The sequence below is a fragment of the Actinomadura sp. NBRC 104412 genome (assembly GCF_030269515.1).
Classification (GTDB): domain Bacteria; phylum Actinomycetota; class Actinomycetes; order Streptosporangiales; family Streptosporangiaceae; genus Spirillospora.
The window spans coordinates 56,456-114,126 of record NZ_BSTM01000011.1 but is presented as its reverse complement, the minus strand read 5'-3'; the positions used below and the strand labels follow the sequence as shown (position 1 = coordinate 114,126).

Below are 57,671 nucleotides of genomic sequence, written 5' to 3'. Positions count from 1 at the left end.
CTGCGGTGATGAATTCTCTGCGGGGGGCGACCTCGCTGCCCATCAGCAGGTCGAAGATCCTCTCGGCTTCCTCGGCGTCTTCGATGCGGATGCGGCGGAGGATGCGGTGGCGTGGGTCCATGGTGGTTTCGGCGAGTTGGTCGGCGTCCATCTCGCCCAGGCCCTTGTAGCGCTGGACGGGTTCCTTCCAGCGGATGCCGCGGCGTTCGAGCTCCACGAGTTTCTTGCGCAGCTCGGCGTCGCTGTAGCAGTAGACGTACTTGTCCTGGCCCTTCCTGGGCTTGATGATCTCGATGCGGTGCAGGGGCGGGACGGCGGCGAAGACCCGGCCCGCCTCCAGCATGGGGCGCATGTAGCGGTACATGAGCGTCAGCAGCAGGGTGCGGATATGGGAGCCGTCCACGTCGGCGTCGGCCATGAGGATGATGCGGCCGTAGCGGGCGGCGTCCAGGTCGAAGGTGCGGCCGGAGCCGGCTCCGATCACCTGGATGATCGCGGCGCATTCGGCGTTCTTGAGCATGTCGGCGACGGACGCCTTCTGCACGTTCAGGATCTTGCCGCGGATGGGCAGCAGCGCCTGGAACTCGGAGTTGCGGGCGAGCTTGGCGGTGCCGAGGGCGGAGTCGCCCTCGACGATGAACAGTTCGCTGCGGTCGTCGGCGGTGCGGCAGTCGACCAGCTTGGCGGGGAGCGCCGAGTTCTCCAGGGCGTTCTTGCGGCGCTGGTTGTCGCGCTGGGTGCGGGCGGCGATGCGGGTCTTGGCGGCGCCGACGACCTTTTCCAGGACGGTGCGCAACTGCTGCTTCTGGCCGCGCGGGGGGTTGTCGAACAGGGCCTTGAGCTCGCGGCTGACCACCTGGGACACGATCCGGGTGGCGGCCGAGGTGCCGAGCACCTCCTTGGTCTGGCCCTCGAACTGGGGTTCGGGGAGCCGGACGGTGACGACCGCGGTCAGGCCCTCCAGCACGTCGTCCTTGATGACGTCCTCGTCGCCGTTCCTGAGCAGCCGGGTGGCGCGCAACTGGTCGTTGATGACGCGGACGAGCGCGCGGTCGAAGCCCCGGACGTGGGTGCCGCCCTTGGGGGTGGCGATGACGTTGACGAACGACTTGGTGATGGTGTCGTAGCCGGTGCCCCAGCGCAGCGCGACGTCGACCTCCAGGTCCCGTTCGACGTCGGTGGGGACGAGGTGGCCCTGGTCGTCGAGCACGGGGACGGTCTCGGTGAAGTGCCCGCGTCCCTGGAGCCGCAGGACGTCGATGATCGGGGCGTCCTTGGCGAGGTAGGAGCAGAACTCGCCGATGCCGCCGTCGAACCGGAAGGTCTCCTCGACGACCTCGTCGCCGCGCTCGTCGCGGACGTCGATGGTGAGCCCGGGGATGAGGAAGGCGGTCTGCCGCATCCGGTCCATGACCAGGGACTGGTCGACGGTGGCGCCCTTGAGGAAGATCTGGGTGTCGGGCCAGAACCTGACCCGGGTGCCGGTGGTCCTGCGGGCCACCTTGCGGATCTTGTGCACTCCGGAGCGCCGCTTGAACCGGGAGGTCGGGCGTTCGTCGGCGAACTCGCCGGGCAGGCCGCGGCGGAAGCTGATGGCGTGGGTGTGGCCGTCGCGGTCGACCTCGACGTCGAGCCGTGCGGACAGGGCGTTGACGACGGAGGCGCCGACGCCGTGCAGGCCGCCGGAGGCGGTGTAGGACACGCCGCCGAACTTGCCGCCGGCGTGCAGCCGGGTCATCACCAGTTCGACGCCGGACAGCTTGGTCTTGGGCTCGATGTCGACGGGGATGCCGCGGCCGTTGTCGCCGACCTCGAAGGACCCGTCGGCGCGCAGCACGACGGAGATGTGGGTGCAGTATCCCGCGAGCGCCTCGTCGACGCAGTTGTCCACGATCTCCCAGAGGCAGTGGGCGAGCCCACGGCTGTCGGTGGACCCGATGTACATGCCGGGTCGCTTGCGCACGGCCTCCAGGCCCTCCAGCACCGAGAGGTGCCGGGCGGAGTAGCCGTGCGTGTCGTCGTCGGTGCTCACTTCAGCTGTCGCGGCGGTCAACGTGCGTGTGCTCCTCGGGAAATTCCGACATTCGGCAGCAGGGTACCGTCACTGAACGCGTCACCAGCTTCAGCGGCCCTGGGCGTTTCCATCGGGGCGCCGTCTCGTTCAGGGAGGGGTCGCGCCCGCCGCCCGCCGTCATGCCCCAGCCTACGACCAGGCAGGGTGGCGCGGGCTTCACGCGGCTCGGTCACCCGGCACCTCCTCCAGCACGTCAGCGACCATGGTCGAACATACTATCGACAGCGTCGGACAGGACGCGCCATCCGATCCGGCGTGTCGGTCCCCGCAAATCCGACTTCAGGAGGTGCCGGTCCGGTGGCCGGGGGGCCTACGGTCCTCTGCATGGCACATACGATCATTACGGACGGTCTTCGCAAACGGTACGGCGAGGTCCGTGCCGTGGACGGGGTCTCGTTCGAGGTCGCCGAAGGCGAGTTCTTCGGCATACTCGGGCCGAACGGCGCGGGCAAGACGACCCTTCTGGAGATCATCGAGGGGTTGCGGGAGGCCGATGGGGGCTCGGTGTCGGTGCTGGGCCAGGCGCCGTGGCCGCGCAATCCGAGGCTGCTGCCGCGGATCGGCGTCCAGTTGCAGTCGTCCTCCTTCTTCGAGCGGCTGACCGCGCGGGAGCAGTTGCGCACGTTCGGCTCCCTGTACGGCGTGCCGCCGGCGAAGGCGGACGCGATGCTGGAGACGGTCGGGCTGAACGACAAGGCCGACGTGCGGGTGGAGAAGCTGTCGGGCGGGCAGGCGCAGCGCCTGTCGATCGCGTGCGCGCTCGTCCACGACCCCGAGCTGGTGTTCCTGGACGAGCCGACCGCGGCGCTGGACCCGCAGGCCCGCCGCAACCTGTGGGACGTGCTGCGCGCGATCAACACCGAGGGCCGCACGATCGTGCTGACCACGCACTACATGGACGAGGCCGAGCTGCTCTGCGACCGGGTGGCGATCATGGACGCGGGCCGGATCCTGCGGCTGGGGCCGCCCGCCGCGCTGGTCCGCGATCTGGACGCGCCGACCAGGATCGGCGTCGCCAGCGGCCTGCTGACGGCCGAGGACGCCCGCGCGCTGCCCGGCGCGGACGAGGTCGCCGACGACGGCGTGTCGCTGGTGATCTCCACCCGCGCCCCGTCGGAGGTGGTGGCGGCGATGGCGGCCCGCGACGCGCTGGACGGGGTGCAGATCCGCGGCGCCACCCTGGAGGACGTCTTCCTGGAGCTGACCGGGCGGGAGTACCGGGCGTGACGGGCCTGCACAGCTTCCGCAGCCTGTGCCGGGCGATGGCGCTGGGGTTCGCGCGGGACCGGGGCGCGCTGTTCTTCACGATCCTGTTCCCGCTGATGTTCCTGGTGCTGTTCGCCGGGCTGTTCGCCGACCAGGGCACCTCGAAGGTCAAGGTGATCCAGGTCGGCCCGGCGGCGATCCTGGACGGCGCCGTCGCGGGCGGCGGCGGGGAGCTGGCCCGGGTCATGGAGGTGACCAGGAGCTCCGACCGGGCCGGGGCGCTCGACGAGGTCGCGAAGGGCGACGCCGACGCGGTGGTGGAGCAGCGCGGGGGTGAGCTCGTCGTGCACTACTCGGCGGCGGACTCGGTGAAGTCGGGGACGGTCCGCGGGCTGATGAACTCGATCGTCCAGGAGGCGAACATCGCCGCGAGCGGGCGGCCCGCCGCGTACCGGCTCACGGTGGCGCAGGTGGAGGACGACTCGCTCACGGCGATCCAGTTCTTCACGCCCGGCCTGCTGGGCTGGGCGCTGGCCTCGGCGGGCGTGTTCGGTGCCGCGCAGACGCTGGTGACGTGGCGGACGAAGGGCATCCTGCGGCGGCTGCGGTTGTCGCCGGCGCCGGTGTCGGCGGTGTTCGGGGCGCGGGTGACGGTGAGCGTGGGGATCGCGATCGTGCAACTCGCGCTGTTCCTGCTGGTGGCGCGGTTGCCGTTCTTCGACCTCCAGTTGAGGGGCGCCTGGTGGATGTGCGTCCCGATGGTGGTGGCGGGCGTCCTGGCGTTCCTGGCCATCGGGACGGTCATCGGGGCGTGGGCCAAGACCCAGGAGGCGGCGCAGACGGTGGGCCAGCTGGTGGTGCTGCCGATGGCGTTCCTGGGCGGCTCGTTCTTCCCGCTGGACGTCGCCCCCACCTGGATGCGGACGGTGTCGCACCTGTTCCCGCTGCGCTATCTGAACGAGGGCATGCTGGACGTGATGGCCCGCGGCCAGGGCCCGGCGTCGGCCCTTCCCGAGATCGGTGTGCTCCTGGCCATAGCGCTGGGCGGAACATTCATCGCGCTTCGCCTGTTCAGATGGGATGACGCCTGAGCGGAGGCTGTGATGTCGGTCACGAATTGAGCCATTCCGCTGTGGGCGTACGAAGAAACAGGTTGGGAACGTCAGCGTCGGGTTAGATGTTGTCCTAAGTACCGACCCCGAGCATGAGGAAGGTGCCGTGACTGGAGCCCTTGCCCCGACCAAGCCGCTGTCCGTCGCAGACCGCTGCGACCGCTGCGGTGCTCAGGCCTACGTCCGTGCGGTCCTTGTAGGCGGCGGCGACCTTCTGTTCTGCGCCCACCACGGCCGCAAGTACGCAGAGGCGCTCCGCTCCAGTGGGGCCGACATTCAGGACGAGACCGACCGGCTCAACGAAACCCCGGCCACCGCGCCCGACGACGAGCGCTAAGCCTTGAAATAAACGAACACGGGAACGGCGGTCACCGGTAACGGTGGCCGCCGTTCGTCACATTACGGAAATCCGCGCGCCCGAAGACCCTCTTCGCCCTTCCGGCGGGCCCGGCGGATTTGACTACACAGAGCTATTATCCGGTCACTCTAGGAATGGGTTGGAGACGGAACGGCCGTGCTGATCCTGCTGCCGCCATCGGAACGCAAGGCGCCGGGCGGGGACGGTCCCCCGCTGGATCTGGCCGGGCTGTCGTTCCCCGGGCTCAACCCCGTACGGGAACGGGTCATGGACGCCCTCGGCGAGGCGTGCCTGCGGGACGACGCGCGCGATGTGCTCGGTCTCCCGGGCGGGCAGGCCGACGACGCGCTGGCCCGCAACCGGATCCTGCGCCAGGCGCCCACGCTGCCGGTGTCGCGCCTCTACACCGGCGTCCTGTACGAGAACCTGGCCTTGAACGAGCTGTCCCCCGAGGCGGCCGGGAGGGCGAACGACCAGATCATCGTGTTCTCGGGGCTCTGGGGCGCGCTGCGCCTCACCGACAGGATCCCGCCGTACCGGCTGGCCATGGACGTGACGCTGCCCCCTGAGGGCAAGCTGGCCGCTCTGTGGCGCCCGGCCCTGCGGGAGGCCCTGGGCTTTGCCGAGGGCCGGCTGATCGTGGATCTGCGGTCCGGGCCGTACGCGTCGGCGTGGCGCGCTCCCGCTCCGTCCGTCCCGGTGCGGGTGTTCCGTGAACGGATCCTGGGCGGCGTACCCAAGCGTTCCGTGGTGAGCCACATGGCGAAGGCGACCCGGGGCAAGGTGGCGCGCGACCTGCTGGAGGCGGGCGTCGAGGCCGCCACGCCCGAGGAGCTGCTCAAGGCCGTGGCCGGGCTCGGTCACACGGCCGAGCTGAACGACGGCCGCCTGGACGTGATCCTGCACGCCTGACGGGGTGCGGGATCAGGGCCGGGTCACACCGTGGTGATGTTCAGGTGGCGGCATGCCTTGATGTACTGCGAGACCTCGTTGCCGCCTAGGTAGCTCCAGGGGAGGCTGCTGGGCCTGCCCATGGTGCGGAGCAGGTGCTGGCGGGCGGGACGGCGGGCGTCGGCCAGGTGGAAGGCCGCACCGAAGATGTTGTGGGCCTCGATGGTGCGGGGGTGCGGATGCCCGTGCCCCTCGAACCAGCCACGGGCGGCGGCCTCCACGTCCCGGCACTCCTCCGTCGTGAACCACGACGACGCGCCCCGGATGATCCCCTGCCGTTCCTGGACGAAGTATTCAAAGTAGGCCAGCGGGAGCAGCGCGGCCCGGGGGTCCTCCTGGCCGGCCGTGCCGGCGGCGACGCGGGCGAAGTCGAACATCTCCTCGGGCACACCGCCCCACTGCGGCGACAGGCTCACCACGCGCGCCACATGCGCCCCGTACAGGGTGGGGTGGCGCCGGTAAGCCTGCTTCCACAGCTCGTCCTTCTCCTCGCGGTCCACGTCCAGGCCGAGGGCCAGCCACAGCATGGACTCCCACGGGACGGGGTCGTCCGGCCACATGTCGGCCGCACGCATCAGGGGGCCGCGCGCCGCCTTCATCTTCTTGCTGTAGGCGGTGTACGCGGACGCCTGCACGGAACGGGCCCGCGCGTCCGGGCGGATCCCCCACGCCTCCTCCACCTGCGTACGGCCCAGCCACAGCCACAGATCGGGGTTCCCAGGGGCCTCGGCGAGCAACGCCTCGATGTACTGGGACGAGCCGACCGCCGCCTTGGCCAGCGCCTCCACCCGCTGCGAACGCACCTCCGGATCGGCCCGCGCCTCGGCGAGAACCCGCGCCCCGACCCGCATGAACCGGTCCTGGACGGCGTCGACGGCCTGATCGAGCACGGGATCCATCCAGGGGCGCCCGCCGACGACCTGTGCCGTGCGGACGCGGAGCGCCGTAGGAGCACGGCCGAGCCTGTTCTGCCCCACCGCACCTCCATGTGCCCGGTCAAGCTCCATCAGTCCCATGGTGGGGAAGCGTAGGAAGGGGCGACACGAATGGCGCTACCTCGGTGTAAAAGGTGTGTTACATACCCAAAAGCATCATTGACCTGGACGTTCTGCGCCCGCCGTCCGGATGGGACCGTGCCACAGCCCGAGCGGCCGCGCCCGAGGGAACATTTCCGAAACAACGCCATGGGAAGGCCACGGACCCGTCCCACAGGCCCAGGCGCACCTGCTGACCACAAGCGGTCAAGCGCGTACCGCCCAAAGCCGGAAGGCCACCTCACCGTGAACGGCGGGATGGCCCTGCGAGCACGCCATGGCGGCTCGCTGCTCGTCCGGATCCGGTCAGTCCAGGTAGTCGCGCAGCACCTGGGACCGGGACGGGTGACGCAGCTTGGACATGGTCTTGGACTCGATCTGCCGGATCCGCTCCCGGGTCACCCCGTACACCTTGCCGATCTCGTCCAGCGTCTTGGGCTGGCCGTCGGTGAGGCCGAACCGCATCGACACCACCCCGGCCTCACGCTCGCTGAGCGTGTCCAGCACCGAGTGCAGCTGCTCCTGCAGCAGCGTGAAGCTGACCGCGTCCGCCGGGACGATCGCCTCGGAGTCCTCGATCAGGTCGCCGAACTCGCTGTCGCCGTCCTCGCCCAGCGGGGTGTGCAGGGAGATCGGCTCGCGGCCGTACTTCTGCACCTCGACGACCTTCTCCGGGGTCATGTCGAGTTCCTTGGCCAGCTCCTCGGGGGTGGGCTCGCGGCCCAGGTCCTGGAGCATCTGGCGCTGGACGCGGGCCAGCTTGTTGATGACCTCGACCATGTGCACCGGGATGCGGATGGTGCGGGCCTGGTCGGCCATCGCGCGGGTGATCGCCTGCCGGATCCACCAGGTGGCGTAGGTGGAGAACTTGTAGCCCTTGGTGTAGTCGAACTTCTCGACCGCGCGGATCAGGCCCAGGTTGCCCTCCTGGATCAGGTCCAGGAACAGCATGCCGCGGCCGGTGTAGCGCTTGGCCAGCGAGACCACCAGCCGCAGGTTGGCCTCCAGCAGGTGGTTCTTGGCCCGGCGGCCGTCCTCGGCGATCCACTCGAAGTCCTCGCGGTCCTCCTGCGACATCGTGTGCGCCTCGGCGGCCAGCCGCTCCTCGGCGAACAGTCCCGCCTCGATCCGCTTGGCCAGCTCGACCTCCTGCTCGGCGTTCAGCAGGGGGACCTTGCCGATCTGCTTGAGGTAGTCCTTGACCGGGTCGGCGGTGGCGCCGGCCGCGGCGATCTGCTGGGCCGGGGCGTCCTCGTCGTCGTCGCCGAGGGTGAACGCCTCCTCCTCGGAGGCGCCCTTGTCGCCGGCCTTGCCCGCGGCGGCCGGGGCGACCGCGGCGACGGGCTCCTCCTCGATCTCCCCGGGCTCCTCGACCTCGACCTCCACGACGGCGTCCTCGACCACCTCGAGGTCGTCGCCCTCGAGATCGTCGAGATCGTCGTCGAGCTCGGTGACGTCCACGTCGTCGAGATCGGGCTCGTCGGCGACCCGCTTGGCGGCCGGGGCGGACGTGACCGGCCCGGCGGACGCGGCGGACCCGCCGCCCTTGGAGCCGGACGCCTGGGCCGCCGCAGCGGCGGCGGCGGCCTTCTTGGCCGCGGCCTTCTTGCCCTTGCGGGGAACCCTCCGGGCGGCCTTCCTGGACGGCGCGGGGACCGGGTCGGACACCTGCTCGGCGTCGCCGGCACCGTCCTCGACGACGGCGGTCACCGTGTCGGGCTGCTCCTTCGCGGCTGCGGCCGTCCTGGGCCTGCGCGCCGCCGGCGCCCGCTTGCGCGAACGCTTGGGCGCCGCTGAGTCGGCAGCGCTCACCATGACGGTCACACCCTCCTTGCTGAGGCTCCGCAAGATGCTTGAGGCCGCAGACACGGGGATGTCGGCCTCCTCGAACGTACGTCGTACGTCCTCGATTTCAAGGCGATTGTCCTGGGACCGTCCACGCTCGATCAGTTGCGCGATGACATGCTCGTGCAGATCTGACGCTTTCGAGGTCGAGCTAGCAGGCGACACAAATACCTCTCGAACGAACGTGTGGCTTGGTTGACCCCAAGTGCCCTGACGGGCTCGGCCTCACACTGGGTGGGACCACACACTGGGCAGGCCACCCCATGCGGGACCGCAACGTACACCACTTACTAGGGTCAAGCATTCTGGCACGGCGCGCATTCCGCATCGATGTCCTACCCGGTAACACACCACCTTAGGGGGCGCTGGGCGGTCCTTCGTACGAACGAGGCCGTCTCATGGTTCCCGAAGGGACCTGATCCGGCCGCTGTCGCGCGATCCCGGGGCTCGGCCGGTCAGCCGGGCTCCGGGGGGACGTGCAGGGCGAGTACGGTCACATCGTCCACTTGCTCGTAGCCGGCAAGCATCCGATCGACCAGGAAGTCGACGAGTCTCTCCGGATCTCCTACCACTTCAGGTGGGGCATCGGCCGCGACGGCGACCAGTTCCTCCAGGCCCGCGTCCACCCCACGCCTACGGTTCTCCACAAGTCCATCGGAATAGAACACCACAGTGTTGCCGGTCTGGATGGAAAATCTTGTCTGCTGCCGCTGGGACGGCCAGCCGAGCGGGGTGCCCGGCTCCAGCCCGCTGACCCGCGCGGGCTCGTCGGCCGAGATCAGCAGGGGCGGCGGATGGCCGGCGTTGCTGAAGTCGCCCTCCCCGGTCTCGGGGTCGATCACCGCGTAGGCGACCGTGGTGAACTGCTCCTCGTCCTCGGTGGCGGAGAAGAGCCGGTCGAGCCCGGCCAGCACGGCGGCGGGCCGGGGGTCGTTGAGGGCCAGCGCCCGAAGGGCGTTGCGGACGCGTCCCATTCCGGCCGCGGCCAGCACGCCCTTGCCCATGACGTCGCCGACCGCCACGGCGAGCCGGTCGTCGGGCAGCCGGAACACGTCGTACCAGTCCCCGCCGACCTGCACGTGCCGGGTGGCGGGGTTGTAGCGGGCGGCCAGCACCATGCCGGGCAGCTGCGGGAGGTCGCTGGGCAGCAGGCTGCGCTGGAGCTCCTCGGCGGTGCGGTGCTCGCGCTCGAACAGCAGGGCCCGCTCGACGGCCAGCGCGCACTGGCCGGCCAGGGCCTCCAGGAAGACCCGCTCCTCCTCGGTGATCTCCCGGGGCCGGGTGAAGGAGAACCGCAGGGCGCCGATCGGGGCGCCCGCCGCCAGCAGCGGCAGGCCGACCCAGGCGCGCTCCTCGGTGTGCTGGTGGAACAGCCCGGCCTCGTCCCGGCCGAGCTGGAGCCGCAGGCTGTTGGGATGCTCGGCCAGGAACGGCCGGCTCTCCCTGACCGCCACCGACATCACGGTCTGGTCGCTGACCTTGATGTCCTCCCGGGACGCCGCGCCCGGACGGGACTCGCCGGAGCCCTCGGCGCCCGGCTGGGACGGGGTGACGATGCTCAGCCTCAGCTTGTCGTCGTCCAGCAGCGCCACCGCCGAGTAGTCGGCGCCGATCGCCGACCGGCCCACCTCGGTGATCACCTGGACCACCTGGCTGACCGTCAGCGCCTCGGCCAGCATCGAGGTGGCCTGCTGAAGCCTGGCGGTGCGCAGCGCGGCGGCCGAGAGCTGCTCGGTCAGCCGGCCGCGCATCTCCTCGGCCTCGCGCTGGCCGGTGACGTCGGTGTTGGCGCCGACCCACTCGATCACGGTGTCGCCGCGCCAGATCGGCACGGCGCGCACGTCGAAATGCCGGTACGCGCCGGTCTTGGTGCGGATCCGGTAGTTGGTCTCGAACACCCGGTTGTCGTTGACGCACTCGCGCCAGGTCGCCTCGATCCTGGGCCTGTCCTCGGGGTGCACGACCGACAGCCAGCCGCCGACCGCGTAGTCGTCGGGGGTCTGCCCGGTGATCGACCGCCATTCCGGCGCGTCGTCGATCACGCCGCCGTCCGGCGAGGCCACCCAGACGACCTGGGAGCTGGCCTCCACCAGCGACCGGTAGCGCTGCTCCTTGCGCCGGATGACCTCCTCGGCGCGGCGGCGCTCGGTCACGTCCACGGCGGTCAGCACCACGCCCGCGGGCGCCTCGTCCTCGCCCTCCACGGGCAGCCAGGTGCAGGCCAGCACGCGCGAGCCCGCGGCGACGGAGGGCGCGGGCGGGCCCGGCACCGGGACGGGCGGCTCCACCACGGGCACCGGCGGCGTCTCCTGCCGGAGCCGCGGGACGACGAGGTCGGCCTCGGGGATGGCCCGGCCGTCGCCGAGCACGGTGCGCAGCGCGGTCTCCACCGCCTCCGCCAGGTCGCCGGGCAGCACCTCGGAGGGCGTGCGGCGCACCAGGTCGGCGCCGGGCACGCCCAGCAGCTCGGGCAGGGCCTCGCTGGCCCGCACGATGCGCAGCCCGGTGTCGAAGAACGCCAGGCCGGAGGGGCCCTGCTTCATCAGGGTGGCGTACAGCGCGGCATCGGACGCTTCCATCGGCTGGCCCTCCACCCCGGTGATCCGGGGATGCGGAACGGACGTGTCGGTGCTCATGGGTCACACCTCCGCCCCAGGGGGTCCCGTACCGCGTGGCAAGTCGTCATCACTATGAGTGAATGGGAGCAGGCTAGCGCTCCCACCTCCATCACAACACCGGTCGGAGTCTGACTGAGCCATTTTCGCCCCGGCGCGTTCGATCCCTTCGGCCTCCTGACGCGCACCGGGCGGAAACGACCCCCTCATCATCCCGATGGTTCGCCGCGGACGGAAGCCCCGCGGGCATCCGAACCCGATCATGACGGTGGCCCGGCCCCGGGCCGCCGCCGAGGCGGGCGTTCCGGGCTCCGGGGTGGCGTCCGCGCGCACGGCGAGTACGTGATGTTACGACGCCCGGCGGCGACACGCCCGGGAAGCGGGCAGGCCCGGCGAGTTCCGTACGGTGCCCGACCGAGGCGATCGCCCGAGCCGAACACCTACGCCTTGGCCTTGGCCTTCATTTCCTGCTTGAAGGCGCGCACCTTGGCGAGCGAATCGGGACCTGTGATGTCGGCCACCGACCGGTGCGACCCCTCCTCCCCGTACACCCCCGCCGCCTCGCGCCAGCCTTCGGGACGCACCCCGTACCGCTTGCCCAGCAGCGCCACGAAGATCTGGGCCTTCTGCTTCCCGTAGCCGGGCAGGGCATTGAGCCTTTTGAACAATTCTTTACCGTCTGTGACGTCCCGCCAGATCGCCCCGGCGTCCCCGTCGTAGTGCTCGACGACGTACCGGCAGAGCGCCTGGATCCGCTTGGCCATCGAGCCGGGATAACGATGCACCGCCGGCTTCCGCGACAGCAACGCCGCGAACGCCTCGGGATCCTGCGCCGCGATCTCCCCGGCGTCCAGGTCCCCGCCCCCGAGCCGCTCGGCGATCGTGTAAGGCCCCGAAAAAGCCCACTCCATCGGCACCTGCTGGTCGAGCAGCATGCCGATGAGGGCGGCCAGGGGGCTGCGGGCCAGCAGTTCGTTCGCCTCGGGGCGTTGCGCTAGGTGGAGCGTGATGGGCATGGGGACAGCTTAGATCTCACCGAATCCTTACGGGGTGGCCGAAGGGCATGGTGGGGGCGCCGTGGGGGTGTTCGAATGGGAATGTGAGCAATGAGGATGCGCGGCGGGCACGGGGCACTCCGGTGGGGCGTCGGGTCGTGCTCGGCATGCTCGGCCTCGGTGCCGCGGGTGTCGCGGTGGGGACATCCCTACAGCGCGGAGTCAACAGCGCTCTGGCGCCCGTGGGGCAGCTCGGGGACGTCCTGCCAGGGGCCGGGGACGGGTTCCGCTACTACTCGGTGGTCGGCGGCGTGCCGCGCCGTACGGCGGCCGATTACAAGCTGACCGTGGGCGGGCTGGTGCGGAAGCCGCAGACGTTCACCATGGCCGATCTCGCCGCGCTGCCGCAGACGCGTCTCACGCGCGATTTCCAGTGCGTGACGGGGTGGCGGGTGCCCGAGGTCATGTGGGCCGGGGTCGCGCTGCCCGATCTGCTGGACGTGGTGGGCGTGTCGGGGGCGGCGCGGGCCGTCCGGTTCACCTCGTTCGACGGGGTCTACACCGAGTCGCTGACGCTGGAGCAGGCGCGGCGGCGGGACGTGGTGGTGGCCAGCGAGATGCTCGGCGGGCCCGTCACCCATGACCATGGCGGTCCGGTGCGGCTGTTCGTGGCCCCCATGTACGGCTACAAGTCGCTGAAGTGGCTGGGCGGGATCGAGCTGACCGACAAGGTCATCACCGGGTATTGGGAGCGGCGCGGCTACGACGTGGACGCCTGGGTGGGCCGGTCGAACGGGCGGGACGATGCCCCTACGTGATCGCCGCACCGAGGGGATGCTGGACCGGTTCTCGCGGGCGGAGCGTTGGATCCACCATGTGACGGCGCTGCTGATGCTGGTGTGCCTGGTGACGGCCGCGCTGCTGTACGTGCCCGCGCTGTCGGCCGCCGTGGGGCGCCGCGACCTGATCAAGCCGCTGCACGTCTACGCGGGGTTCGCGCTGCCCGTACCGGTGCTGCTGGGGTTGCTGTCACGGGCGTTCCGGGCCGATCTGAGCCGGTTCAACCGGTTCGATCCCGCCGACTGGGAGTGGCTGCAGCGCCGTGACCGCCGGGACGTGACCTATCCGAAGGACGGCCCGCCCCGTGGGGTCGTCCCGATCGGCAAGTTCAACCCGGGCCAGAAGCTGAACGCGGCGTTCACCATGGGCGCCATCCTGGTCATGCTGGGCACCGGCGCGATCCTGACCTTTCCCGACCCGTGGCCGGACCGCTGGCGCACCGGCGCGACGTTCATGCACGACTGGCTGTTCCTGATCATCCTCGTGGTGACGCTCGGGCACCTGTGGTACGCGGCCAGGGATCCCGGCGCGCTCGGCGGCATGCTGACCGGGCGGGTGGACCGCGCCTGGGCGGCGCGGCACCATCCAGGCTGGCTCGACGAGCATGAACGTGGGGGTGGAATCGCGTCCGGAAACACACCGGAAACGCCTTCGAAACGGCACCCGGAAAACCCGGACAATCCCCTGAAGACCAGGCCCAACGGGTCTTGAACCGGCGCGGTGGATGTGCTGAGACTAGGACCCGAGGCGAGGTTGGGCGGCACGTCCTGCGCCGGGCTTCCGGCATGGTCCTGGGCGGTGCGCGTGACCGCCGGGCCGCGTCCGACCGGCGGTCACCCCGTACCGCCGGCCCCTCGGGCTCGGAGGCGCGCTGATGCCTGTCATGGCCGATCACCGGAGCGAGACCCGTCTGCTGCTGTCCGGACGGCTCGCGTTGGAGTTCTCGTCCTTCAGCCGCGACACCGTGGAACGCTGTGTCGCGGACGTTCAGGCGTGCATGACCCATCTGGGGCTTGAGGCGACCCCCGCGCTGGTGGAGCGGATGGCCCGGGAGCATCTGGTCGGGATGGTGAAGTCCGAGCCTCCCTCCGGGCGCCCGAGGGCGAACGGCGGGGATCCCGACCGCGCCCCGTGAGCGGCCCGTGCCGTCTTGAGAGCCCTCGGCCGGAAATGTCCGTATCTAGTACGGTCGTCCGGGGGGCAACGGTTCCGAGTCGTCCCATTTCGGCCGAGGACCTGTGTTCCTGGGCGAGCCCGGCCCCCGGATCTGAGAAGCTAGAGGCGTGAGTCCTCGCAGCCGCCGCCGTCCCTCCGGGGATGCGCCGCGGAACGGGCCGCCGCCGTCGGACGAGGTCTTCGCGATCTTCGATGGCATGCTCCGGCACGCCCGCGAACTGCTGGCGGTGCGCAGCCCCCTGGACGCCGAGCTGATCGTCAGCGAGATCCTGGGCTCCTGGTGGGGCGGCCGGGTGCCGGGCGGCGACGTCGAGGAGGTCATCGGGGAGTCCCTGGTCGACTACGCGGGCGACGTGGGCACCCCGGCCGCGCTCGCCCTGCTGACCGGCATGGCCTACCTGGGCACGCCCCGGCAGGCCGCCAAGGCCGAGCGGGCCGCCCTGGCGCTGATGGAACGCGGCGTGGCGCGCCCCGGCTGGGCCGACCGGGTCGGGATGGTCGTGCCCGAGTCCTGCCACGTCTCCCGCGACGTCTACGGCGACCAGGATTCGATCATCTGCACCTACACCTACGGCGGCCGCGACCGGCACGCCCTGGTGATCCTGGTCGACCGCAACAGGTCCGGCACCGTCCACAGCGCCGCGCTGCACGCCTCCGGCGGCCCGCCGCCCCCGCACTCCCTGGAGTCCCTGACCGCCACGCAGGGGCATCTCAGCCCGCCGGCGCCCGGCATGGTCCGGGACGCCTGGGTGTCGTCCCAGGTCGACAAGCTGCTCGACCACTGCCGGCGCGAGGGCAGGACCAACCCGCTGATGCGGTTCGAGGAACTGGACCCCCGCGACACCCGGGCGCTGCTACTACGCGCGCTGGAGCACACCGACGAGACCCCCGACCCGCCCGTCAACGAGAGCTTCGCGTCCTACCACGCGTTCGTCCGGGCCAGGGTGAGCGCGCTGCCGCCGGACGGCCGCGCGCCCCAGCCGTCGGTGTGGGGACGCGACCGGCGGGCCACGCTCGCCGCCAGGTTCCTGGCGTCCGACGAGGCCGGCGGGCTGTCCGACCTGTCGGCCGCCAGCCGCTGCGTCGACCGCATCATCGACTACGGCTGCGCGCACGACTTCGGCCGCCCGTTGCGGGTCAGCCCGATCAAGTGCGAGATGTTCCTGCTGGACTGGCTGCCCCGCAAGGTGCTGCTGTCGCCGACCGAGCAGGAGGCCGTTCCGCACGTGCTGGCCGCCTGGGTCCGCTGGGCGGGCAAGCGCACCGGACTGCCGGAGGAGGGCGTGCGCGCCACTCTGGACGCCGTCTGGGACGCCACCGCCAAGTTCGCCGAGTCCTACCGCGACCCGTCGGCGTTCGGGCTCGACCGCGAGCTCGTGGTGCGGCTGCTGCCGGACGGCGAGCTGGAGGCGCTGCCCCGGCGCGCGTTCGCCCTGCCCTACCTGACCGGCCGCTACAGCCTGGCGGGACGGCACCCGCGGTCGGGACGGCACGGCTCGATCGACCTGTCCAGCCTCGACCCGGCCGACCCCGCCGACCGGCGGATCATGCTGGAGTTCGAGCATCCCGGCGCGCCCGAGGAGCATCTGGAGGCGCACGAACGCCTCGCCGAGCGGCTGTGGAACGGCGACCCGCCCCAGCTCTGGGAGACCGCGCAGGCGCTCCTGGACGTCGGGTACGAGCGCCACGAGATCCTGCACCGGCTCATCGACGTCCTGGACCGCTGGGCCGACGACGAGGCCGGGCTGCGCCGCGCCCTGCGTGTCCTTCGTCACGCCGAGCCGCCGGAGTGACCCCACGGCGCCGCGCCCACCGGCGGACCTCGGTGAACTCCCGGTTTGCCAGCGGCGACCCAGGCGACAATCATCGGGGTCTCGGGTACCGGGCGCGCGGGGGTCGCGGCCCGACCCCGGGTGATAGGGAGTGATGTCGGTGGAGTGGTCCGAGTTCGCGCGGCGTCTGGGACGCGAGCTGGCCGGTCTCGAACGGGACACCATCCTCATCGTGCGCGAGCGCGAGGAGAGCCGTCACTACGTCCAGGCCATGCGCGAGCCCGACCGGCTGTACGCCGAGGCGGTCAGCAACAACTTTCTCGAAGGCCCGCTGCTGCTCACCCTCGCCGACGAGGAGGTGATGAGCGACGCGGGCTGGCGCCCGCCGGCCGACCCGGCGCCCCGCAACTGGTGGACCGAGCTGCCCGCGTACGCGACGGTCGCCGACCACGGCAGGCTCGCCGACGTCATGGTGACCGCGCTGCGCGACGTGCAGGGGGTGCGGCGGCCCTCCGACCTGGTGTACGAGTCGTTCCACCGCCACGGCACCGGCCTGATCGAGCTGCTGGACTTCGGGATCGAGGCGGCCGACCCGTCCCGGATCACCAAGCGGCGCCACACCACCGTGGAAACCGCCACGCCCGCCGTGCCCGCGCTGGCCGCGCCGGTGCCGCCGGGATACGGCGAGCCGGCCGTCCCGGAGGAGCCCGACTCGCTGGAGCCGCGGCTGGCCGACGCCAAGGAACGCGGGGACCACACCACCTACTTCGACCTGCTGCTGACGGCCGACCTCGTGCTGCCCGCGACCGGCCCCGCCGTGGAGGACCCCGAGGCCACCGAGTTCCCCACCACCGTGATCGGCGGGGGCACGTACGTGATGGTGTTCACCTCGCCGCAGGCGCTGGTCCGCTCGGGCCACCGTCCGGGCCTGTACCGCCGCACCTCGTTCGCGCAACTGGCGCTCGGCTGGCCCGACCCGTCCTGGCAACTGGCGATCAACCCGGGCCTGCCCAGCGAGGTCCACCTGGACACGACCGCCATCACCCGCTTGGACGCCAACCAGCGTTCCCTCAACGCTCCCCCACCCGCCGCCGTCCCGCCGCCCGTCCCCGCCCCGGCCGCCGAGCCGCCCGCGCCCGCGATCCCGGTGCGGTCCCCGGACGTCCCGGCCGTCGCGTCCTCGGTCCCGATGCATCTCCCGCACGGCACGCGCCTGTGGCGCTGGGACGGCGACGGCGACGAGGCCGAGACCGCGGTGTTCGACGGCATGACCGGCTCATGGACGCCGGTACGCGCCGACGCCGTCCAAGCACCTCGTACGGACTGACCGGCGTCCGGGCACGACGGACGCGGGAGTGGGACCCGATTGGACTGGAACGACTTCGCCGAACGGCTGGCGGTCGAGCTGATGTGGCTGCCGGAACGGTCGTTCTTGATCGTCCAGCGCACCGGCGGGCTGCCGTACGTGCAGGCGCTGCGGTCCCGCGATACGCTGGAGGCCGAGGCGGTGGGCAGCGCGTACCTCCCCGAGCCCTTGACCCCGCAGCAGGAGCGCCGGCTGGCCGCGAACGACTGGGAACGGCCAAGGGACAGGGACAACTGGTGGCAGCGGGTCCCCGTGACCGGGCGATCCGTCCGCGACCGGGCCGAACGATGCACGGCACTGGCCCTGTGCATGGTCGCGGCGTTACGGGACGCCTATGACGTCCCCTCCCCGCTCGACCTGGTGTACCAGGCAAGGAACGGCGAGACGGGCGAGGCACTGGAGCTGACGGGCCTGGGGATCCCGCGTTCCGCCGAAGAGACGGAGGAGCCCGAGGAGCCCACCGGCCCCCTCACCGGCACCGCCCTGGAGGACGCGCTCGCCGCCGCCCGCCAGCACGGCGACCAGGACACCTACCTGGGCCTGCTCTCACGCGCCGTCCTCTACCTGCCGGCCCCGGCGGACCCGACCTACGACAACGGGAACCAGTACGCCACCACCCGGCTCGGCGACGAGACGTTCGTCCTGGCCTTCACCTCCCCCGAGGCCATGGACCGGTCACTGCGCGGCCAGGCCGTACACCACCGCGAGACGTACCTGCCGGAACTGGCCCGTAACTGGCCCCACCCCGAATGGCGGCTCGCCGTCAACCCCGGCCTGCCCAGCGCCGGGTACGCGGAGGCCGACTCCCTCCCCCGCTGCGAGAAGCCGATCCAGCCCCCCGCCCTGCGGGACGCGGTCATGCAGAAGGTGCTCCCCCATGAGCACGTCGTGCACTACCTGGAGGGCGGCTACGACCTCGTGTGCGGTCACGTTCACCTCCTGCGGGACGTACGCGACCTCGACACCCCCGCCAAGCTGGTCAACCAGCTCGGGCTCCTTTACGAGGGGACGCCGTTCCAGGCGACCGACGAGGCGATCCACGTGATCCGGTGGCCGGCGCACAAGCCGACGCTGTTCCGCCGCCGCGTCACCGAAAGCCCCCCGTCCCCCGGCATCCACGAGTTCACCATCAGCAGCCAGCGCCTCCCGCACGGCGCGGAGATGTACCGGCTCGACCACACCGGCCACGAGACCCTGGTCGCCGCCTACGACGCCGACCTCCGCCGCTGGCTCCCCGTACCCACCAAGGACGGACGATGAGCATCCGGCACGGCTTCTACGCGACCTGGCACGGCACCGAGTACGAAGCGAGCCCCGACGGCTCCCAGGTGCGGCTCTACTCCCTCTCCCAATCCGACGGCTTCACACCCGTGACCCCGGACCGCCACGTCAAGGTCGTCCACGCCGACGATGTCGACCTCACCTACGTGAACACGTACTGCACCTGGCGCGGCGAGAAGTTCGTCGTCCTGGGCGAACACAAGGGCTGGCTACGCGTGGAACACGCAGACGGCCAAGCCCCGGTCGCCGAACGCCTAGGACTGGAAACATTCGACCGAGGCGTCTACCAAACCTGGGCCAAAGAAACCGAAGTAGAAGACCTCCACGAAGAAACCGCCTAAAACACCACCAAGAAGGCGAAGCCCCCAACAGGGCCAAGGGGCAAAGCCCCAAGACGGTGCAGGCGGCGCAACCCCCACACAAGATCAGCGGCCACCGCCGCAAGCCCCCAGCCAGCGGCGGGGACCGCCGACCCCGCACCCGGAGGGCGTACTGGGTCGCCAGTACAAGACCCCCACGAGGAAACGACCTAGAACGCCCCCAAAGGGGCATAGCCCCGAAGGGGGTGTCGGGGGCGAAGCCCCTGACCGGGGTCGTAGGGGCGGAGCCCCTACCCGGGGTCAGCGGTCACCGCCGCGAGCCGTCAAGGCGAGCGGCGGGGATCGCTGGCCCCGCATCGGGGGGTGTGGGGGGTCGCCCCCCACAATGAGTCGGGGGCAAGGGGCAAAGCCCCACGGGGGTGCAGGGGGCGGAGCCCCTGCCGGGGGTGTCGGGGGCGGAGCCCCTGACCGGGGTCAGTGGCCACCGCCGCGAGCCGTCAAGGCGAGCGGCGGTGGTCGCTGGCCCCGCATCGGGGGGTGTGGGGGGTCGCCCCCCACAATGAGTCGCCGCCGCGAGCCGTCAAGGCGAGCGGCGGTGGTCGCTGGCCCCGCACCGGGGGGCGTGGGGGGTCGCCCCCCCACCATGACAAGACGAAAATGGTTCTATGGATATCAACGCCGATCTCGGTGAGGGGTTCGGGCGGTGGGTGCTTGGGGACGATGCGGCGCTGCTTGATGTGGTCACCAGCGCCAATGTGGCGTGTGGGTTCCATGCCGGCGATCCGCTGATCATGCGGCGGGTGTGCGCGGGCGCGGTGGAGCGTGGGGTGACGATCGGGGCGCAGGTGTCGTACCGGGATCTGGCGGGTTTCGGTCGCCGGGAGATGGAGGTGGCGGCGGAGGAGCTGACGGCGGAGGTCCTGTACCAGCTCGCGGCGCTGGACGGTATCGCCCGTGCCGAAGGGGGACGGGTGGCGTACGTGAAGCCGCATGGGGCGCTTTACAACCGCATCGTGCGCGATCCGGAGCAGGCCCGTGCCGTCGTGGACGCGGTGCGGGCGTACGATCCTGGGCTGCCGTTGCTGACGTTGCCTGGGTCCGCGGTGTTCGGGGTGGCGGACGGGTTGACGGTCGTGGCCGAGTGTTTCGCGGATCGCGCGTACACGCCGGAGGGCAGGCTGGTGTCGCGGCGCGAGCCGGGGGCGGTGATCCACGATCGGGAGGCCGTTGTGGGGCGCGCCGTGCGGATGGCGACGCGGGGTTCGGTGGTGGCCGTGGACGGGAGCGAGGTCGCTTTGGACGCCCGTTCGATCTGCGTGCACGGTGACACGCCGGGGGCGGTGGAGCTGGCCCGTGCCGTGCGTGCGGCGCTGGCCGAGGCGGGGGTGACGGTGGAGCCCTTCGCATGACGGGGTTGACGGTCCGCAGGGCGGGGGACGCGGCGCTGCTGGTGGAGACGGGCGATCTGGCGCTGTCGCACCGGTTGAACGCGGCGATCCGGGACGCGGCGATGCCGGGTGTCGTGGATGTCGTGCCGGGTGAGCGCACGGTCCTGGTCGTGGCGGATGCGGAGGCGTGCGATCTGGATCGGCTGGCGGCGCGGTTGCCGACGCTGCCGCTGCCGGAGCAGGTGGCGGGGCGGGGGGCGCCGGTCGAGGTCCCGACCGTGTACGACGGCGCGGACCTGGATGAGGTCGCGGGGCTCACCGGCCTGCCGGTGGACGAGGTCGTCGCGCGGCACGCCGGGTCGGAGTTCACGGTGGCCTACCTGGGCTTCTCCCCTGGTTTCGGCTACTTGACGGGCTTGGATCCCGGTCTTCACGTTCCGCGCAGGGATTCGCCGCGCACGGCCGTCCCCGGAGGCTCGGTCGCGATCGCGGGGCCGTACGCGGCGGTCTATCCGTCGCGGTCTCCGGGTGGCTGGCGGCTGCTGGGGCGGACGGATCTGGTGTTGTGGGACGTGAAGCGTGATCCGCCGTCGCTGCTCCAGCCGGGGACGCGGGTCCGTTTCGTCCCCGTGTCCGGGACGGGCCGGCGGTGATCGAGGTGGTGCGGCCGGGCCCGCTCGCGACCGTCCAGGACCTGGGTCGCCCGGGTCACGCGCACCTGGGCGTGCCGCGCTCGGGGGCGGCGGACGAGCGGGCGCTCCGCCTGGCGAACCGCCTGGTCGGCAATCCCGAGGGGACGGCGGCGATCGAGTTCACGCTGGGCGGCGGCGCGGTGCGTTTCCGGGGCGGCGCGTGGGTCGCGCTCACCGGGGCGCCGGTGCCCGTACGCGTCGGCGGGCGCTCATGCGGGATGAACGCGCCCTGCTACGTGGATCCGGGAGACACCGTCGAGCTGGGCCTGCCCCGCGAAGGGCTCCGCAGCTACCTGGCCGTACGCGGGGGGCTGGCCGTGGAGCCGATCCTGGGGAGCCGTTCCACGGACCTGCTGTCGGGTCTCGGCCCGGCACCGTTGTCGCCCGGCGACCGCCTCCCCATCGGCCCCACGACGGGGCTCGACGAAATCCAGGTGGACGTGGCCCCCTCCCCGGCCCTGCCGGAGGTCCCCGAGCTGCGTCTGCTCCCGGGGCCACGCGACGACTGGTTCACGCCGGAGTCGCTTGCCACGCTGACCTCCGAGCCCTACGAGGTCACCTCGGAGAGCAACCGGGTCGGCGTCCGGCTGAACGGCCCCACCCTCACCCGTGCCCGCCATGGGGAGCTGAGCAGCGAGGGCATGGTCACCGGCGCGCTCCAGGTCCCTCCCAATGGCCTGCCGATCCTTTTCCTCACCGACCATCCGACGACGGGCGGCTACCCGGTCATCGCCGTGATCGCCACCCGCGACATCCCGGCGGCGGCGCAGCTCCGTCCAGGCCAGCGCATCCGGTTCCGCATGTAGCGCCCGGAAGGCGGGTCAGGTGAGGGGTTCGGGGGCGCTGTGGGGAAGGTGGGCTATGTCGTTGTAGCCGCGGATGGACCACAGCCCGTTCAGGACGACCAGGCGGGAGATGGAGCAGTTGTCGGGGGCCAGGAACGCGAACGGGCGGGATCCGGTGGCCGTCGCCACGGCTTGGGCTATGACGCCGCCGTGGGTGACGACGGCGACCCGCTGATCGGGGTGGGCGGCGGCGATGCGGTCGATGGCGTCCTTGACGCGGGTCTCGAACGATCGCATGGGCTCGGCGCCGGGGATGACGTCCCAGCGTTCCTCGGTGAAGAGGCGGCGTGCCACCGGGTCGTCCGCCGCGACGCGGACGCGGAACACGCCGCCTTCCCATTCGCCCAGGTGGACTTCGCGCAGATCCGGCTCGACGACGGGGTCCAGGCCGAGGCGGGACGCCAGCGGCGCGGCGGTCTGGACGGTACGGCGGAGGGTGGTGACGTAGATGGCGTCGACGCGTTCCCTGCCGAGCCGGTCGGCGAGGAGATCGGCCTGTTCGCGTCCCTCGCGCGCCAGCGCCGGGTCGCCCTGGCCGTCGACCAAGGGGAACGGGCGGTCCGGATCGGCGGCCTCGGACGCACCGTGCCGGATCAGCAGAAGCTCGGCGGCGCCGGGGGGCGGGGTGTAGGGCCGCTGGTGGTAGGCGGTCGACTCCTCATCAGCCACGCCCCGCACCCTAAACGATCAGAGGGCGCGGCAGGTGTGCGATCGCCCCGATAAGGGCCGGTTTCAGCCGAGGCGGTGCGTGAGCTCGGAGTACGCGGCGTGCACGTCGTCCACCGTGAGGACGGTCAGGTCGGCGGCGGTCGCGGCGGACCCCAGCTCGGCGGCGCGCAACGCCCGCGACGCGCACGCCTTCTCGTAGATGGACCGGGCGAAGCGGCCGTTGCCCAGCTCGTCGATGCGTCCCAGGCCGCAGACCCGCTGGAACAGCAACGCGAGGTCGTCCAGCGCCGCCTCCTCCCAGCGGTCCCCGCTCTCCTCGGCGATGAGCTGGGCGATCCGCAGCAGCTCGTCGGGACCGTAGGACGGGAAGTCGACCCGGACGTCGAACCGGGACGCCAGGCCGGGGTTGGAGGACAGGAAGCGGTCCATGTCGGCCTCGTAGCCCGCCAGCACGATGACCAGCCGGTCACGGTCGTCCTCGGCCCGTTTCAGCAGCGTCTGCACCGCCTCGGAGCCGAACGCGTCGCCGCCGCCGTAGCCCGGGTTGACCAGCGAGTACGCCTCGTCCACGAACAGCACCCCGCCCAGCGCCGAGTCGACCACCTTGTTGGTCTTGAGCGCGGTGGCGCCGAGATGCTCGCCGACCAGGTCGGCGCGCTGGCACTCCACCACGGACGGACGGGCGAGCAGGCCGAGCGCGGCGAAGATCCGGCCGAGGACCCGGGCCACGGTGGTCTTGCCGGTGCCGGGCGGCCCGGTGAACACGAAGTGCCGGGTGGGCGGTCGGGTGACCAGGCCCTGGTCCTGCCGCATCCGGGCCACCTGGAGCTGCGCGGCGATCTCCCGGACCTGCCGTTTCACCGGGGCGAGACCGATCATCGCGTCCAGGGAGCCCAGCGCCTCGTCCAGCGTGGGCGTCTCGGCGTAGCCGCGGTAGCGCTCGGTGACCTCGGCGTAGGCGGTGTCGATGTCCTCGGCGCGCACGGTGACCAGGTCCTCGGCGGTGGGGGTGCGGCCTCCGGCGGCGGGCGCGTTCCCGACCACCCGCACGTCGCGGGCGCGGGCGGCGGCCTCGGTCAGCGTCCGGACGAACCGGCCGTTGCCCAGCTCGTCGACGATTCCGCGGCGCTCCACCTCCTCGAACCTGGCGACCAGCCGCCGCCGCGCCTCCTCGTCCAGCCGGTCGTCGCGCAGGCCCGTGTGGTACTCGGCGATGCTCAGCAGCTCGCGGGGACGGTAGGACGGGAAGTGCACCCGGGTGCCGAACCGGGAGGCCAGGCCCGGATTGGAGTCCAGGAACTCGGTCATCTGCGCCTCGTATCCGGCCAGGATGATCACCAGCCGGTCGCGGTCGTCCTCGGCCCGTTTCAGCAGTGTCTGCACCGCCTCGTTGCCGAACCGGTCCGGCTGGCCCTCGGCCGAGTTGACCAGCGCGTACGCCTCGTCCACGAACAGCACCCCGCCCAGCGCCGAGTCGATCAGCCGGTTGGTCTTGATCGCGGTGGCGCCGAGGAACTCGCCGACCAGGTCGGCCCGGTGCGCCTCCACCACCTCGGGGGTCGGCAGCAGCCCGAACGCGTAAAAGATCTTGGCGAGCACGCGGGCCACGGTGGTCTTGCCGGTGCCGGACGGACCCACGAACACGAAGTGCCGCATCGGCTTCTCGGTCGGCACCCCGGCCGCGGCCCGCAGATGCGCCGCCTCGATCGAGGCGGCGATCGATCTGACCTGCCGTTTCACCGGGGCCAGGCCGATCATCGCGTCCAGTTCGGCCAGCGCCTCGGCGACGGAGATCCGGGGCTGCCCGCCGTCGTCGCCCCCGTCCGCCGTGGTGGACGTGGCGGGCTCGGTGTCCCGGGAGGCGACACGCCGCTCGTACGCGGCCCGGGTCGCCGCGGGGACGCCGTCCGTGCCGGTGGACGCGCCTCCGTTGGACGCCGGGTCCGGGTCGACGTTGGGGTTCGGGGGGCGGCGCGGCCGGGCCGGGGTCGGCCTCCGGCCGGTCTCCTCAGAGCCTTCCCCCTTGCCCTCTCCCTTGGAGCTGGACTGCTCCTGGACCCACCCGGTCTCGTACGCCTCGGCCGGTACGGTACGCCTGGCCTGGTCCCATCGGTAGCCGAGCACGGCCAGCGCCGCCACCCATGCCGGTACCACGTGCAGGCCCGGGAAGGGGCTCGTCATGGCCGCCGTCACCACGCCCGCCGCGCCCAAGGCGAGTAACGCGGTCCGCCACGGCGCGTACCCGCGCAGCCGCAGCGCCACGAACGCCACCGGCAGGGCCAGCAACGCGAGCAGCGGGGTCGCGTCCAGGAAGGGGCGACCGGGCTGTTCCGGATACAGGTCCCCCAGCGGAACCGACACCACCAGCCAGCAGAACAGGAGCGACACCACCGCCATGCCCGCCGGCGACCGCATGACCAGATGGACCACCACGATCCCGATCACGGTGAACGCGCCCGCGCCGACCGCGGCCGGAGAGAGCCCCTTCAGCAGCACGGTGCCCGCGACCACCAGCGCGACCAGCAGGGCGCCCGCCAGGAACCGCAGCCCCGGCTGGATCTGGAAGTAGCGCCAGCGGACGCGCTCGAAAAGATCCCGCGCCGCGGTCCCCACCGCAGGGCGAGTCCGGAATCTCCTGAACGCAGCCATACAAGGCGAGTAAAGCGCAGTGACCGTCGGAACGGGACTCCCCGGCAAGGGTTCGTTGATTTGTGGCAAGGCGTTCAGGGCGCGCCCGGGACGGCCCTACCATCGAGCGGTACCGCATCCCTGCCCCGTGGAGAACCGAGTTGACCGACGCCGGCACCACCACCCCCGACCCGTCCCATCTGGACGGACTCGCCGCTCTGGACGGTTTGGAGGGCATCGCTGGTTCGGACGTCCAAGACGGGAACGTTCCGGGGGCGGGGCGGCAGGCCGCCGGATACGCGATCGAAGAGGAGCTGTGCTCGGCGCTCCGCCCGCGGCGGCGCGGTCGCGCCGTACCGCTGATCGCGGGAGTGGACGAGGTCGGGCGCGGCGCCTGGGCGGGTCCCGTGGTCGTCTGCGCCGCCGTCACCGACCTGAGCCCTCCGCCCGAGCTGCCCGGACGCGGTGGCCGCACGATCGGCCTCACCGACTCCAAGCTGCTCACCGCCGCGCACAGGGAGCGTTTCGCCGAGGTGCTGCCGGGCTGGCTGGCCGGGCACGGGATCGGTGCCGCGTCCCCCGAGGAGATCGACGAGCTGGGCATGACGGAGGCGCTGCGCCGCGCCGCCGTCCGGGCCCTGGAGGCGCTGCCGGTGCGGCCCGACCTGGTGATCCTGGACGGCGCGCACGACTATCTCGGCGGCCGGTGGCCGGTCCGCTGCGAGGTCAGGGCCGACCAGCGCTCGGTCACGGTGGCCGCCGCCTCCGTCCTGGCCAAGGTCCACCGGGACAGGCTCATGGCGGCGCTGGAGGGCGAGTACCCCGGGTACGGGTTCGCCGACGCGGCCGGGTACCCGTCCCCGGTCCACCAGAAGGCGCTGGAGGAGCGGGGGCCGACGCCGCACCACCGGCTGTCCTGGTCCTATCTGGACGATCTGCCGCGCTGGCGGCATCTGAAGAAGCACCGCGACCCGTCGGCCGGTGAGGGCCAGCTCAGCCTGCTCTGAGCCGTGCCCGCCGGTCCGTCGAGGCTTGAGTCATCCCGGCCTTCATGGGTAGGTGCCCCAAGAGGGAGGTGCCTGCATGCAAGCCGTCGTGAAGAAGCTGATGCGTGAGGCGGGTCACACCTTCGCCGAGGAGGCCGGGATCCCGCTGAAGGACCAGCCCGCCGCCCTCTTCAAGCTCCTGGTGATGGCCAACCTGATGAGCACCCGCATCACGGCCGGTATCGCCCTGGCCGCGACCAGGGAGCTGCTCAAGGCCGGAGGCGGCACGCCGCGCGGCATGAGCAGGCTGACCTGGCAGGAACGGGTGGACGCGCTCGGCCGCGGCCACTACGTCCGGTACGACGAGAGCACCGCGACCCGGCTCGGCGAGATGGCCGAGCTCGTCCAGGACAAGTACGACGGCGACCTGCGCAGGCTCCCGATCGAGGCGGAACGCGACAAGGACCGGGCCGCCGACCTGCTCAAGGAGTTCAAGGGCATCGGCCCGACCGGAGTCGACATCTTCTGCCGCGAGGCGCAGACCGTGTGGCCCTGGCTCCGCCCCTACTTCGACCCCCAGGCGCAGAAGGGGGCCGACAGGCTGGGCCTGCCCACCGACCCCGAGCGGCTCGCCGACCAGGTCCCCGACAAGGACCTGGGCCGTTTCGCCGCCGCCCTGGTGCGCGCGGCCCGCGACAAGAGGCTGGCCGAGGCCGTCATCTCGTGACCGTGAGCCGCCGGGGCGTCAGTCCTTGCCCCTGGCGGCCATCCATTCCAGGTTCCAGCCGTACGCCTGGTCGACCGACATCTTGCCCCAGCGCGGGCGGCCGGGCGGCGGCAGGATGTACCGGCCCTCGCGGCGCACCACCAGCTCGCCGTTGATGTTCTCGATCAGGGCCAGGACGACGTCGCGCGAGGCGTCCACGCAGTCGCCGGTGCGCATCTCGATCGGCGGGGCGCCGACCGGGTACAGGGTGGCGACCGACTCCAGGCCGCGGAAGTCGTCGGCGCCGTCGTAGATCTCGGCGAACACCAGGATCCGCTTGAAGTCGTTGGTGTGGTCCAGGTTGATCGTCAGGTTCTCGCCGGTGGCCACCGCGCCGGACCGGTCGTCGCGGTCCAGCTGGATGTACGGGGGGCGGTTCAGGGCGCCGAAGTCGCCGAGGGCGTGGACGATGCCCTTGCGCCCGTCCCGCAGCTCCCACAGGCAGCACAGGTCGAGGTCGAGGTCGACGCCGCGGCGCAGCTTGCCCATCAGCCCCTTGGCGGCGCCCTCCCTGGCGGTCCAGTTGAGGTTGACCCGCATGTTGCCGCCCCGGGCGCCGTGCTTGGTGAGCGACACCGAGGGCGAGCTCTTGGTCAGCGAGACCGTGCCGCCGCCGCCCTGCTGCTGGGCGGGAGGGGCGGGCGGCGGGACGGGCGCTGAGGGCGGCGGCGGGTACTGGCCAGGGGGCGGCGGGTACTGGCCGGGAGGCGGCGGGTACTGGCCGGGAGGCGGCGGGTACTGCCCGGGAGGCGGCGGCGGCACGGGCGCCGGGCCGGGTGGCGCGTACTGCGGCTCGGGAACGGGCGGCGCGGGCGGCGCGGGCGGCGGAGGTGCCGGAGCCGAAGCGGGCGGGGGCGGGGGAGGAGCGGGCGCCGGGGACGGATCGTCGACGGTGATGCCGAAGTCGGTGGCCAGCCCGGCGAGGCCCGAGTCGTAGCCCTGGCCGACCGCGCGGAACTTCCACGCGCCCTGCCGCCGGTACAGCTCGCCCAGGACGAACGCGGTCTCGGTGGTCGCGCCGGGGTTGTCGAACCTCGCCACCTCGGAGCCGGACGCGGCGTCCAGCAGCCGCACGTAGAGGCCCTGGAAGCCGCCGAAGGTCCCGCCGTCCGCGGAGGCCGCGATCACGATCCGGTCGATATCGGGCTCGACGCCGTTCAGGTCGACCGCCAGCACGTCCCGTACGGTCGGCCCCTGCTGCTTGCCCTCGTGGCGGACGGCGCCCGAGCGGTGCGACGGCTGGTTGTAGAACACGAAGTCGTCGTCCGACCGGACCCTCCCCGCCTGGGTGAGCAGCAGCGCGGAGGCGTCCGCGTCTGGCACGCCGGGTCCGCTCTGCCAGCCCAGCTCGACCTTGACGGACGTCGCCTGGACCGGTGTGTTGGCGCCCTTCTGCATGGACATGAACGCTCCTCCTCATCGTGCGGCACTCCCAACCTATGGCCCGAACGGACAGGTCACCACCTGGACGACTCGCGCGATCCGCGCGGCGAGCGTCATACTCGACGGTCAGGCCCCGGTCCCCTCGCCGGGGCGTGGAAGGAGCCGAGCGCATGCGCTCTCGACCGCTGTACGACGTCGTGGCCCTGCTCGCCCGCCTCGGCGTCGGCGCCGTCTTCGTGGCGCACGGATGGCAGAAGATCGAGGTGGGCGTCACCGCGACCGGCCGCTGGTTCGAGGAGCTGGGCGTGCCCTTCCCCACCGGCGCGGCCGTGTACGCGACGTTCGTCGAACTGCTGGGCGGCACGCTGCTGATCGCCGGTGTCGGGCTGCCGGTCGTCGGCGCGCTGCTGTTCGTGGACATGCTGGGCGCGCTGGTGTTCGTGCACGCGGGCAACGGCCTGTTCGTGGTGAACGAGACCGGGACGGCCGCGCTCAACGGCTACGAACTGGTCGTGGTGCTCGGCGTGGCGAGCCTGCTCCTCGCCGTCGGCGACGGTGGGCGCCTGTCCGTACAGCACTTCCTGCTCGACGGCGGCGGGTCCGGCCGTCCACGCGGGCTGCGGCGCTCGCGCCGTACGCGGGACGAGGAGGAGGACGACGGCCAGAGCTTCGTCGACGCGCTGCGCGCGGCGGAGGAGGAGGCACCGGCCCCCGCCCTGGAGAAGCCGAAGAGGTCCTCGTCCAAGAGCGGCGGAAAGAGCGGCGCCGGCGGCTCGGCTCCGACGCTGCCCGAGGCGGCCGCGCGTCCCTCGTCATCGTCGTCCTCGCCGGGACAACAGGACGCCCGGCTGGCCAGCGACATCGTGTCGGGTACGCGGGGGACGGAGGACGACACCCTGGTCGCCGGGCGGCGCAAGTCGTCGCGCCGGCGCCGTTCCGACACCCAGCCGATGAAGCGGAACACCGGCGGCGACGCCTCGTCCTGAGACTCAGGGGACGCGGGCGGTCCACCACTCGGTGGCGAACTTCTCCCCCACCAGCTTCTCGGCCGCGCGCAGTTCGTCGTCGGCGAGCGTCCCCTCCGCCAGCCCGTACCGGCCGCGGAAGTGCCCGACCATCCGCTTGATGATCTCCTCGCGGGGCAGGCCGGTCTGGCGGCGCAGCGGGTCCACCCGCTTGGCCGCGCTGGCGACGCCCTTCCCCGACAGCTTCTCCCTGCCGATCCGCAGGATCTCCAGCATCTTCGCGGCGTCGATGTCGTAGGCCATCGTCACGTGGTGCAGCACCGCGCCCGACGCCAGCCGCTTCTGCGCCGCGCCGCCGATCTTCCCCTGGTCGGAGGTGATGTCGTTGAGCGGCTGGTACCAGGCCCTGACACCGAGCTCGCCCAGCGCGCCCAGCACCCAGTCGTCCAGGAACGCGTAGCTCTCGGCGAACGACATCCCGGCGACCAGCGACTCCGGCACGTACAGCGAGTAGGTGATGGTGTTGCCCGGCTCGACGAACATCGCGCCGCCGCCGCTGATCCTGCGGACCACCTCCACCCCGTGGCGCTGCGCGCCCTCGGGGTCCACCTCGTTGCGCAGCGACTGGAAGCTGCCGATGATCACGGCGGGCGAGGCCCACTCCCAGATCCGCAGGGTCGGGGGACGTCGGCCCGCGCCGACCTCCTCGGCGAGCACCTGGTCCAGCGCCATGTGCAGCACCGGTTCCTGCGGGGGTTCGTGCACGAGCCGCCATTCATGGTCACGCCAGTCCGAGGCGCGGGTCACGGCACGCCGCACCGCGATCGCGATCGCCTCGGCGGACACGCCCAGCATCACCGTGTCGCGGGGCAGCTCCCGTTCGATCCGGGCGGCCAGCTCGCGCGCCTCCAACCCGGCGGGCCGGCCGTCCAGCGCCGCGTTGATCGCCTCTAGGGCCTCGTCCGGCTCCAGGAAGAAGTCGCCGCTGATTCGCGGCGCCCGCAGCAGCCCGTCCACCACCTCGACATCGGCGACGACGAGCTTGCCGCCGGGCATCTTGTACTCACCGTGCATCACACTGGTGGAACCGCGCCCACCCCCGCCCGATTCCGTCAATTTCGGGCGCTTCGGCGGGGCCTCAGCGGGTGCGGCCGCGGGGCTTGAGCGGGGTCGCGGGCAGCGGCGGGGCGGGGACGGGCTCGCCCTCGAACCCGTGGACCTCGCCGAACCGGTCGCCGTTCACCCAGTCGGCGCGGGCACGGGCGATCTCCTCCCCGCTCCGCGCGACGAAGTTCCACCACATGATCAGCTTTTCCGCGAACGGCTCACCGCCCAGCAGCACCAGCTCGCCGGTCCCGTCCGCGGCCCGCAACGGCAGGGCGTCCCGGCCCGCCCCGAGGTAGAGCATCGAGCCGGGGTCGACGCGCTCCCCGTCCACCTCGACGATCCCCGACATGGTCAGCGCCGCGTACTCGAAGTCGGGCTCCACGGGAAGCCGGACCTCCGCGTCCTCGCGCAACGTGATGTCGGCACCGGCGATCGGCGTGTAGGCGGTGCCGGGCGACACCGTCCCGTCCAGCTCGCCGAGCATCACGGTCGCCTCGAACCCGGGGCCGGTGACCACCGGCAGATCGGCGTGGTGCTCGAACGCCGGCTCCACGTGCCGGTGCTCGTCCGGCAGCGCCACCCACAGCTGCGCGCCGTGCAGGATCGGGGCGTGCTCGCGCGGCGACTCCTCCGAGTGCGCGATCGCCCGCCCCGCCGTCATCAGCCCGAGCTCCTTGGGCCGCACCAACCGCAGGCTGCCGACGCTGTCGCGGTGCAGCACCTCGCCCGCGTGCAGCCAGCTCACCGTCTGCAACCCGATGTGCGGGTGCGGCGGGACCTGCATCCCGGGCTGGTCGACGATGTCGTCCGGCCCGTAGTGATCGACGAAGCACCACGCGCCGACCATCCGCCTGCCCAGGCTGGGCAGCAGCCTGCGCACCACGGTGCTCTCACCCAACGGCACCCGCCGGGACGCCAGCAGCTCATGCACCGGACCTGCCGCGACATGCTCCCGCCCACCGGTCACCACCGGCGCCGGCCGCAACTGAAGATCGCTCACGCTGGCCCCCTCCGTCCACTGACGACTCTACGTGGCGCTTCCGCTCGCGGTGCAGGAGCGGCCGGGCGCGGGACCGGATCTCGGGCCTAGAAGTCCATGCCGGCGCTCGGGTCGCCGGCCGGGGCCTTGTCCTTCTCCGGCCTTTCGGTGATGACCGCCTCCGTGGTGAGGAACAGCGCGGCGATGGACGCGGCGTTCTGCAGGGCCGACCGGGTCACCTTGGCCGGGTCGGTGATCCCCGCGTCGAACATGTCGACGTAGTCGCCGGTGGCGGCGTTCAGCCCCTGCCCGGGCGGCAGGGTGCGGACGCGTTCCACCACGACGCCGCCTTCGAGACCCGCGTTGACCGCGATCTGCTTCAGCGGCTCCTCCAGGGCGCGCCGGACGATCGCGGCGCCGGTGGCCTCGTCCCCGTCCAGCTCGATCGTGTCGAACGCCCTGGTGGACGCCTGGAGCAGCGCGACCCCGCCACCGGGCACGATGCCCTCCTCGACCGCGGCCTTGGCGTTGCGCACCGCGTCCTCGATGCGGTGCTTGCGCTCCTTGAGCTCGACCTCGGTCGCCGCACCCGCCTTGATCACGGCCACCCCGCCCGCGAGCTTGGCCAGCCGTTCCTGCAGCTTCTCGCGGTCGTAGTCGGAGTCGCTGTTCTCGATCTCCACCCGGATCTGGTCCACGCGGCCCGCGATCTGCGCCGCGTCACCGGCACCGTCGACGATCGTGGTCTCGTCCTTGGTGACCACCACGCGCTTGGCCTGGCCGAGCATGTCCAGGGTGGTGTTCTCCAGCGTCAGCCCCACGTCCTCGCTGATGACCTGGCCGCCGGTGAGGACGGCGATGTCGGCCAGCATCGCCTTGCGGCGATCGCCGAAGCCCGGCGCCTTGACGGCCACCGACTTGAACACGCCGCGCACCTTGTTGAGCAGCAGCGTGGCGAACGCCTCGCCCTCGATGTCCTCGGCGACGACCAGCAGCGGCCTGCCGGTCTGCATGACGGCCTCCAGCACCGGCAGCAGGTCCCTGTTCGCCGACACCTTGGAGCCCACCAGCAGGACGTACGGGTCGTCCAGGACCGCCTCGAGCCGGTCGGGATCGGTCATGAACTGCGGCGCCACATAGCCCTTGTCGAAGCGCATGCCCTCGGTGAGCTCCAGCTCCAGCCCGAAGGTGTTGCTCTCCTCGACGGTGATGACGCCTTCCTTGCCGACCTTGTCCATCGCCTCGGCGATCAGCTCGCCGATCTGCGGGTCGCCGGCCGAGATGGACGCGGTGGAGGCGATCTGCTCCCTGGTCTCCACGTCCCTCGCGATCCTGGAAAGTTCCACGCCGACGCGCTCCACCGCGTGCTCGATGCCCCGCTTCAACGCCATCGGGTTGGCACCCGCGGCCACGTTGCGCAGGCCCTCGCGCACCAGCGCCTGGGCCAGGACGGTGGCGGTGGTGGTGCCGTCACCGGCGACGTCGTCGGTCTTCTTGGCGACCTCCTTGACCAGCTCGCCCCCGACCTTTTCCCAGGGGTCCGCCAGCTCGATCTCCTTGGCGATCGACACCCCGTCATTGGTGATCGTCGGAGCGCCCCACTTCTTCTCCAGCACCACGTTGCGGCCCTTGGGGCCGAGGGTCACCTTCACGGCGTCGGCGAGCTGGTTCATCCCGCGCTCAAGGGCGCGCCGTGCCTCCTCGTCGAACGCGATCATCTTCGCGGCCACTACGCCTCCTCTGATTCTCCGGATGGTCCGGGGACGTGCCGGAGCGGCGCCCGCGACGGACGGCCCGCCATGAGGCCGGGGCCACGCAGCCCCGGCACGTCCCGTGCCGGCATCGGTCGGCACTCTACCCCACAAAATTGCGTGGCACGCACTATATGCGCAACACGCAATCAACGGTAGAGTGTGGCTCGTGAACGACGACGACTCCGTGAACATGCGGACCCGGCACAAGCGAGCCACCCGCGAAGCGATCAGCTCGGCGGCGCTGCGCCTGGCGGTGGAACAGGGACCCGAAGGACTCGCCCTCGTACGCGTCCGCGACATCGCCGACGCCGCCGGGGTGTCACCCCGCACCTACAACAACTACTTCTCCAGCCGGGAGGAGGCGATCTGCGCCGTCGAGTCCGACCGCGCCCGGCGCCTGGGCCGCGCGCTCCTGGCACGTCCCGCGGACGAACCACTCCCCCAGGCCATCGCCGCCGCCGTGACCGGCCACTACGGCGATGCCGAACCCGACAGGGCCGGCCTGCGCATGATCATGTCCACCCCGGCGCTGGAGGGCGAGGCCCTGAAGGCCTTCACCACCGCGGAGGAGCCCCTGGCCGCCGCCATCGCCGAACGCGCCGGCACCGCGAAGGACGACCTGTTCCCCCAGGTCATGGCCGCCGCGATCGCCGGCGCCGTCCGCGTCGCGGCCCGCCACTGGATCAACAGCGACGACACCGTCCCCTTCGCCACCGTCCTCAAAGCGGCTCTGCGTCCCGTCCTCCAGGCCGTACCGCCGTCCGACGGGTGACACCGCGAATGGGCGAGAGGCCCGGCACCGCGCTCATTCAGAGGATGCGGTGGCCGACGGCCCGAAAGCATCCGCGGAACTGGAGGCGCGCGCCACGGTGGGCAAGCTGGCCCTCCTGCACTGAACAGACCACACCCAAGCAACGCACCCGCCCTCCCCGCCCCAGGCGAGCACGGCAGAAGGGGGAACCGGCGCCGACCGGTTCCCCCTTCTGAGCTGCGACTTCAGTTGCTCCCGATCAGATGGAACGATGAGGCGGAAGCACTCGTCCCGGAATACTGACCCGGGATCAGCTGCAGCCGCTGGTGGAGCCGCAGCCCTCGCAGACGTAGCAGCTTCCCGCGGGGCGCATCTTGGTGCCGCAGGTCAGGCAGAGCGGCGCGTCGGCCGTGCGGCCCTGGCGGCTCTCGATGATCTCCATCGACGAGTGCGCCTCCTGCGCCGCGGCCGGGGCGGGCACCTCCCGTGGCGGCGCGGCCGGACGGCTGATCTCGGCGGTCTGCGCCAGGTTCTCCCGTAGCTGGTCGTCGTCGTGCAGGCTGGCCGGGTCCTCGCCGTTGACCTGCATCGCCCGTTCCTTGGCCGACAGGATGCCCAGCTCCGCGCGGGTCTCGTACGGCAGGTGGTCCAGGGCCAGGCGGCGGAAGATGTAGTCCATCACCGAGGTCGCCATCCGGATGTCCGGGTCGTCGGTCATCCCGGCCGGCTCGAACCGCATGTTGGTGAACTTCTCCACCCACGTCTCCAGCGGCACCCCGTACTGGAGGCTGATGGAGATCGCCATGGAGAACGCGTCCATCACACCGGCCAGCGTGGAGCCCTGCTTGCCCAGCTTGAGGAACACCTCGCCCACGCCGTCGTCCGGGTACGAGGAGGCGGTCATGTACCCCTCGGCGCCCGCGACCGAGAAGCGGGTCACCGTGGCCGGGCGCTGCTTGGGCAGCCGCTTGCGGACGGGACGCACCTCGGCCGGAGCCTCCGCGGGCTTGGCCTCCTCCTTCTTCTTGGCCGCCGACAGCGGCTGGCCCACCTTGCAGTTGTCGCGGTAGATCGCCAGCGCCTTCAGCCCCAGCTTCCAGCCCTCGAAGTACACCTTCTCGATGTCCTCGACGGTGGCCTGCTCCGGCATGTTGACGGTCTTGCTGATCGCCCCGGACAGGAACGGCTGGGTCGCCGCCATCATCCGCACGTGCCCCATCGGGCTGATCGCCCGCTCGCCCATCGCGCAGTCGAACACCTCGTAGTGCTCGGGACGCAGGCCGGGGGCGTCGATGACATGCCCGTGCTCGGAGATGTACTCGACGATCGCCTCGATCTGCTCGTCCTGGTACCCCAGCTTCCGCAGGGCCCGCGGCACCGTGTGGTTGACGATCTGCATGGAGCCGCCGCCGACCAGCTTCTTGAACTTGATCAGTGCCAGGTCGGGCTCGATCCCCGTGGTGTCGCAGTCCATCATCAGGCCGATGGTGTTGTGACTCACCATGCCGTTGGCGACGTAGGTGACGTTCTCCGGGACCGACAGATCGTACGTCGGCTGGACGCCACCGTCCTCGTTGGCCTCCACCCGCTCGAACAGGTACCCCAGCGCATGCCCGAGCCGCTCGTCCAGCGTGGCGGCGTAGATCTGCCGGGCGAGCCGGCGGGCCACTCCCCCGTGCTCGCGAACCGACTGCAGGACCGCGTCCCTGGAACCGTGCCCGGTCGGAACCAGCTCCTCCCACACAGAGCGCGGCAGAACAACGTAGTCCTCCCCGGCCGACCGCACGGACTCCAGATCCGCCATCAACCGGGCCTTGCGCTCACCCATGAAACCGACGGTCTCGTCGAAGGCCAGCGCGTGATCGGCGTTCCGGAGGCGGACCTGGAAGACGGGTCCGCCGAAGCCGCCGACCGTCTCGCGCGTCGTGGTCGCCAGCCCGAGGGTCAGGAGCAGGGTGCGGACCTCACCGGCGAACGCCTCCGAAGCCGTCGACACGCTGGGGACGCCGTCCGCCACCGTCCCGTCCGCCTCGAACAGACCGCACAGGAAGGCGGAGTAGCAGTCGGGGTCGTTGGTCTCGAGGATCACCGAGGGCACCCGCGGCGTCCAGCCCTTGCCCGCGTGGTCGGCGCCCGGCAGGTCCTTCGCCAGCCCCGCCGCCTGCCACCAGCGCGCCAGCCGGACGGACTGGAGGACGACCTCGTGGTACCCCTCCTTCCGGGAGACCTTGGGCTCGAGCGCGAAGAGCTCCTTGCCGAGCACCCGCAGGCGCTCGACGACATCGAGATCGGCGTCGGCGACGCGGAAACGGACGCCCTTGGCGTGCAGGCCGCCGTCGCCCATAAAGTAGCCGGCCAGCTCGGCCAGCTCCGGAGTGACCACGTCCGGGACCCGGACGCCGCGGTCGCCCGCGTAGTACGCCTCGTCGAGAACCGGAAGCGCGACCTCCCGCGCCCCGCCCACCAGCGTGCGCATCTGGACGGGGACCAGGTCACCGGATCCGATGTCGGCAAGACGCCTCCACTCCCACTCACCGGTCCGCTCGTTCACGACCTTGACGCGGTGAGTGAGGGTGCCCTGGATGGTGTAGCCGCCCTCCGTGCGGATCAGCCTGGTCGGCTCCTCACCGTTGACGAAGAACTTCGTCGCCCGGCGCGGCCCCTCGTCGGTCGACACCTGGAGGTCGAGGTCCTGCCAGCGGTCGCCGTAGACGTCGCCGATCTCCGCCAGCCTGGTCAGGCCGCGCCCGGTGGTCACCAGAGTGTCCCCGGTCAGGCACCCGGTGGGTGCGATCAGGCTGGCCTGGGCGTTGCGGTAGCCGTTCTTCTCCCCGGTCTCCAGGCAGACCTTCCACTGCTTGGTCGCGGCGGCGTGGATGGCCTTGTCCATGTCGTCGAGGGTGCGGATCCCGTCGTTGGCGGCGGCGTGCTTGCGCATCACCCGCTTGTGCGCCTCGGCGTTGCGCGCGTACCCCTCGTACGGCCCGACGACGCCGGCGAGCTCGGCGGACCGCCGGTACGCGACGCCGGTCATCAGCGAGGTGATGGCCGCGGCCAGGGACCGGCCGCCCTCGGAGTCGTAGGCGTGCCCGGTCGCCATCAGCAGCGCGCCCAGGTTGGCGTACCCGATCCCCAGCTGCCGGTAGTCGCGGGTGGTCTGCGCGATCTTCTCGGTCGGGAAGTCGGCGAAGGTGATCGAGATGTCCATCGCCGTGATGATCAGCTCGGTGAGCTTGACGAACCTCGCGACGTCGAACGTCCCGTCCGTGCCCAGGAACTTCAGCAGGTTGATGCTGGCCAGGTTGCAGGACGAGTTGTCCAGCGACATGTACTCGCTACAGGGGTTGCTCGCCGTGATGCGCCCGGTCTCGGGGTTGGTGTGCCAGTCGTTGATGGTGTCGTCGTACTGGATGCCCGGGTCCGCGCACTCCCAGGCGGCCTGGGCCATCAGCCGGAAGAGATCCCTCGCCTTGACGGTCTCGACGACCTCGCCGGTCAGCCGGGCGCGCAGGGCGAAGTCGCCGCCGGACTCCACGGCGCGCATGAACTCGTCCGACACCCGCACCGAGTTGTTGGCGTTCTGGTACTGGACGCTGGCGATGTCCTTGCCGCCCAGGTCCATGTCGAACCCGGCGTCGCGGAGGGCACGGATCTTGTCCTCCTCGCGCGCCTTGGTCTCGATGAACTCGGCGATGTCGGGGTGGTCCACGTCCAGCACGACCATCTTGGCGGCCCGCCGGGTGGCGCCGCCGGACTTGATCGTCCCGGCGGAGGCGTCCGCGCCGCGCATGAACGACACGGGCCCGCTGGCGGTGCCGCCGGACGACAGCAGCTCCTTGCTGGATCGGATCCGGGAGAGGTTCAGGCCGGCCCCCGAACCGCCCTTGAAGATCACCCCTTCTTCCTTGTACCAGTCCAGGATCGACTCCATCGTGTCGTCCACCGACAGGATGAAGCAGTTGTGGACGCGGATGTTGTCGGTGAGGAACTCGCCGCTCTCGGTCTGAATGTCGTAGACGTCCATCGGGCCGAGGTGCTCGATCCGGGTGATCTCGAGAAGCTCGGTGGCCTTCGCGGGCCGTCCCGGCTTGGCGAAGCCCTCGTCCAGCCGCATGGTCTTGGACGGGTCGACGAAGCCGATCTCATCGCCGAAGGCGCGCCGGTCACCGACCGTCTCGATCCGCAGCGTCCAGCCCGGCTCCTGGGCCTCCACCTGGGAGAAGATGCCGAAGCGGAGCAGCAGCCGCTGCATGCCGCGGATCAGCTCCTCGGAGACCAGGTCCAGCTCGACGACGGTGGACGACTCCCGTTCCGACACCGAGCCCGCGGCCTGGAAGACGCTCCGCAGGTACGCCGCGACCACCGGCAGCGGCGCGGTGTAGAGGCGCCGCGGAACCGCCATGTCGGCGCCGCGGGCGCGCAGTCCCCACGCCTCCACGAAGGCTTCCACGGCCTCTCCGTGCAGCCGGGTGTGGCTGCGGTCCGGCCCGTGCCGGTCGATGTCCGGGAAGACGACGCCCAACTGGCGCGACACCCAGTCCAGCTCGGCCTCGGTCACCGTCGTCGCCTCGATGGCGCCGGTCCCGTCCTCGCCGACGAACCCGCCGACCTGCAACCATCCGGCCAGCGCCGCCTCCGCGATCCCGCGGGCGGTGATCTCCGCCTCGCCGTAGGAGTCGCGGCGGTGCCACTGCAACCGGTCCCCGGTCCTCAGCTCGCCGGCTTCGACGAACGCGCCGTACGTGTCGTCGTCCGCCTTCCACACCAGGTGGTCGGCGGTGACATCGAGCGTGTAGCCGGCCTTGGTGTGCAGGCGCAGCACGTCCCGGACACCGTTGGCCTTGGTGGCGACGATGCGGGTGATGCCGTTCGCGTCGTACACCTTGGCGCCGACCGCGTCGTCCTCGACGAGCCGGCCGATGGGGACGAGACCGGCAGGGGTGCTCACCAGCGAGTCGTAGGTCAGGCACGCCGAGACCTGCTGCGGGCTCTTGGTGCCCACGTTGAACCAGACGGGGGAGTTGAAGGCGAACATCTGGTGGACGAGGGCGTACTTCAGCTCGTGCTCGAAGATCTCGGCATCGGCGTCGGTGGCGAAGTAGCCGTGGGCGCGGCCGGTGTCGACGTACATCTGGACGACCCGGTCGACCAGCTGCTTCAGGCTCCACTCGCGCTGCGGCGTGCCGACGGCGCCGCGGAAGTACTTGGACGTCACGATGTTGACCGCGTTCACCGACCAGAAGTCGGGGAACTCCACGCCGCGCTGCTCGAAGTTCACCGAGCCGTCGCGCCAGTTGGTCATGACGACGTCGCGGCGCTCCCAGCGCAGCTCGTCGTACGGATGCACGCCGGGCGTGGTGAAGATCCGCTCGATCTTCAGCCCCTTGCGGCCCCCCTTGCCGCGCCGGGCCGTCGAGCCGCTCACCGTCTCCGTCATGCCTTCCCCCTCTCGGGCCCCCGCCTGCGGGCCCTGTTCAGGACAACCCCGCCCGGCGGCGGTGTCATCCCGCCGCGGGCCCTTGTCTTCGTCTGCTGTTTCCGCTGCTCGAACGCCTAACGAGGCGAGGCGGGCTCCCCCGGGGAACCACCCTTGCGCAGTGCCTCGATCTCCCGCGCGAAGTCGTCCAGCGACTCGAAACCCCGGTAGACGGAGGCGAACCGCAGATAGGCGACCTCGTCGAGGTCCCCGAGCGGTCCCAGAATGGCCAGGCCGATCTCGTGGGAGGAGATCTCCGCCACTCCCGTCGCCCTGATCGATTCCTCCACCCGCTGCCCCAGCTTGGCGAGCGCATCCTCGTCCACCGGGCGGCCCTGGCAGGCCCTGCGCACCCCGGCGATGATCTTCTCCCGGGAGAACGGCTCGGTGACCCCGCTGCGCTTGGCCACCATCAGCAGCACGTTCTCCTGCGTGGTGAATCGCTTGCCGCATTCCGGGCACGACCGGCGCCGCCGAATGGCGGCACCGTCATCGGTGGAACGGCTGTCGATCACTTTGGTGTCGGGGTTTCGGCAGAACGGGCAGTGCACGTCCCCCTCCTTCCCCGTCGCACTCGGAAACCAAATGACCACAAGAACACAACTTGTGGTTAATGACATCCATGTGACTACTAGATGTTGTGGTCAACCGTACGAGCATCCCGATCGCATCGCAACCCGCATCGCCCGCCCCGTTCATAGACACTGGTCACATCGAGGCTCAGCCGCCCCTCCCGGCGTGTCGGCCCCACCCGCGATCCCGTCCCGCGATCCCGGCCCGCTCAGGGGCACGCCGGCCCAGGTGGAGGCGACTCTCCGGCGGTCTGAGCGGGTAGCTTGATTGACGATCACCTAGTGCGAAGTGACGCCGGGCCCTGGCCCGGCTTGGAAGGATCCGAATCATGAGCAAGCTCGCACTCGTCACCGGCGCCTCGTCCGGGATCGGCAGGGCCTTCGCCCAGCGGCTGGCCGCCGACGGTCACGACCTGGTGATCGTGGGACGACGCAAGGAGCGGCTGGACGAACTCGCCGCGTCGCTCTCCGACGTCGATGTCCGGCCGATGGCCGTGGACCTGGCCACCGACGAAGGTGTGGACGCGGTCGCCGAGGTGTGCGCGACGGAGCCGCTGACCATGCTGGTGAACAACGCCGGTGTCGCTCACTACATGCCGCTCGCGGAACTCCCCGCCGACAAGGCCAGGGAACTCACCCACGTCAAGGTCGTCGCCCCGACGATGCTCACCCGCGCCGCGGTCCCCGGCATGCAGGCCCGGGGCGAGGGCACGATCATCAACGTGTCCGGCATGATCGCCTTCAGCGGCCCGGCGCCGCACTCCCAGATGCCGCGCCGCGCCGTCTACGCCGGGAGTCTGGCCTTCCTGGTCGCGATGTCCCAGACCCTGCATGCGGAACTCGAGGGCACGGGGGTCAGGGTGCAGGCCCTGTGCCCGGGCGTGGTGGCGACCGAGTTCCACGAACGCCAGGGCCTCGACCTCAGCGCGGTGCCCCGCATGTCATCGGAGGATGTCGTCACCGCCTCCCTGAGGGGTCTGGAACTGGGCGAGGTCGTGTGCGCCCCGAGCGTCGAGGACGCCGGCCTCCTGGACGCCGTCTTCCAGGCCGACCTCGCCGCGTTCGGAGCCCAGAGTCCCCAGCTCGCCACCCGCTACCAAGGCTGACCCGTACCGTCAGCGGGCCGGGACGCGCAGCCGCTGCCCCGGGTGGACGATGGAGCCGGACAGGCCGTTCAGGTCGGCTATGCGCTGCACGGTGATCCGGGGATCGCCGCCGGGGTCGTTGCGCTCGGCGACGCCCCAGAGGGTCTCGCCGAAGCCGACCACGTCGGTCGGAACGGCACCGCGGGCCAGCGTGTCGTCCCGCCCACCGGCCCGCGCACCGGGGCCCACGGTCAACCAGAACGTCACCAGCAGGACCCCCACCGCGTCAGCCGCAGCGGCCCCACGAGACCGTCCTCGCCACGTACGTGGATCGTGAACGCGCTCCCGTCATCTCGGCCCTCCCCCGGTCAGCCGGTGATCTCCGATCCGATCGAACGCCTGTACGATGTTCTATCGCATGGGTGTGGCAGAACGCGAGACATTCTTCGAACAATTGTTTGATCATTGCGTCCGGACGCGATAGCGTTCATGACAAGGAGTGACCGATCCACCGCCGGGGAGGCGACGAGCGATGAGCAAGGTCCGGGAGCTGCCGGACGGGCCGATGGACGAGAGCGGCCTCACCCAGCGGCAGCGCATGGTGCTGGAGGTGATCCGCGACTCGGTGCAGCGTCGCGGGTATCCCCCCTCGATGCGAGAGATCGGCGAGGCGGTCGGCCTGACCAGCACCTCCAGCGTGTCGCACCAGTTGCGCGCGCTGCAGCGCAAGGGCTTCCTGCGCCGCGACCCCAACCGCCCCCGCGCGGTGGAGGTACGGGTGCCCGGTGCCACCCCGGTCCGGACCGACGACGACGCCTACGAGTCCGCGGCGACCCCGGACTCCTCGTCTCGCCCCGCGCCCGCCTACGTCCCGCTGGTCGGCCGGATCGCCGCCGGTGGCCCGATCCTGGCCGAGGAGGCCGTCGAGGACGTCTTCACCCTCCCCAAACAGCTCGTCGGCGAGGGCACCCACTTCCTGCTGAAGGTCACCGGTGACTCGATGATCGACGCCGCGATCGCCGACGGCGACTGGGTCGTGGTACGCCAGCAGCCGGTGGCCGAGCAGGGCGACATCGTCGCCGCCATGATCGACGGCGAGGCGACCGTGAAGACCTTCAAGCGCCGCGACGGCCACATCTGGCTGATGCCGCAGAACCCCGCCTACGAGCCCATCCCCGGCGACGAGGCGTCGATCCTGGGTCGCGTAGTGGCGGTCCTCCGCAAGATGTAACCCAGCGGCCTTATACATCGCAGACGCAAGCTGCGCTCCCCACCCAGCAGCTCGTCGCTTGCCACACCTACGCCACATCGCCCCGACTCAGCAACGCCTGAGCTGGGACGACGAGCTGAGGCAGTCGCAAGGGCACAGCGTGGGGCGAGCCGTCAAGGCGAGAAGCGCAACTCGCGCTTGCAATCAACACCTCTCGCACCCACCTCAGCCCCCAACCCCAGCCCCGAACGGACGCCCAAGCGTTGCGATCGCGACCGAAGGCAGGGGCGAGCGCCAGCGAGACCCTGATCGCGGAGCGAGCCCCTGGGCGAGTCGGAGCGATGCAGCGATCGCACGCGGTGCCGGAGAAGGAGGGCGCCCAGCGCCCGACGCCGCAGGCACCGCCAATAAACACAGCGCAACTCGCGCTTGCAATCAACACCTCTCGCACCCACCCCAGCCCCCAACCCCAGCCCCGAACGGCGCCCAACCGCCGCGATCGCGACCGAAGGCAGGTTCCGAGCTTGCGAGGAACCTGATCGCGCAGCGAGCCTCTAGGCGAGTCGAAGCGATGCAGCGATCGCCGCAACCGCAACAAGCGACGAGCCGCCAAGGCGAGGAGCGCAGCTTGCGGTTGCAATTAACACAGCACGATGTTGACGATTTTGGGGGCTCGGACGATGACTTTGCGGATCTTTCGGTCGCTCAGGGCTTCCTGGATTTTGGGGGAGGAGAGGGCCTGGGCTTCCAGGTCGGTGTCGGTGATGTCCGGGGGGACTTCCAGGCGGTCGCGGACCTTGCCGGCGATCTGGACGACGCAGGTGACGGATTCCTGGACGAGCAGGGTGGGGTCGGCGGTCGGCCAGCCGGCGGTGGCGACGGGGGCGGGGTGGCCCAGCAGTTCCCAGCTCTCCTCGGCGGTGTAGGGGGCGAACAGGGACAGGACGATCGCGATCGTTTCGGCGGCTTCGCGGACGGCGGGGTCGGCGGGGCCGGGGCCGGAGTCGATGGCGCGCCGGGTGGCGTTGACCAGTTCCATGATGCGGGAGATGGCCACGTTGAACCGGCGGACCTCGATCAGGCCGGTGGCCTCGTCGATGGTGTGGTGGGTGACGCGGCGCAGCTCGGCGGAGCCGGTGGACGGGTCGGCGCCGACGGGGGCGGTGACCTCGGTGGCGATCCGGTGGACGCGGGACAGGAACTTGGACATGCCCTGCGGGGACACGTCGGCCCAGTCGATGTCGTCCTCGGGCGGGCCGGAGAACAGCAGGGCCAGGCGGACGACGTCCACGCCGTATTCAGAGATCTGCTGGCCCAGGTCGACCAGGTTGCCGGTCGACTTGGACATGGCCTTGCCGTTGAGGATGACCTGGCCCTGGTTCAGCAGCCGGGTGAACGGCTCGGTGAAGTCGACCATGCCCATGTCGTACAGGACCTTGGTGAAGAACCGGCTGTACAGCAGGTGCAGGATGGCGTGCTCGACGCCGCCGGTGTACTGGTCGACGGGCATCCACTTGCGGACCTGCTCGACGTCGAACGGGCCGTCGGTGTAGCCGGGCGAGCAGTACCGGAAGTAGTACCAGGACGAGTCGACGAAGGTGTCCATGGTGTCGGTGTCGCGGCGCGCGGGCCCGCCGCACTTGGGGCAGTCGACGTTGACCCAGGACGTGGCGGTGGCCAGCGGGGAGGTGCCCTTGGGCGCCAGGTCGGCGCCGCGCAGGTCGTCCGGCAGCCGCACGGGCAGTTGGTCGTCGGGGACGGGGACCTCGCCGCACGCCTCGCAGTGGATGATCGGGATGGGGCAGCCCCAGAACCGCTGCCGGGACACCAGCCAGTCGCGCAGCCGGAAGTTGACCGCGGCCTTGCCCAGTCCCTTCTCGGCCAGGATCTCGGTGATGCGGGCGATCGCCTCGGCCTTGGGCAGCCCGTCGATGGGGCCGGAGTTGACGATGGTGCCGTCGCCGGGGGTGGCGATGCCGGTGGTGGCCGGGTCGGCGGCGCCGGTGTCGACGACGACGCGGACGGGCAGGCCGAACTTCAGCGCGAAGTCCAGGTCGCGCTGGTCGTGCGCGGGGACGGCCATGATCGCGCCATGTCCGTAGTCGGCCAGGACGTAGTCGGACGCCCAGACCGGGATGCGCTCGCCGTTCACCGGGTTGATCGCGTACCGGCCCAGGAACACGCCGGTTTTCTCCCGCTCGGTGGACAGCCGTTCGATCTCGCTCTCCCTGGAGACCTCGTCGCGGTACGCCTCGAACGCGGCGCGCTGCTCGGGGGCGCAGATCTCCTCGGCCAGTTCGGCGTCGGCGGCGACCACCATGAACGTGGCGCCGTACAGGGTGTCGGGACGGGTGGTGTAGACGGTGACGGGGGCGTCCCGGCCTTCGATGACGAAGTCGACGTCGGCGCCGGTGGAGCGGCCGATCCAGTTGCGCTGCATCAGCAGGACCCGGTCGGGCCACTTGCCTTCCAGGGCGGCCATGTCGTCCAGCAGCCGGTCGGCGTACTCGGTGATCCTGAAGTACCACTGGGTGAGGACGCGGCGTTCCACCAGGGCGCCGCAGCGCTCGCAGTGGCCGCCGACGACCTGCTCGTTGGCCAGCACGGTCTGGTCGTTGGGGCACCAGTTGACCTGGCCGCCCTTGCGGTAGGCCAGTCCCCGCTCGTAGAAGCGCAGGAACAGCCACTGCGTCCACTTGTAGTACTCGGGGTCGGAGGTGTGCAGCCGCCGGGACCAGTCGAAGGACGGCGCGTACCGCTGGAAGGACGCCGCCTGGGTGTCGATGTTGGTGTAGGTCCATTCGGCGGGGTGGGAGTCGCGCTTGATCGCGGCGTTCTCGGCGGGCAGGCCGAAGGAGTCCCACCCGATGGGGTGCAGGACGTTGTAGCCCTTCTGGAACCAGTACCGGGCGATCACGTCGCCGATGGCGAACGCCTCGGCGTGGCCCATGTGCAGGTCACCGGACGGGTAGGGGAACATGTCCAGGGCATAGCGCCGTTCGCGGCCGTCGGCGTCGTCCTCGGCGGCCTTGTACGGGTCCAGCTCGTCCCATCGGGCCTGCCACTTGTCCTGGATGGCCCGGGGGTCGTAGGAGTCGGACGCCCCCGCGGGGTGGGAACCGCCCTGGCTGGAGCGGCCGGCCGGGTCCGCCGGCGCTTCGCGGAGGGTGTCGTCGCTGGTCACGGTCGCTACTCCATGGTGCTGTCGGTACGAGGCGCGGCCCCGCTGGTGTCGCCCTGACATGAAAGGACCCCTCGCACAACGAGGGGTCGCCGCGCGGACCTGCTCTGGGTCAGCGCGGCGGGCCGAGAAGCAGCCGGGACCGCATATAACAAGACTAGCGCAGCGGCAAGGGACGCCGCTGTGCCAATGAACGGCCGGCTTCCCGCCGCTATTCCTGGGTTGTGACGGGTCAGCGAACCGGTTGTGAGCCCGCACCGGGTCCTGGCCGCGACCCTCATTTCACAGTGGAACCGCACGTCACGGACTCGGAGAGGGGATGGCGCGACGCGTCCGGATCAAGCAGGATGATCTCTACCATTCATACACTCGCCGGTAACAACCGACGTGTGACCGGCCTCGCGCGAGGAGCGCCCATGCTCAACCTTTCCGTCCTGCTCGAGGATGCCGCCCGCAAGTACCCCGACCGCGACGCCGTCGTCTTCGGCGACATGCGGTTGTCGTACGCGACGATCGACGCGATCGCGAACCAGGTCGCCGGCCTGCTGCGATCCCGTGGGATCGGCGAGGGGGACAAGGTGGGGCTGTCCTGCCCGAACGTCCCGTACTTCCCGATGGTCTACTTCGGGATCCTCAAGGCCGGGGCCACGGTCGTCCCGCTGAACGTGCTGCTCAAGCCGCGGGAGATCGCCTACCACCTGGAAGACTCCGACGCCAAGGCGCTGTTCGTCTTCGAGGGGACGGCCGAGCTGCCGCTGGGCGAGATGGGGCATGCCGGGTTCCAGAGCGTGGACGGCTGCGAGCACCTGTTCCTGATGACGGCCGATCCCGGCGCGACCGAGTCGCCGTACGAGGACGCGGAGCTGTTCTGGCCGGCGCTGACCGGGCAGCCGTCGACGTTCGAGCCGGCGCTGACGGGGGCGGACGACACCGCGGTGATCCTTTACACCAGCGGCACCACCGGCCGGCCGAAGGGCGCGGAGCTGACGCACTCGAACATGCTCATCAACGCGTTCGTCTCGGACACGATGTTCGACCGGACCGACCATGACGTGTCGCTGGTGACGTTGCCGATGTTCCACGCGTTCGGGCAGTCCTGCGTGATGAACGTGGCGGTGCGGCGCGGCGCGACCATGGTGTTGCAGCCGCGGTTCGAGCCGGCGGAGGCGCTGCGGTTGATGGCCAGGGAGAAGGTCACGGTGTTCGCCGGCGTCCCGACCATGTACTGGGCGCTGCTGTCGGACCAGGGCACCGTACCGCCCGAGGAGATCGCGGCGAACCTGCACACCTGTGTCTCCGGCGGGGCCTCGCTGCCGCTGGAGGTGCTGAAGGGCTTCGAGGCCAAGTTCGGGGTGAAGGTGCTGGAGGGGTACGGGCTGTCGGAGACCTCGCCGGTCGCCACCTTCAACCAGCCGGACCGTCCCACCAAGCCCGGCTCGGTCGGCACGCCCATCTGGGGCGTGGAGGTGAAGCTGGTGGACGAGCAGTGGAAGACGATCGAGGGCGAGGGGCCCGGCGAGATCGCGATCCGCGGCCACAACATCATGAAGGGCTACTACGGGCGCCCGGAGGCCACCGCGGAGGCGATCAAGGACGGCTGGTTCCGCACGGGTGACATCGCCCGCAGGGACGAGGACGGCTACTACTACATCGTCGACCGCTCCAAGGACATGATCATCCGCGGTGGGTTCAACGTGTACCCGCGGGAGATCGAGGAGGTCCTGATGACCCATCCGGCGGTGTCGCTGGCCGCGGTGGTGGGCGTCCCGGACGAGGCGCACGGCGAGGAGATCAAGGCGTTCGTGATCCGCGAGCCGGGCGCCGAGATCACCGAGGACGAGCTGATCGCCTGGGGCAAGGAGAACTTCGCCGCCTACAAGTACCCGCGCGTCGTGGAGTTTCGGGACGAGCTGCCGATGACCGCCACCGGCAAGATCCTCAAGCGCGAGCTGCGGTAGCGCGAGGCGCCCCTCGCCCGCCGGTCCGGCTCCCGGACCGGCGGGCAGGGCAGGCGGGCAGGGCGGGCGGGTCGGGCGGGTCAGAAGGTGTACGGCAGGCGCTTGATGCCGTTGATGAAGCTGGACTCCAGGCGGTCGGGCTCTCCGGCCGCGCGGATCCCGGGGAGGCGGCGCAGCAGCGTCCGGTACATCACGGTGATCTCGCGGCGGGCCAGGTGGGCGCCGAGGCAGAAGTGCGGGCCGGGGCCGCCGAAGCCGACGTGCGGGTTCGGGGCGCGGGTGATGTCGAAGCGCTCGGGGTCGGTGAACACGGTCTCGTCCCGGTTGGCCGACCAGTAGTAGAGGAGGAGCTTGTCGCCCTCCTTGACCTCGTGGCCGTTGAGCGTGGTGTCGCGGGTCGCGGTGCGCCGCATCCAGATGACCGGGGACACGTACCTGACGATCTCCTCCACCGCCCCGGCGACGCGTCCCTCGAAGTCCTCGGTCAGCAGGGCCCGCTGCTCGGGGTGGCGGGTGAACAGGTCCAGGGCGTGCGCGATGGCGTTGCGCGTGGTCTCGTTCCCGGCCACCACCAGCAGGATGAAGAACGACCCGAGCTCCTGGTCGGTGAGCGCCTCCCCGCCGTGCCGGTCGTCGTCCGCCCCCACCTCGGCGTTGACCAGTGCGGAGGTGAGGTCGCCCGTGGGTTCGGCGCGACGGCGCCGGCCGAGGTCCTCGACCAGTTCCTTGAGGGTGCGGCCCGCGTTGAGCAGCGCGAGGGCGGCCGCCTCGGGGTCCTCGGGGAGGTACTCGGGGTCGTTGCCGGCGAGGATGACGTTGGTGGCGTCCAGGACCGTCGTGTAGTGCTCCTCGCCGATCCCCATCAGATCGCAGATGATCTTCAGTGGGAGCCGCGCGGCCACGTCGCGGACGAAGTCGCCGCTGCCGGCGCCGGACGCGACCCGCTCGACGATGCCCTCGGCGACGCGCTCGACGTCGTCCTCGAACCGCCGGATCATGCGGGGCGAGAACGCCCGGGACACGATGCGGCGGATCTTGGCGTGCCGGGGGTCGTCCATGCTGATCATGGAGCCGAAGTACTCGTTCATCTCGGCCGGCAGGTCGGAGATCTGCGTGGCGCCCTTGCCCGAGCAGAAGTCCTGGGGGCGCCGGGACGCCTCGACCACGTCGGCGTGCCGGGTGAGCGCGTAGTAGCCGGGGCCCTGCGGGACGATCACGACGTCGGGCTCGTCGAAGCGCACCAGTCTCGGTTCCCAGCGCAGGGTCTTGAACGCCTCGTGCCGGTAGTCGAGCGGCCGCCGCCAGAACTCCGTATCCGTCAGGTTGATGTCCTCGACCTTCAGCATCCCGTCTTCCCGTCTGCCGCCCGGTGCCAGAACCGTCCAGAATCAGCTAGAACGCGATTCTGTTTTACACGTACCTTGTCAGAGTCAAGCGGCGGAGGGCGACCTCTGGACGAGTGACACAGGTCACTCCCGACTTATCCTGCCGTATCACCCGGAGGCGATCCAGGCGAGGATGCGGGCGTTCACCTCGGCGGGACGGTCGAGGTGCAGGAAGTGCCCCACGTCCGGGACGATCTCGGCACGCGAGCCCGCCGGAAGCCGTGCCAGGACACCCGAGACGTCCCCGCCCGGGGCGACCGCGTCCACTCCCAGGCACCCGTCGTCGGCTCCGTGCAGATAGAGGATCGGGCGCTCCCCCACCAGGCCCTCGGCCTGCTGGTCCGCGGCGTAACGCGGCACGTGCCGGGACGGGTCGAGCATGGCGCGGTAGTAGCCGATCGCGGCTTCCCTGTTCTCCGGGGCGGCCAGGCAGTCCATGACGTGGCCGACGTTGACCGCGCGGCCGTCCTCGTCGCGCGCCTGGGCCGGTGACCAGTCGCGCCACAGCCCGTCCACGAACGCGCGGTCCAGCGCGGCCTCGGCCAGCGGCGTCTGGAACAGGAAGATGTAGAACGACCGCTTGAGCTGCTGGTAGCCGAAGAACGACCCGGCCAGCGCGCCCAGCGGCGGCAGCGCCAGCGTGACCACCTTGCTCCACGACTCCGGTGAGCGCCCGGCGGCGCCGTAGGTGGCGGCGGCGCCCCAGTCATGGCCGATGAGCACGGCGTCCGGGCCGCCGCCGAGCGCGGCGTGCAGGGCGTTCACGTCGGCGGCCAGGGCGGCGGTCTGGTACGCGCCGTCCTCGGGGATCGCCGTGGGCGCGTACCCCCGCATGAAGGGCGCGACGGCGCGGTAACCGGCGTCCGCGAGTTCGGGCAGCAGGTGCCGCCAGGTGTACGCGGAGTCGGGGAAACCGTGCAGGCAGAGCGCGAGCGGCCCGCCCTCCGGACCCGCGGCCAGGTAGCCGAACTCCAGGTCGTTCGCCTTGACCGCGCCCCGTTCGATCCCCCGGCCGGCTCCGGATCCCGCGTCACCCATGAGCGCCCTCCTCGCGATTCGAGGCGCCATTATCCCCCGCTTCGCCCGGACCCGGCCTACCCCACCAGATCACCTAACCCTTCGGATACCGCTGTGAAGCCCCATGATTGCGTCGGATTCCGTGCTGACCTAGCATCGATTCAACTGGATCACTCATACGGCCTCGAGGAAGAGTGATGACGGAACAGCGGAGCCACCAGACCGCCGCCCGCGACCACCTGTGGCTGCATTTCGCGCGCCACTCGGCGTACGAGAACGGCGGTGAGGTCCCGCTGATCGTCCGTGGCGAAGGCCCCTACATCTACGACGACCGCGGCCGCCGCTACCTCGACGGCCTCTCCGGGCTGTTCGTCGTCCAGGCCGGGCACGGGCGCGAGGAGCTGGCGCAGGCCGCCGCGAAACAGGCCGCCGAGCTGGCGTTCTTCCCGCTCTGGTCGTACGCCCACCCGCAGGCCGCCGAGCTGGCCGAACGGATCGCGGCGCTGGCACCGGGCGACCTCAACCGGGTCTTCTTCACCACCGGCGGCGGCGAGGCCGTCGAGAGCGCCTGGAAACTCGCCAAGCAGTACTTCAAGCTCACCGGGCGCCCGGCCAAGCACAAGGTGATCAGCCGCGCGGTCGCGTACCACGGCACCCCGCACGGCGCGCTGTCGCTCACCGGCCTGCCGGACCTGAAGGCCCCGTACGAGCCGCTGGTGCCCAGCGCGTTCCGCGTCCCCAACACCAACCTCTACCGGGCCCCCGACCGGGCGCTGCGGGACGACCCCGAGGCGTTCGGGCGGTGGGCCGCCGACCGGATCGAGGAGGCCATCGAGTTCGAGGGCCCGGAGACAGTCGCCGCCGTCTTCCTCGAACCCGTGCAGAACGCCGGCGGCTGCTTCCCGCCCCCGCCCGGGTACTTCCAGCGCGTCCGCGAGATCTGCGACCGCCACGAGGTGCTGCTGGTCTCCGACGAGGTGATCTGCGCGTGGGGACGGCTCGGCGCGATGTTCGGGGCGCAGCGGTACGGCTACCGGCCCGACATCATCACCTTCGCCAAGGGCCTGACCTCCGGGTACTCGCCGCTCGGCGGAATGCTGGTGGACGACGCCCTGTTCGAGCCGTTCCGCAACGGGACGACCATGTTCGCCCACGGCTACACGTTCGGCGGGCACCCCGTGTCCGCCGCCGTCGCCCTGGCCAACCTCGACCTGTTCGAGCGCGAGGACCTGCCCGGCCACGTCCTGCGCAACCAGGACGCGTTCCGCGCCACCCTGGACCGCCTGCGCGACCTCCCGATCGTCGGGGACGTGCGCGGCGACGGCTACTTCTACGGCATCGAACTGGTCAAGGACCGCGACACCCGGGAGACCTTCGACGACGAGGAGTCCGAACGGCTGCTGCGCGGCTTCCTGGACCGGGCCCTGTACGAGGCGGGGCTCTACTGCCGCGCCGACGACCGCGGCGACCCCGTCGTCCAGCTCGCGCCCCCGCTGATCTGCGACCAGAGCCACTTCGACGAGATCGAGCAGATCCTGCGCGGCGTCCTCACCGAGGCGTGGTCGCGCATGTGACGTCCACCGGCGGTGTCACGCCGAAGGCCCCGTACCAGGGCGGCGGTACGGGGCCTTCCGCTGGTCTCCCAAAAGCGCGGGGTCAGGAGCCCCAGTCCGGGCGCAGCGGCATGTGGGCGTCGCCGCTGTCGTCCAGCTTGACGCCGAGCGTCTGGTGGAGCTGGATCCAGTTCTGCTCGAAGCCGATCTGGCAGCCGGCCATGTAGACCTTCCACACCCGGGCCGTGCCCTCGCCCACCTCGGCGACCGCCTCGTCCCAGTGCTCGTCCAGGTTGCGGCACCAGCCCGCCAGCGTACGGGCGTAGTGCTCGCGCAGATTCTCCTGGTGGCGGATCTCGAAGCCGGCGTCGTTCATCCGCGACTGGATGTAGCCCGGCCCCTCCAGCTCGCCGTCGGGGAACACGTACCGGTTGATGAACCCGCCCTGCTTGATCGGCGGCGCGATGTTGTCGGGACGGGTGATGGTGTGATTGAGCAGCCGCCCGCCCGGCTTGAGCTTCCCGTACAGGAACGAAAAGTACGCGGGCAGGTTCTTCTTGCCGATGTGCTCGGTGAGGCCGATCGAGCTGACCCGGTCGAACCCGGTCTCGGTGACGTCCCGGTAGTCCAGGTGCCGCACCTCGGCGAGCTCCGACAGGCCGCGGTCGGCGATGGCCTTCTGCGCCCACTCCGCCTGCTGCTTGGACAGGGTGACGCCCAGCGCCTTCACCCCATACTCCTTGGCGGCGTGCATGACCATGCCGCCCCAGCCGCAGCCCACGTCCAGCAGCCGCATGCCCGGCTTGAGACCGAGCTTCTTGGCCACCAGGTCGTGCTTGAAGTACTGCGCCTCTTCGAGGGTCGAGTCTTCCTTGGGAAAGCACGCGCACGTGTACGCCATGGACGGCCCCAGCACCCACTCGTAGAAGGTGTTGGACACGTCGTAGTGATGCGAGATCGCCTTGGCGTCGCGCCGCTTGGAGTGCCGCAGCCACGACGGCACGCGACTGAACGGCGCCTCCTGTGGGGGCGGGTCGAGACGCCTGCTCACGGCGGCGCGCAGCAACGGGTCCTTCAGGACCTCCCGGAGCACCTTGAGCTTGTCGCTCACCGTCACGTCACCGAGGGCCTGCGTCATGGTGGACAGCGCCGTGTACATGTCGCCGCTGACGTCCAGGTAGCCGCTGACGTACGCGCGGGCCAGTCCCAGCGAACCAGGCGAGTGCACCAGGTAGGACACCGCGTACGGCGACCGCACCTCGAACCGGATCGCGGCCCCCTGCCGCCCCGCGCGAGAGCCGTCGTACGCGACGAACTCCACTGGCGTATCAGGCCCGACAAGCTCCTCGAAGACCCTGGCCAGCGTCATGATGATCCCTCCTGTCTTTCCACCCCGTCCGCAGGGGTGCCGGCGTCACCGCCCGGCCGAGCCTGGGGGCTCCCCCGATGCCCGGACGTGTCCTACCCGCTAGCGCCCGCGCACGCACTTGTCATAGAGGTCCAGAAGCCGCTTCCCGGGGTCGTACGCCTTTTTGAGCCGCTGGTAGGTCTCCCCGTCGTAGTGACGCCAGAACTCGTCACGGCTGTAGAAGGACGTCGAGTACAAGGACTTGTGCGCGTCCAGGGCGGCGACCTTACGCTCGATGAGCCTGTTGTGGTACTCGGGTATCTGCCCCGGGGGGAGCCGGACCGTCCCCCAGAAGCCGACGTTCACGTACGTGCGCCCTGGTTCGAGCGGGTAGAGGGGCCAGCGGTCGCGCGCGCGCAGCGGGCACAGCCAGATCGGGCTCATCCCCACCTTCTCGTGGAAGAACTCCAGGAAGTCGGGCAGCCGCTCCACGGGCACCTCGATGTCCTGGATGACGTCCTCGCGGGGACGCTGGCCGCGCCACCGGTCCACCCGCGCCATGATGTGGAAACGGCGGTCGTAGGCGACGAGCTTGCGGTAGACGTCCGAACGCTTGGCCTTGTCCGGCCACAGCCTGCGCACGACCGGGTTCTGGACGCCGAACGCACCCGAACACCAGAACCAGTCGGTGTCCCAGCGCCAGATGTAGTCGCGGACCGTCAGGAAGTCGACCGAGCGCTCCTGGATCGACCGGTAGTAGATCCGCTGGCCCGTGTAGTCGGACGTGTAAGGGGCGGTGTCGGTGAACGTGCCGAGGGTGAGGTACTGCTCGTTCGCGGAGAAGACGGTGCCGTCCATGAAGTCGACGTGCTCGCCGTCGTACGCCTCGTCCTCGGTGATCTTCGCGATGACCCGGGACAGCTCCGCCGCGTCCCCGAACCTCAGGTGGCGCAGCCGCACGTAGGGCTTGACCGGGATCAGCTCGATCTTCAGCCGGAGGCTGTAGCCGAGCGTCCCGTAGGAGTTGGGGAAGCCGAAGAAGAGGTCCCGGTGCTCGTTGTCGGGGGTCGCCGTGACGATCCGCCCGTCCCCGGTGAGCACCTCCATCTCCAGGACCGCCTCGTGCGGCAGCCCGAGACGGAACGAGGTCGACTCGATCCCGAGGCCGGTCACCGCCCCGCCCAGGGTGATCGTCTTGAGTTGCGGCACCACCGTGGGCATCAGCCCGTGCGGCAGCGTGGCGTCGACCAGGTCCTCGTAGGTCGTCATGCCCTGCACCTCGGCGGTACGGGACCCCGGGTCGACGCTCAGCACCCGGTCGAATCCGGACACGTCCAGCCCCGGCGCGTCCGACGGGTCCCGCCACCGGAAGAGGTTGGAGGTGCGCTTGGCCAGCCGCACCGGCGCCCCCTCGGGGATCGCCTCGTACGACCTCCGCAGCGCCTCCACGGCCCGCTGATGATCGCCCTTGACCAGTAGCTCCGTCATCCACCCCTCCAGTGCCGTGACCAGTAAAGCGACCGACCACATGTATCTTCCACATGATTGCGGCGAGAGGGTCGTCACAGGACACAGAGGGAATAAACCCCAGCGACCCGACCCGCGCCGTTCCCACTCTCCCACCAGAAGGGCGCGCGGGGCGGGACTGGGCGGGCTACTTGACCAGGCGGAGGATCCACGGGTAGCGGAAGGGCGCACCCGTCAGGCCGACCACGGCGGCGACGGCCGCGACGGCCCAGCTCACCGCGTACACGATGGCGCCGATCCCGAACGTCACGATCGTCACGAGCAGCAGCGTCAGCTGGAAGTTCACCGCCTCCACCGCGTGCCGCCTGACGTACGCCGAACGCTTCCCGCTCGTCAGCATCAGGACCAGCGGGCCCACGAACAGCGTCGCGATGCCCGCGCCGTGCGCCAGTGCCGCCAGCATCCGGTCCTCGCCGGTGACGGACCCGGACGGCGGGCGGGCCACGCTCCTCACCGGAGCCAGGTCCCGCGTGACCGCGGCCAGATCGCCGCGGGTCTTGGACGTCATCGCCAGATGCATCCGCATGTCGAACTCGTCGTGCTCCAGGCGTCCCTCGGCGTACGCCTCCTGGAGCCGTTCCACGACCTGGTCCCGTTCGGCATCGGAAACGCGCAGCTCAGGTGCCGTGTATCCACCGTTCATGGCTCCATGGTGAACGCCCGCCCACCCTCGTCACCATCAGGGAAACCCCCCAACCGCCCCTGAGATGCCCCCCATCACCGGGACGATCCGCCTTCAGGGACGCCGGGAGCGGGCGCGCGGCAAGGCACCGGGCCTCAGCGATCGGTGTAGATCTTCCCCGGTACGAGCGGCCCGCCGAACAGCTCGGACACCGTGACGAAGAAGTACCCCTTGCGCGACAGCCGTTCGATGATGCGGGGAACGGCGGCGACGGTGCTCGGATGGATGTCGTGCATCAGCACGATGGCTCCCTTGCGGGCCTCATGCGACACCACGCGTGCGACGTTCCGCTTGTCACGGACCCGCCAGTCCAGCGGGTCCACCGACCACAGCACCTGCGCCAGCCCCAGCTCCCTGGTGATGGCGGCGACCCCCTTGTCGGTCGCCCCGTACGGCGGCCTCATCAGCGTGGGCGTCACCCCCGTGACGCGCCGGATCACCTCCTGGGTACGCCGCAGTTGGCGACGGACCGCCCGTTCGGACGGCCGGCGCAGATTCGGATGGGAGTACGAGTGGTTGGCCAGTTCATGGCCTTCCCTCGCCTCCCGGGCGACGATCTCGGGGTACCGCTCGACATTCTCGCCGACCAGGAAGAACGTGGCCCTCACTCGATGGGCGGCCAGCGTGTCCAGCAGCCGACCCGTCACAGGGGCCGGGCCGTCGTCGAAGGTGAGCGCGACACACTTCCTCGTCCGGCAGTCGACCGCCAAATCAACAGGATCAAGCGGCCTCGCCGGTACTTGGGCGGATTCAACGCTGACAACCCGGACGCCCGCACGACGCCCACGTTCGGTATTACCGGAGGGCGCGCTCTGCGTCGCAGTCGGCATGGACGCGGCAAGGCAGCCACAAATGGACATGCCCATGGCCACCGCCGATGAGCGCAGTGTCAAACCAGCCCACCGCCCTGCCATGAACGCTCCCCCGACCACGCCCATAGTTGATCTAGCCAGTCTAGGCAGGGGGCACCACAGCACCGTGGCCACGTCACGCCCGTGTCGCCGGGGAAACCCTTTTCGCCCGACATTCGTTATCGTCGTGTTCGCACAGTGACTCCGGAGGGGTTCCGGGGCGGCATCAGACGACGGGACGCACCATGAGGTTCCGGGACCGGTTCGGCCTTCGCAAGAAGCGCGGCTCCTCGGTGACCAGGCTCGACCGCGAGGCCACCGACGCCGACATCGAGGCGCTCATCGCGTTCGCGCGCAGCCGCCAGGGCGTGGAGTTCTTCGTCGAGCCCGAGACCTTCGCCACCGACACCACCGCCGTGGCCGTCGCCCACGACGGCGAGTGGACCCGGCGCCGTGTCGGGTCGCCCCAGGTCATCGCCAAGGTGGCACGCAATCTCGGCCTGCCCGTCTACGACGTACAACTCGTCGGCTACCCACCCCGCATGAGGGCCTGGAACGAACGCAACCGCGACCGCCGAATAGACCCCGGCTCCCCCGGCGAAGCCGTCCGCTCCTAAGCCCCGGCACCCCACCCCCGCACAACAACCACCCCCCAACAGCCCGAGGCCCCGTCCAACAGGCGACGCCCCGACTCTCCCGCCCCAACCTCCCCCGTCTCCCACTTTCCCCTGTCTCTTGAATCTCCCCTGTCCCCACAACCTCCCCTGCCCCCGCAACGTGGCACCCAGCCCGCTACGGGGGGCCACTACGGGAACCGTGAGGCGCCAACCGCGACCACCGTTGCGGCCTCCCACGGGCTGACCACGGGCTGAACTTGGCCGCCGTCTGCATCGGTGCTGCGAGCGCGAATCCGAGCGCTTCCTGGTCTTCGTCGGCATCGCCGCCACCCTCATCTGCCAGCGCCGGCTAACCATATGAAGGGGCGTCCAAGACGAAAGCGCTCCTAGATAGGAGACCGGCGGCCACGGCGTAGCCCGCCGGGCGGGTTTACGGGGGCCGGGGGGCCTGTCGTCTGGGCGTCATTCCCGCTCCTCTTCGGCGTAGATGTCGGCGAGTTCTTCGGGCGACATGCGGAGGCGTACTTCGGACGGCGGGACCCCGGCGTCGATGACGCTGCGGAGAAGCGCGGCCATCGAGTAGTCGGGCGACGCTCGATCGAGAGCCACGTTGGCCAGGCTCCCATCGCCTCCCACGTACGCGGCGTACGCCAGCAGGCAGGCGGGGGCGTCGGTGAAGCGCTCGTCGACCCGGCGCAGGATGTCGCGCCAGAAGCGGATGTCCTCCGTGGGGTCGTCCTCGTTGATGCGCACCCACGCCTCGTCCCGGACCCGCAGCTCGCGCAACGCGAACCCGAGCCAGGCGACCTCCTCGTCCCGTGGCGTCCTTCTCCGTCCGGCACCCGCGCTTCCGGGTTGGCGTGCCTGGTCGTATCCCGAGCTCGCCTTCCGACGTTCCCCGCTGAGCGGCGCAGCGTCCGTCAGTCCCGGGGCTTCGGGAGCGCGCTCCCCCGCGACCTGGGCTGGACGCTCCTCGCCCCAGGCCGCACATTCACCGGCGCGCTTCACGGCCTTGGCGGGATTGGCGAACCCCGCGGTCACGGCCGAGCCCGCATCCCTTGGGACGCGGGGTGCCGTGGGCTCCGCTTCGGCGGTGAGATCCGCGCCAGGCACCGGCGCCCCGGCTGGACGTTCCGAAGTCTCGGACGCGCGTCCAACGGCTCCGGCGGCGCGCTGCGGTGAGGCGTCTGGAGGACTCGCGGTCGTTGCCGTGGCCGGGCGCTTCCCACCTGACTTCGCGATCTCCTGAGAATGCGCCTCAGCCGATTCGTTGGGCTCGGCGGCGCCCTCCAGGGCGGCCCCCGCGGCATCGACAGGATGCCGGTCGACAGGTACTACCTGAGCCGCCGCG

At 70.8% G+C, this 57,671-nt stretch carries 45 protein-coding genes (2 of these 45 running past the window's edge); 23 read left to right on the top strand and 22 right to left on the bottom strand.

What is annotated here, in order from left to right:
* On the bottom strand, positions 1 to 2,053 hold the 5' portion of the coding sequence (locus QSK21_RS16245; RefSeq protein ID WP_285696676.1) for a DNA gyrase/topoisomerase IV subunit B. 38 nt of this gene lie to the left of the window's left edge; only the first 2,053 of its 2,091 coding nucleotides appear in the window; the start codon lies at positions 2,051 to 2,053; the stop codon falls past the left edge of the window.
* 345 nt (positions 2,054 to 2,398) lie between these two features.
* Between QSK21_RS16245 and QSK21_RS16240 the strand changes: the two genes are divergently transcribed.
* The 4 genes from QSK21_RS16240 (at position 2,399) to QSK21_RS16225 (ending at position 5,662) form a co-directional block, all read left to right on the top strand.
* The gene (locus QSK21_RS16240) at positions 2,399 to 3,301 is read left to right on the top strand and encodes an ABC transporter ATP-binding protein (protein ID WP_285696675.1); all 903 of its coding nucleotides are present in this window, start codon (positions 2,399 to 2,401) and stop codon (positions 3,299 to 3,301) included.
* Entirely contained in the window at positions 3,298 to 4,371 is a 1,074-nt protein-coding gene (locus QSK21_RS16235) for an ABC transporter permease (protein WP_285696674.1), read from the top strand. The genes QSK21_RS16240 and QSK21_RS16235 overlap by 4 nt, the downstream gene beginning before the upstream one ends.
* Before the next feature lie 127 nt (positions 4,372 to 4,498).
* Positions 4,499 to 4,729: a DUF7455 domain-containing protein gene (locus QSK21_RS16230; protein WP_285696673.1), complete on the top strand. Its 231-nt coding sequence runs from the start codon at positions 4,499 to 4,501 to the stop codon at positions 4,727 to 4,729.
* A gap of 177 nt (positions 4,730 to 4,906) precedes the next feature.
* Entirely contained in the window at positions 4,907 to 5,662 is a 756-nt protein-coding gene (locus QSK21_RS16225; RefSeq protein WP_285696672.1) for a YaaA family protein, read from the top strand.
* Between the two features lie 23 nt (positions 5,663 to 5,685).
* On the opposite strand, the gene QSK21_RS16220 is transcribed toward QSK21_RS16225, so the two are convergent.
* The 4 genes from QSK21_RS16220 to QSK21_RS16205 all read right to left on the bottom strand — a co-directional run bounded on the left by QSK21_RS16220 (position 5,686) and on the right by QSK21_RS16205 (position 12,211).
* Complete coding sequence (locus QSK21_RS16220) at positions 5,686 to 6,678, bottom strand: hypothetical protein (protein ID WP_285696671.1); 993 nt, start codon at positions 6,676 to 6,678, stop codon at positions 5,686 to 5,688.
* A 363-nt stretch (positions 6,679 to 7,041) separates the two neighbouring features.
* Positions 7,042 to 8,745 carry an RNA polymerase sigma factor gene (locus QSK21_RS16215; protein ID WP_285696670.1) on the bottom strand — a complete coding sequence of 568 codons (1,704 nt, stop codon included), beginning with the start codon at positions 8,743 to 8,745 and terminating at the stop codon, positions 7,042 to 7,044.
* Between the two features lie 290 nt (positions 8,746 to 9,035).
* Positions 9,036 to 11,216 (bottom strand): SpoIIE family protein phosphatase, encoded by a 2,181-nt coding sequence (locus QSK21_RS16210; RefSeq protein ID WP_285696669.1) that lies wholly within the window; start codon positions 11,214 to 11,216, stop codon positions 9,036 to 9,038.
* Between the two features lie 419 nt (positions 11,217 to 11,635).
* Complete coding sequence (locus QSK21_RS16205) at positions 11,636 to 12,211, bottom strand: HhH-GPD-type base excision DNA repair protein (protein ID WP_285696668.1); 576 nt, start codon at positions 12,209 to 12,211, stop codon at positions 11,636 to 11,638.
* Between the two features lie 83 nt (positions 12,212 to 12,294).
* Between QSK21_RS16205 and QSK21_RS16200 the strand changes: the two genes are divergently transcribed.
* The 10 genes from QSK21_RS16200 to QSK21_RS16155 all read left to right on the top strand — a co-directional run bounded on the left by QSK21_RS16200 (position 12,295) and on the right by QSK21_RS16155 (position 21,831).
* Positions 12,295 to 13,008: a molybdopterin-dependent oxidoreductase gene (locus QSK21_RS16200; RefSeq protein WP_285696666.1), complete on the top strand. Its 714-nt coding sequence runs from the start codon at positions 12,295 to 12,297 to the stop codon at positions 13,006 to 13,008.
* Positions 12,995 to 13,741 carry a cytochrome b/b6 domain-containing protein gene (locus QSK21_RS16195; RefSeq protein ID WP_285696665.1) on the top strand — a complete coding sequence of 249 codons (747 nt, stop codon included), beginning with the start codon at positions 12,995 to 12,997 and terminating at the stop codon, positions 13,739 to 13,741. The genes QSK21_RS16200 and QSK21_RS16195 overlap by 14 nt, the downstream gene beginning before the upstream one ends.
* A gap of 172 nt (positions 13,742 to 13,913) precedes the next feature.
* Positions 13,914 to 14,165: a hypothetical protein gene (locus QSK21_RS16190; protein WP_502871568.1), complete on the top strand. Its 252-nt coding sequence runs from the start codon at positions 13,914 to 13,916 to the stop codon at positions 14,163 to 14,165.
* 238 nt (positions 14,166 to 14,403) lie between these two features.
* Positions 14,404 to 15,999, top strand: a complete 1,596-nt coding sequence (locus QSK21_RS16185; RefSeq protein ID WP_285696807.1) for a hypothetical protein — start codon at positions 14,404 to 14,406, stop codon at positions 15,997 to 15,999.
* A 139-nt stretch (positions 16,000 to 16,138) separates the two neighbouring features.
* Positions 16,139 to 17,305 carry an SseB family protein gene (locus QSK21_RS16180; protein WP_285696663.1) on the top strand — a complete coding sequence of 389 codons (1,167 nt, stop codon included), beginning with the start codon at positions 16,139 to 16,141 and terminating at the stop codon, positions 17,303 to 17,305.
* A gap of 39 nt (positions 17,306 to 17,344) precedes the next feature.
* Positions 17,345 to 18,604: an SseB family protein gene (locus QSK21_RS16175; protein WP_285696661.1), complete on the top strand. Its 1,260-nt coding sequence runs from the start codon at positions 17,345 to 17,347 to the stop codon at positions 18,602 to 18,604.
* Complete coding sequence (locus QSK21_RS16170; RefSeq protein ID WP_285696660.1) at positions 18,601 to 18,966, top strand: UCP033725 family protein; 366 nt, start codon at positions 18,601 to 18,603, stop codon at positions 18,964 to 18,966. Before QSK21_RS16175 ends, QSK21_RS16170 begins: the two co-directional genes overlap by 4 nt.
* Positions 18,967 to 19,610: 644 nt before the next feature.
* Positions 19,611 to 20,354 carry a LamB/YcsF family protein gene (locus QSK21_RS16165; protein ID WP_285696659.1) on the top strand — a complete coding sequence of 248 codons (744 nt, stop codon included), beginning with the start codon at positions 19,611 to 19,613 and terminating at the stop codon, positions 20,352 to 20,354.
* Positions 20,351 to 20,986 (top strand): 5-oxoprolinase subunit B family protein, encoded by a 636-nt coding sequence (locus tag QSK21_RS16160; RefSeq protein ID WP_285696658.1) that lies wholly within the window; start codon positions 20,351 to 20,353, stop codon positions 20,984 to 20,986. Before QSK21_RS16165 ends, QSK21_RS16160 begins: the two co-directional genes overlap by 4 nt.
* A complete protein-coding gene (locus tag QSK21_RS16155) occupies positions 20,983 to 21,831 on the top strand; it encodes a 5-oxoprolinase subunit C family protein (protein WP_285696657.1) in 849 nt (282 codons plus the stop codon). The genes QSK21_RS16160 and QSK21_RS16155 overlap by 4 nt, the downstream gene beginning before the upstream one ends.
* A gap of 15 nt (positions 21,832 to 21,846) precedes the next feature.
* On the opposite strand, the gene QSK21_RS16150 is transcribed toward QSK21_RS16155, so the two are convergent.
* Together QSK21_RS16150 and QSK21_RS16145 are read right to left on the bottom strand one after the other, a co-directional pair.
* Positions 21,847 to 22,539 carry a histidine phosphatase family protein gene (locus tag QSK21_RS16150; protein ID WP_285696656.1) on the bottom strand — a complete coding sequence of 231 codons (693 nt, stop codon included), beginning with the start codon at positions 22,537 to 22,539 and terminating at the stop codon, positions 21,847 to 21,849.
* 63 nt (positions 22,540 to 22,602) lie between these two features.
* Positions 22,603 to 25,188, bottom strand: a complete 2,586-nt coding sequence (locus QSK21_RS16145; protein WP_285696655.1) for an AAA family ATPase — start codon at positions 25,186 to 25,188, stop codon at positions 22,603 to 22,605.
* A gap of 215 nt (positions 25,189 to 25,403) precedes the next feature.
* Here QSK21_RS16145 and rnhB point away from each other — a divergent pair, with 215 nt between their 5' ends.
* Together rnhB and QSK21_RS16135 are read left to right on the top strand one after the other, a co-directional pair.
* Positions 25,404 to 26,174 (top strand): ribonuclease HII, encoded by a 771-nt coding sequence (gene rnhB, locus QSK21_RS16140; protein ID WP_502871569.1) that lies wholly within the window; start codon positions 25,404 to 25,406, stop codon positions 26,172 to 26,174.
* A gap of 76 nt (positions 26,175 to 26,250) precedes the next feature.
* Positions 26,251 to 26,880: an HhH-GDP family DNA glycosylase gene (locus QSK21_RS16135; protein ID WP_285696654.1), complete on the top strand. Its 630-nt coding sequence runs from the start codon at positions 26,251 to 26,253 to the stop codon at positions 26,878 to 26,880.
* 18 nt (positions 26,881 to 26,898) lie between these two features.
* On the opposite strand, the gene QSK21_RS16130 is transcribed toward QSK21_RS16135, so the two are convergent.
* Positions 26,899 to 28,323 (bottom strand): TerD family protein, encoded by a 1,425-nt coding sequence (locus QSK21_RS16130; protein ID WP_285696653.1) that lies wholly within the window; start codon positions 28,321 to 28,323, stop codon positions 26,899 to 26,901.
* 149 nt (positions 28,324 to 28,472) lie between these two features.
* Between QSK21_RS16130 and QSK21_RS16125 the strand changes: the two genes are divergently transcribed.
* A complete protein-coding gene (locus QSK21_RS16125; protein ID WP_285696652.1) occupies positions 28,473 to 29,288 on the top strand; it encodes a DoxX family protein in 816 nt (271 codons plus the stop codon).
* A gap of 3 nt (positions 29,289 to 29,291) precedes the next feature.
* Here QSK21_RS16125 and lplAB read toward each other — a convergent pair whose 3' ends face one another.
* The 3 genes from lplAB to groL form a co-directional block, all read right to left on the bottom strand.
* Positions 29,292 to 30,341 (bottom strand): lipoate-protein ligase LplAB, encoded by a 1,050-nt coding sequence (gene lplAB / locus QSK21_RS16120; RefSeq protein WP_285696651.1) that lies wholly within the window; start codon positions 30,339 to 30,341, stop codon positions 29,292 to 29,294.
* A gap of 64 nt (positions 30,342 to 30,405) precedes the next feature.
* Positions 30,406 to 31,374: a pirin family protein gene (locus QSK21_RS16115; protein ID WP_285696649.1), complete on the bottom strand. Its 969-nt coding sequence runs from the start codon at positions 31,372 to 31,374 to the stop codon at positions 30,406 to 30,408.
* A gap of 86 nt (positions 31,375 to 31,460) precedes the next feature.
* On the bottom strand, positions 31,461 to 33,083 hold the full coding sequence (groL, locus tag QSK21_RS16110; RefSeq protein WP_285696648.1) for a chaperonin GroEL: 1,623 nt from the start codon (positions 33,081 to 33,083) through the stop codon (positions 31,461 to 31,463).
* Positions 33,084 to 33,273: 190 nt separating this feature from the next.
* On the opposite strand from groL, the gene QSK21_RS16105 reads away from it, so the two are divergent.
* Complete coding sequence (locus QSK21_RS16105) at positions 33,274 to 33,879, top strand: TetR/AcrR family transcriptional regulator (RefSeq protein ID WP_285696647.1); 606 nt, start codon at positions 33,274 to 33,276, stop codon at positions 33,877 to 33,879.
* A 289-nt stretch (positions 33,880 to 34,168) separates the two neighbouring features.
* Here the strand turns inward: QSK21_RS16105 and QSK21_RS16100 are convergent, their stop codons facing one another.
* Both QSK21_RS16100 and nrdR read right to left on the bottom strand, forming a co-directional pair.
* Positions 34,169 to 39,295 (bottom strand): adenosylcobalamin-dependent ribonucleoside-diphosphate reductase, encoded by a 5,127-nt coding sequence (locus QSK21_RS16100; protein ID WP_285696645.1) that lies wholly within the window; start codon positions 39,293 to 39,295, stop codon positions 34,169 to 34,171.
* 116 nt (positions 39,296 to 39,411) lie between these two features.
* Complete coding sequence (gene nrdR / locus QSK21_RS16095) at positions 39,412 to 39,885, bottom strand: transcriptional regulator NrdR (protein WP_285696644.1); 474 nt, start codon at positions 39,883 to 39,885, stop codon at positions 39,412 to 39,414.
* A gap of 350 nt (positions 39,886 to 40,235) precedes the next feature.
* Here nrdR and QSK21_RS16090 point away from each other — a divergent pair, with 350 nt between their 5' ends.
* A complete protein-coding gene (locus tag QSK21_RS16090) occupies positions 40,236 to 41,012 on the top strand; it encodes an SDR family NAD(P)-dependent oxidoreductase (protein WP_285696643.1) in 777 nt (258 codons plus the stop codon).
* A 9-nt stretch (positions 41,013 to 41,021) separates the two neighbouring features.
* Here QSK21_RS16090 and QSK21_RS16085 read toward each other — a convergent pair whose 3' ends face one another.
* Complete coding sequence (locus tag QSK21_RS16085; RefSeq protein ID WP_285696642.1) at positions 41,022 to 41,258, bottom strand: LysM peptidoglycan-binding domain-containing protein; 237 nt, start codon at positions 41,256 to 41,258, stop codon at positions 41,022 to 41,024.
* Positions 41,259 to 41,523: 265 nt separating this feature from the next.
* Between QSK21_RS16085 and lexA the strand changes: the two genes are divergently transcribed.
* Positions 41,524 to 42,222, top strand: a complete 699-nt coding sequence (gene lexA / locus QSK21_RS16080) for a transcriptional repressor LexA (RefSeq protein WP_285696641.1) — start codon at positions 41,524 to 41,526, stop codon at positions 42,220 to 42,222.
* A gap of 619 nt (positions 42,223 to 42,841) precedes the next feature.
* On the opposite strand, the gene leuS is transcribed toward lexA, so the two are convergent.
* Positions 42,842 to 45,385 carry a leucine--tRNA ligase gene (gene leuS, locus QSK21_RS16075; RefSeq protein WP_285696639.1) on the bottom strand — a complete coding sequence of 848 codons (2,544 nt, stop codon included), beginning with the start codon at positions 45,383 to 45,385 and terminating at the stop codon, positions 42,842 to 42,844.
* A gap of 413 nt (positions 45,386 to 45,798) precedes the next feature.
* Here leuS and QSK21_RS16070 point away from each other — a divergent pair, with 413 nt between their 5' ends.
* Positions 45,799 to 47,340: a long-chain-fatty-acid--CoA ligase gene (locus QSK21_RS16070; protein WP_285696638.1), complete on the top strand. Its 1,542-nt coding sequence runs from the start codon at positions 45,799 to 45,801 to the stop codon at positions 47,338 to 47,340.
* Positions 47,341 to 47,420: 80 nt separating this feature from the next.
* Here the strand turns inward: QSK21_RS16070 and QSK21_RS16065 are convergent, their stop codons facing one another.
* The gene (locus QSK21_RS16065) at positions 47,421 to 48,686 is read right to left on the bottom strand and encodes a cytochrome P450 (RefSeq protein ID WP_285696637.1); all 1,266 of its coding nucleotides are present in this window, start codon (positions 48,684 to 48,686) and stop codon (positions 47,421 to 47,423) included.
* 147 nt (positions 48,687 to 48,833) lie between these two features.
* On the bottom strand, positions 48,834 to 49,763 hold the full coding sequence (locus tag QSK21_RS16060; protein WP_285696636.1) for an alpha/beta fold hydrolase: 930 nt from the start codon (positions 49,761 to 49,763) through the stop codon (positions 48,834 to 48,836).
* A 176-nt stretch (positions 49,764 to 49,939) separates the two neighbouring features.
* Here QSK21_RS16060 and QSK21_RS16055 point away from each other — a divergent pair, with 176 nt between their 5' ends.
* Positions 49,940 to 51,316: an aspartate aminotransferase family protein gene (locus QSK21_RS16055; protein ID WP_285696634.1), complete on the top strand. Its 1,377-nt coding sequence runs from the start codon at positions 49,940 to 49,942 to the stop codon at positions 51,314 to 51,316.
* A gap of 82 nt (positions 51,317 to 51,398) precedes the next feature.
* Here the strand turns inward: QSK21_RS16055 and QSK21_RS16050 are convergent, their stop codons facing one another.
* From QSK21_RS16050 to QSK21_RS16035, 4 genes are all read right to left on the bottom strand, one after another.
* Positions 51,399 to 52,664, bottom strand: a complete 1,266-nt coding sequence (locus QSK21_RS16050) for a class I SAM-dependent methyltransferase (protein WP_285696633.1) — start codon at positions 52,662 to 52,664, stop codon at positions 51,399 to 51,401.
* Between the two features lie 99 nt (positions 52,665 to 52,763).
* Positions 52,764 to 54,131 carry an FAD-binding oxidoreductase gene (locus tag QSK21_RS16045; protein ID WP_285696631.1) on the bottom strand — a complete coding sequence of 456 codons (1,368 nt, stop codon included), beginning with the start codon at positions 54,129 to 54,131 and terminating at the stop codon, positions 52,764 to 52,766.
* Between the two features lie 166 nt (positions 54,132 to 54,297).
* On the bottom strand, positions 54,298 to 54,813 hold the full coding sequence (locus QSK21_RS16040) for a DUF1707 and DUF4870 domain-containing protein (protein WP_285696630.1): 516 nt from the start codon (positions 54,811 to 54,813) through the stop codon (positions 54,298 to 54,300).
* Between the two features lie 134 nt (positions 54,814 to 54,947).
* Positions 54,948 to 55,562, bottom strand: coding sequence for a polysaccharide deacetylase family protein (locus QSK21_RS16035; RefSeq protein ID WP_285696628.1), 615 nt, complete (start codon positions 55,560 to 55,562; stop codon positions 54,948 to 54,950).
* Positions 55,563 to 55,948: 386 nt separating this feature from the next.
* Here QSK21_RS16035 and QSK21_RS16030 point away from each other — a divergent pair, with 386 nt between their 5' ends.
* The gene (locus tag QSK21_RS16030; protein ID WP_285696627.1) at positions 55,949 to 56,320 is read left to right on the top strand and encodes a hypothetical protein; all 372 of its coding nucleotides are present in this window, start codon (positions 55,949 to 55,951) and stop codon (positions 56,318 to 56,320) included.
* 462 nt (positions 56,321 to 56,782) lie between these two features.
* Here the strand turns inward: QSK21_RS16030 and QSK21_RS16020 are convergent, their stop codons facing one another.
* Positions 56,783 to 57,671, bottom strand: partial view of a DUF4192 domain-containing protein gene (locus QSK21_RS16020; protein WP_285696625.1) — the 3' portion only. The gene runs 908 nt beyond the window's last position; only the last 889 of its 1,797 coding nucleotides appear in the window; its start codon lies beyond the right edge, outside the window — the gene reads right to left on this strand; its stop codon occupies positions 56,783 to 56,785.

Excerpts from the sequence above, each read along its gene's own strand:
- QSK21_RS16240 (WP_285696675.1), top strand. The coding sequence starts at position 2,399 with ATGGCACATACGATCATTACGGACGGTCTTCGCAAACGGTACGGCGAG.
- QSK21_RS16210 (WP_285696669.1), bottom strand. The coding sequence starts at position 11,216 with ATGAGCACCGACACGTCCGTTCCGCATCCCCGGATCACCGGGGTGGAG.
- QSK21_RS16205 (WP_285696668.1), bottom strand. The coding sequence starts at position 12,211 with ATGCCCATCACGCTCCACCTAGCGCAACGCCCCGAGGCGAACGAACTG.
- QSK21_RS16195 (WP_285696665.1), top strand. The coding sequence starts at position 12,995 with ATGCCCCTACGTGATCGCCGCACCGAGGGGATGCTGGACCGGTTCTCG.
- QSK21_RS16190 (WP_502871568.1), top strand. The coding sequence starts at position 13,914 with ATGGCCGATCACCGGAGCGAGACCCGTCTGCTGCTGTCCGGACGGCTC.
- QSK21_RS16185 (WP_285696807.1), top strand. The coding sequence starts at position 14,404 with ATGCTCCGGCACGCCCGCGAACTGCTGGCGGTGCGCAGCCCCCTGGAC.
- QSK21_RS16170 (WP_285696660.1), top strand. The coding sequence starts at position 18,601 with ATGAGCATCCGGCACGGCTTCTACGCGACCTGGCACGGCACCGAGTAC.
- QSK21_RS16165 (WP_285696659.1), top strand. The coding sequence starts at position 19,611 with ATGGATATCAACGCCGATCTCGGTGAGGGGTTCGGGCGGTGGGTGCTT.
- QSK21_RS16160 (WP_285696658.1), top strand. The coding sequence starts at position 20,351 with ATGACGGGGTTGACGGTCCGCAGGGCGGGGGACGCGGCGCTGCTGGTG.
- QSK21_RS16145 (WP_285696655.1), bottom strand. The coding sequence starts at position 25,188 with ATGGCTGCGTTCAGGAGATTCCGGACTCGCCCTGCGGTGGGGACCGCG.
- QSK21_RS16135 (WP_285696654.1), top strand. The coding sequence starts at position 26,251 with ATGCAAGCCGTCGTGAAGAAGCTGATGCGTGAGGCGGGTCACACCTTC.
- QSK21_RS16130 (WP_285696653.1), bottom strand. The coding sequence starts at position 28,323 with ATGTCCATGCAGAAGGGCGCCAACACACCGGTCCAGGCGACGTCCGTC.
- QSK21_RS16125 (WP_285696652.1), top strand. The coding sequence starts at position 28,473 with ATGCGCTCTCGACCGCTGTACGACGTCGTGGCCCTGCTCGCCCGCCTC.
- lplAB (WP_285696651.1), bottom strand. The coding sequence starts at position 30,341 with ATGCACGGTGAGTACAAGATGCCCGGCGGCAAGCTCGTCGTCGCCGAT.
- QSK21_RS16100 (WP_285696645.1), bottom strand. The coding sequence starts at position 39,295 with ATGACGGAGACGGTGAGCGGCTCGACGGCCCGGCGCGGCAAGGGGGGC.
- QSK21_RS16090 (WP_285696643.1), top strand. The coding sequence starts at position 40,236 with ATGAGCAAGCTCGCACTCGTCACCGGCGCCTCGTCCGGGATCGGCAGG.
- lexA (WP_285696641.1), top strand. The coding sequence starts at position 41,524 with ATGAGCAAGGTCCGGGAGCTGCCGGACGGGCCGATGGACGAGAGCGGC.
- QSK21_RS16070 (WP_285696638.1), top strand. The coding sequence starts at position 45,799 with ATGCTCAACCTTTCCGTCCTGCTCGAGGATGCCGCCCGCAAGTACCCC.
- QSK21_RS16065 (WP_285696637.1), bottom strand. The coding sequence starts at position 48,686 with ATGCTGAAGGTCGAGGACATCAACCTGACGGATACGGAGTTCTGGCGG.
- QSK21_RS16060 (WP_285696636.1), bottom strand. The coding sequence starts at position 49,763 with ATGGGTGACGCGGGATCCGGAGCCGGCCGGGGGATCGAACGGGGCGCG.
- QSK21_RS16055 (WP_285696634.1), top strand. The coding sequence starts at position 49,940 with ATGACGGAACAGCGGAGCCACCAGACCGCCGCCCGCGACCACCTGTGG.
- QSK21_RS16050 (WP_285696633.1), bottom strand. The coding sequence starts at position 52,664 with ATGACGCTGGCCAGGGTCTTCGAGGAGCTTGTCGGGCCTGATACGCCA.
- QSK21_RS16045 (WP_285696631.1), bottom strand. The coding sequence starts at position 54,131 with ATGACGGAGCTACTGGTCAAGGGCGATCATCAGCGGGCCGTGGAGGCG.
- QSK21_RS16040 (WP_285696630.1), bottom strand. The coding sequence starts at position 54,813 with ATGAACGGTGGATACACGGCACCTGAGCTGCGCGTTTCCGATGCCGAA.
- QSK21_RS16030 (WP_285696627.1), top strand. The coding sequence starts at position 55,949 with ATGAGGTTCCGGGACCGGTTCGGCCTTCGCAAGAAGCGCGGCTCCTCG.